This window comes from Aeromonas sp. V90_14 (genome assembly GCF_029967615.1).
Taxonomy (GTDB): Bacteria; Pseudomonadota; Gammaproteobacteria; order Enterobacterales; family Aeromonadaceae; genus Aeromonas; species Aeromonas hydrophila.
This window is the reverse complement of sequence record NZ_JASCAS010000032.1, coordinates 1-55,570: the sequence shown is the minus strand read 5'-3', so window position 1 is coordinate 55,570 and position 55,570 is coordinate 1. Positions and strand designations below refer to the sequence as shown.

General features: G+C 61.4%; 56 protein-coding genes (1 of these 56 cut by a window edge). 26 read left to right on the top strand and 30 right to left on the bottom strand.

What is annotated here, in order from left to right; all coding sequences use genetic code 11:
- Both QLG02_RS12195 and QLG02_RS12190 read left to right on the top strand, forming a co-directional pair.
- On the top strand, window positions 1–135 hold the 3' portion of the coding sequence (locus tag QLG02_RS12195) for a hypothetical protein (protein ID WP_282465277.1). The gene continues 93 nt to the left of window position 1, outside the view; 135 of the gene's 228 nt are visible here — the last part of the coding sequence; the start codon falls outside the window, past its left edge; it ends in the stop codon at window positions 133–135.
- Between the two features lie 145 nt (window positions 136–280).
- Window positions 281–598: a hypothetical protein gene (locus QLG02_RS12190; RefSeq protein ID WP_005304873.1), complete on the top strand. Its 318-nt coding sequence runs from the start codon at window positions 281–283 to the stop codon at window positions 596–598.
- Between the two features lie 90 nt (window positions 599–688).
- On the opposite strand, the gene QLG02_RS12185 is transcribed toward QLG02_RS12190, so the two are convergent.
- Complete coding sequence (locus tag QLG02_RS12185) at window positions 689–1,165, bottom strand: Lrp/AsnC family transcriptional regulator (protein WP_005304871.1); 477 nt, start codon at window positions 1,163–1,165, stop codon at window positions 689–691.
- 117 nt (window positions 1,166–1,282) lie between these two features.
- Between QLG02_RS12185 and QLG02_RS12180 the strand changes: the two genes are divergently transcribed.
- Window positions 1,283–1,498: a hypothetical protein gene (locus tag QLG02_RS12180; protein WP_123785047.1), complete on the top strand. Its 216-nt coding sequence runs from the start codon at window positions 1,283–1,285 to the stop codon at window positions 1,496–1,498.
- Here QLG02_RS12180 and QLG02_RS12175 read toward each other — a convergent pair.
- On the bottom strand, window positions 1,474–2,094 hold the full coding sequence (locus QLG02_RS12175) for a metalloregulator ArsR/SmtB family transcription factor (RefSeq protein ID WP_282465276.1): 621 nt from the start codon (window positions 2,092–2,094) through the stop codon (window positions 1,474–1,476). The genes QLG02_RS12180 and QLG02_RS12175 overlap by 25 nt on opposite strands.
- A 166-nt stretch (window positions 2,095–2,260) precedes the next feature.
- Here QLG02_RS12175 and QLG02_RS12170 point away from each other — a divergent pair, with 166 nt between their 5' ends.
- Window positions 2,261–3,502 (top strand): MFS transporter, encoded by a 1,242-nt coding sequence (locus QLG02_RS12170; RefSeq protein ID WP_282465275.1) that lies wholly within the window; start codon window positions 2,261–2,263, stop codon window positions 3,500–3,502.
- Window positions 3,503–3,714: 212 nt separating this feature from the next.
- Complete coding sequence (locus tag QLG02_RS12165) at window positions 3,715–4,536, top strand: Cof-type HAD-IIB family hydrolase (protein ID WP_282465274.1); 822 nt, start codon at window positions 3,715–3,717, stop codon at window positions 4,534–4,536.
- A gap of 44 nt (window positions 4,537–4,580) precedes the next feature.
- On the opposite strand, the gene QLG02_RS12160 is transcribed toward QLG02_RS12165, so the two are convergent.
- Complete coding sequence (locus tag QLG02_RS12160) at window positions 4,581–5,144, bottom strand: DUF2799 domain-containing protein (protein ID WP_282465273.1); 564 nt, start codon at window positions 5,142–5,144, stop codon at window positions 4,581–4,583.
- A 208-nt stretch (window positions 5,145–5,352) separates the two neighbouring features.
- Between QLG02_RS12160 and QLG02_RS12155 the strand changes: the two genes are divergently transcribed.
- Together QLG02_RS12155 and QLG02_RS12150 are read left to right on the top strand one after the other, a co-directional pair.
- Window positions 5,353–6,192: a 2OG-Fe(II) oxygenase family protein gene (locus QLG02_RS12155; RefSeq protein WP_011707343.1), complete on the top strand. Its 840-nt coding sequence runs from the start codon at window positions 5,353–5,355 to the stop codon at window positions 6,190–6,192.
- A 214-nt stretch (window positions 6,193–6,406) separates the two neighbouring features.
- Window positions 6,407–7,720 (top strand): sodium-dependent transporter, encoded by a 1,314-nt coding sequence (locus tag QLG02_RS12150; protein ID WP_244090102.1) that lies wholly within the window; start codon window positions 6,407–6,409, stop codon window positions 7,718–7,720.
- Here the strand turns inward: QLG02_RS12150 and QLG02_RS12145 are convergent, their stop codons facing one another.
- On the bottom strand, window positions 7,721–8,437 hold the full coding sequence (locus QLG02_RS12145) for a transporter substrate-binding domain-containing protein (protein ID WP_269384362.1): 717 nt from the start codon (window positions 8,435–8,437) through the stop codon (window positions 7,721–7,723).
- A gap of 454 nt (window positions 8,438–8,891) precedes the next feature.
- Here QLG02_RS12145 and QLG02_RS12140 point away from each other — a divergent pair, with 454 nt between their 5' ends.
- Entirely contained in the window at window positions 8,892–10,205 is a 1,314-nt protein-coding gene (locus tag QLG02_RS12140) for a sodium-dependent transporter (RefSeq protein WP_011707340.1), read from the top strand.
- A gap of 20 nt (window positions 10,206–10,225) precedes the next feature.
- On the opposite strand, the gene QLG02_RS12135 is transcribed toward QLG02_RS12140, so the two are convergent.
- The 5 genes from QLG02_RS12135 to QLG02_RS12115 form a co-directional block, all read right to left on the bottom strand.
- Window positions 10,226–11,851 carry a hypothetical protein gene (locus QLG02_RS12135; RefSeq protein ID WP_282465272.1) on the bottom strand — a complete coding sequence of 542 codons (1,626 nt, stop codon included), beginning with the start codon at window positions 11,849–11,851 and terminating at the stop codon, window positions 10,226–10,228.
- Window positions 11,852–11,961: 110 nt separating this feature from the next.
- A complete protein-coding gene (locus QLG02_RS12130; protein ID WP_282465271.1) occupies window positions 11,962–12,687 on the bottom strand; it encodes a DUF3142 domain-containing protein in 726 nt (241 codons plus the stop codon).
- Complete coding sequence (locus QLG02_RS12125; protein ID WP_282465270.1) at window positions 12,657–14,732, bottom strand: hypothetical protein; 2,076 nt, start codon at window positions 14,730–14,732, stop codon at window positions 12,657–12,659. Before QLG02_RS12125 ends, QLG02_RS12130 begins: the two co-directional genes overlap by 31 nt.
- A gap of 93 nt (window positions 14,733–14,825) precedes the next feature.
- Window positions 14,826–15,290, bottom strand: coding sequence for a hypothetical protein (locus QLG02_RS12120; protein WP_282465269.1), 465 nt, complete (start codon window positions 15,288–15,290; stop codon window positions 14,826–14,828).
- A gap of 45 nt (window positions 15,291–15,335) precedes the next feature.
- Entirely contained in the window at window positions 15,336–16,712 is a 1,377-nt protein-coding gene (locus QLG02_RS12115; RefSeq protein ID WP_282465268.1) for a PLP-dependent aminotransferase family protein, read from the bottom strand.
- Window positions 16,713–16,829: 117 nt separating this feature from the next.
- On the opposite strand from QLG02_RS12115, the gene QLG02_RS12110 reads away from it, so the two are divergent.
- The 10 genes from QLG02_RS12110 to putP all read left to right on the top strand — a co-directional run bounded on the left by QLG02_RS12110 (window position 16,830) and on the right by putP (window position 28,605).
- Window positions 16,830–17,426, top strand: coding sequence for a LysE family translocator (locus tag QLG02_RS12110; protein ID WP_016351932.1), 597 nt, complete (start codon window positions 16,830–16,832; stop codon window positions 17,424–17,426).
- A gap of 124 nt (window positions 17,427–17,550) precedes the next feature.
- Entirely contained in the window at window positions 17,551–18,141 is a 591-nt protein-coding gene (locus QLG02_RS12105) for a LysE family translocator (protein WP_017411093.1), read from the top strand.
- 157 nt (window positions 18,142–18,298) lie between these two features.
- A complete protein-coding gene (locus QLG02_RS12100) occupies window positions 18,299–18,991 on the top strand; it encodes an aspartate/glutamate racemase family protein (RefSeq protein WP_282465267.1) in 693 nt (230 codons plus the stop codon).
- Window positions 18,992–19,248: 257 nt separating this feature from the next.
- Window positions 19,249–20,898: a multicopper oxidase CueO gene (gene cueO / locus QLG02_RS12095; RefSeq protein WP_282465266.1), complete on the top strand. Its 1,650-nt coding sequence runs from the start codon at window positions 19,249–19,251 to the stop codon at window positions 20,896–20,898.
- Window positions 20,899–21,058: 160 nt separating this feature from the next.
- Window positions 21,059–22,165 carry a 1-acyl-sn-glycerol-3-phosphate acyltransferase gene (locus QLG02_RS12090; protein ID WP_011707330.1) on the top strand — a complete coding sequence of 369 codons (1,107 nt, stop codon included), beginning with the start codon at window positions 21,059–21,061 and terminating at the stop codon, window positions 22,163–22,165.
- A 299-nt stretch (window positions 22,166–22,464) separates the two neighbouring features.
- The gene (locus QLG02_RS12085; RefSeq protein ID WP_049048167.1) at window positions 22,465–22,935 is read left to right on the top strand and encodes a YhcH/YjgK/YiaL family protein; all 471 of its coding nucleotides are present in this window, start codon (window positions 22,465–22,467) and stop codon (window positions 22,933–22,935) included.
- A gap of 174 nt (window positions 22,936–23,109) precedes the next feature.
- Window positions 23,110–24,309, top strand: coding sequence for an acetate kinase (locus QLG02_RS12080; RefSeq protein WP_024945799.1), 1,200 nt, complete (start codon window positions 23,110–23,112; stop codon window positions 24,307–24,309).
- A gap of 133 nt (window positions 24,310–24,442) precedes the next feature.
- A complete protein-coding gene (locus QLG02_RS12075) occupies window positions 24,443–25,684 on the top strand; it encodes a mechanosensitive ion channel domain-containing protein (RefSeq protein ID WP_011707327.1) in 1,242 nt (413 codons plus the stop codon).
- A gap of 187 nt (window positions 25,685–25,871) precedes the next feature.
- Window positions 25,872–26,798, top strand: coding sequence for a L,D-transpeptidase family protein (locus tag QLG02_RS12070; protein WP_016351926.1), 927 nt, complete (start codon window positions 25,872–25,874; stop codon window positions 26,796–26,798).
- Between the two features lie 289 nt (window positions 26,799–27,087).
- Window positions 27,088–28,605 carry a sodium/proline symporter PutP gene (gene putP / locus QLG02_RS12065; protein WP_042066398.1) on the top strand — a complete coding sequence of 506 codons (1,518 nt, stop codon included), beginning with the start codon at window positions 27,088–27,090 and terminating at the stop codon, window positions 28,603–28,605.
- A gap of 117 nt (window positions 28,606–28,722) precedes the next feature.
- Here putP and QLG02_RS12060 read toward each other — a convergent pair whose 3' ends face one another.
- The 4 genes from QLG02_RS12060 to QLG02_RS12045 form a co-directional block, all read right to left on the bottom strand.
- Window positions 28,723–29,544 carry an alpha/beta hydrolase gene (locus tag QLG02_RS12060; protein ID WP_282465265.1) on the bottom strand — a complete coding sequence of 274 codons (822 nt, stop codon included), beginning with the start codon at window positions 29,542–29,544 and terminating at the stop codon, window positions 28,723–28,725.
- A 303-nt stretch (window positions 29,545–29,847) separates the two neighbouring features.
- On the bottom strand, window positions 29,848–30,912 hold the full coding sequence (locus QLG02_RS12055) for a hypothetical protein (protein ID WP_282465264.1): 1,065 nt from the start codon (window positions 30,910–30,912) through the stop codon (window positions 29,848–29,850).
- A 99-nt stretch (window positions 30,913–31,011) separates the two neighbouring features.
- Entirely contained in the window at window positions 31,012–31,392 is a 381-nt protein-coding gene (locus tag QLG02_RS12050) for a VOC family protein (protein ID WP_282465263.1), read from the bottom strand.
- Between the two features lie 335 nt (window positions 31,393–31,727).
- Window positions 31,728–32,090, bottom strand: a complete 363-nt coding sequence (locus QLG02_RS12045) for a DUF2061 domain-containing protein (RefSeq protein ID WP_045526198.1) — start codon at window positions 32,088–32,090, stop codon at window positions 31,728–31,730.
- A gap of 186 nt (window positions 32,091–32,276) precedes the next feature.
- On the opposite strand from QLG02_RS12045, the gene QLG02_RS12040 reads away from it, so the two are divergent.
- A complete protein-coding gene (locus QLG02_RS12040) occupies window positions 32,277–32,483 on the top strand; it encodes a hypothetical protein (RefSeq protein WP_016351920.1) in 207 nt (68 codons plus the stop codon).
- A gap of 98 nt (window positions 32,484–32,581) precedes the next feature.
- Here QLG02_RS12040 and QLG02_RS12035 read toward each other — a convergent pair whose 3' ends face one another.
- A complete protein-coding gene (locus QLG02_RS12035; protein WP_282465262.1) occupies window positions 32,582–33,181 on the bottom strand; it encodes an NAD(P)H-dependent oxidoreductase in 600 nt (199 codons plus the stop codon).
- 108 nt (window positions 33,182–33,289) lie between these two features.
- On the opposite strand from QLG02_RS12035, the gene QLG02_RS12030 reads away from it, so the two are divergent.
- Complete coding sequence (locus QLG02_RS12030) at window positions 33,290–34,219, top strand: LysR family transcriptional regulator (RefSeq protein ID WP_282465261.1); 930 nt, start codon at window positions 33,290–33,292, stop codon at window positions 34,217–34,219.
- Window positions 34,220–34,269: 50 nt separating this feature from the next.
- Here QLG02_RS12030 and rlmJ read toward each other — a convergent pair whose 3' ends face one another.
- Genes rlmJ through QLG02_RS12015 form a run of 3 tightly spaced genes read right to left on the bottom strand, consistent with a single transcriptional unit; the run spans window position 34,270 to window position 37,482 of the window.
- Window positions 34,270–35,124, bottom strand: coding sequence for a 23S rRNA (adenine(2030)-N(6))-methyltransferase RlmJ (rlmJ, locus tag QLG02_RS12025; protein ID WP_282465260.1), 855 nt, complete (start codon window positions 35,122–35,124; stop codon window positions 34,270–34,272).
- Window positions 35,118–35,579 (bottom strand): DUF2390 domain-containing protein, encoded by a 462-nt coding sequence (locus tag QLG02_RS12020; protein ID WP_016351916.1) that lies wholly within the window; start codon window positions 35,577–35,579, stop codon window positions 35,118–35,120. The genes rlmJ and QLG02_RS12020 overlap by 7 nt, the downstream gene beginning before the upstream one ends.
- Entirely contained in the window at window positions 35,572–37,482 is a 1,911-nt protein-coding gene (locus QLG02_RS12015; protein ID WP_029302229.1) for an ABC transporter ATP-binding protein, read from the bottom strand. The genes QLG02_RS12020 and QLG02_RS12015 overlap by 8 nt, the downstream gene beginning before the upstream one ends.
- 153 nt (window positions 37,483–37,635) lie before the next feature.
- Here QLG02_RS12015 and QLG02_RS12010 point away from each other — a divergent pair, with 153 nt between their 5' ends.
- A complete protein-coding gene (locus QLG02_RS12010; protein WP_011707313.1) occupies window positions 37,636–38,046 on the top strand; it encodes a CBS domain-containing protein in 411 nt (136 codons plus the stop codon).
- An 83-nt stretch (window positions 38,047–38,129) separates the two neighbouring features.
- On the opposite strand, the gene QLG02_RS12005 is transcribed toward QLG02_RS12010, so the two are convergent.
- Both QLG02_RS12005 and QLG02_RS12000 read right to left on the bottom strand, forming a co-directional pair.
- Window positions 38,130–38,585, bottom strand: coding sequence for an NfeD family protein (locus tag QLG02_RS12005; protein WP_011707312.1), 456 nt, complete (start codon window positions 38,583–38,585; stop codon window positions 38,130–38,132).
- Window positions 38,582–39,502: an SPFH domain-containing protein gene (locus tag QLG02_RS12000; RefSeq protein ID WP_011707311.1), complete on the bottom strand. Its 921-nt coding sequence runs from the start codon at window positions 39,500–39,502 to the stop codon at window positions 38,582–38,584. Before QLG02_RS12000 ends, QLG02_RS12005 begins: the two co-directional genes overlap by 4 nt.
- A 197-nt stretch (window positions 39,503–39,699) precedes the next feature.
- On the opposite strand from QLG02_RS12000, the gene cysG reads away from it, so the two are divergent.
- The 5 genes from cysG (at window position 39,700) to cysC (ending at window position 46,050) form a co-directional block, all read left to right on the top strand.
- On the top strand, window positions 39,700–41,112 hold the full coding sequence (gene cysG, locus QLG02_RS11995) for a siroheme synthase CysG (RefSeq protein ID WP_282465259.1): 1,413 nt from the start codon (window positions 39,700–39,702) through the stop codon (window positions 41,110–41,112).
- A gap of 108 nt (window positions 41,113–41,220) precedes the next feature.
- A complete protein-coding gene (gene cysD / locus QLG02_RS11990; RefSeq protein WP_016351912.1) occupies window positions 41,221–42,129 on the top strand; it encodes a sulfate adenylyltransferase subunit CysD in 909 nt (302 codons plus the stop codon).
- 24 nt (window positions 42,130–42,153) lie between these two features.
- The gene (gene cysN, locus QLG02_RS11985; RefSeq protein ID WP_282465258.1) at window positions 42,154–43,581 is read left to right on the top strand and encodes a sulfate adenylyltransferase subunit CysN; all 1,428 of its coding nucleotides are present in this window, start codon (window positions 42,154–42,156) and stop codon (window positions 43,579–43,581) included.
- 4 nt (window positions 43,582–43,585) lie between these two features.
- Entirely contained in the window at window positions 43,586–45,310 is a 1,725-nt protein-coding gene (locus tag QLG02_RS11980) for an SLC13 family permease (RefSeq protein WP_282465257.1), read from the top strand.
- 146 nt (window positions 45,311–45,456) lie between these two features.
- On the top strand, window positions 45,457–46,050 hold the full coding sequence (cysC, locus tag QLG02_RS11975) for an adenylyl-sulfate kinase (RefSeq protein ID WP_282465256.1): 594 nt from the start codon (window positions 45,457–45,459) through the stop codon (window positions 46,048–46,050).
- A 179-nt stretch (window positions 46,051–46,229) separates the two neighbouring features.
- Here the strand turns inward: cysC and QLG02_RS11970 are convergent, their stop codons facing one another.
- The 11 genes from QLG02_RS11970 to QLG02_RS11920 all read right to left on the bottom strand — a co-directional run.
- Window positions 46,230–46,943, bottom strand: coding sequence for a TOPRIM nucleotidyl transferase/hydrolase domain-containing protein (locus tag QLG02_RS11970; protein WP_282465255.1), 714 nt, complete (start codon window positions 46,941–46,943; stop codon window positions 46,230–46,232).
- 96 nt (window positions 46,944–47,039) lie between these two features.
- Window positions 47,040–47,411: a hypothetical protein gene (locus QLG02_RS11965; RefSeq protein WP_282465254.1), complete on the bottom strand. Its 372-nt coding sequence runs from the start codon at window positions 47,409–47,411 to the stop codon at window positions 47,040–47,042.
- A gap of 85 nt (window positions 47,412–47,496) precedes the next feature.
- Window positions 47,497–48,273, bottom strand: coding sequence for a hypothetical protein (locus QLG02_RS11960; RefSeq protein WP_282465253.1), 777 nt, complete (start codon window positions 48,271–48,273; stop codon window positions 47,497–47,499).
- Window positions 48,274–48,558: 285 nt separating this feature from the next.
- Window positions 48,559–49,512 carry a prolyl oligopeptidase family serine peptidase gene (locus QLG02_RS11955; protein ID WP_282465252.1) on the bottom strand — a complete coding sequence of 318 codons (954 nt, stop codon included), beginning with the start codon at window positions 49,510–49,512 and terminating at the stop codon, window positions 48,559–48,561.
- A gap of 116 nt (window positions 49,513–49,628) precedes the next feature.
- Window positions 49,629–49,976 carry a hypothetical protein gene (locus QLG02_RS11950; protein ID WP_270827797.1) on the bottom strand — a complete coding sequence of 116 codons (348 nt, stop codon included), beginning with the start codon at window positions 49,974–49,976 and terminating at the stop codon, window positions 49,629–49,631.
- 134 nt (window positions 49,977–50,110) lie between these two features.
- Window positions 50,111–50,758, bottom strand: a complete 648-nt coding sequence (locus QLG02_RS11945) for a glutathione S-transferase (protein ID WP_282465251.1) — start codon at window positions 50,756–50,758, stop codon at window positions 50,111–50,113.
- 996 nt (window positions 50,759–51,754) lie between these two features.
- On the bottom strand, window positions 51,755–52,621 hold the full coding sequence (locus QLG02_RS11940) for a TIGR03899 family protein (RefSeq protein WP_017411037.1): 867 nt from the start codon (window positions 52,619–52,621) through the stop codon (window positions 51,755–51,757).
- 139 nt (window positions 52,622–52,760) lie between these two features.
- Complete coding sequence (locus tag QLG02_RS11935) at window positions 52,761–53,240, bottom strand: DUF3299 domain-containing protein (protein WP_011707301.1); 480 nt, start codon at window positions 53,238–53,240, stop codon at window positions 52,761–52,763.
- A 28-nt stretch (window positions 53,241–53,268) separates the two neighbouring features.
- Entirely contained in the window at window positions 53,269–54,516 is a 1,248-nt protein-coding gene (locus QLG02_RS11930; protein WP_282465250.1) for an ABC transporter permease, read from the bottom strand.
- A gap of 76 nt (window positions 54,517–54,592) precedes the next feature.
- Window positions 54,593–55,282 carry an ABC transporter ATP-binding protein gene (locus QLG02_RS11925; RefSeq protein WP_282465249.1) on the bottom strand — a complete coding sequence of 230 codons (690 nt, stop codon included), beginning with the start codon at window positions 55,280–55,282 and terminating at the stop codon, window positions 54,593–54,595.
- A 4-nt stretch (window positions 55,283–55,286) separates the two neighbouring features.
- A partial coding sequence (locus QLG02_RS11920; RefSeq protein ID WP_282465248.1) for a DUF2796 domain-containing protein occupies window positions 55,287–55,570 on the bottom strand: 284 nt, incomplete at its 5' end.

The following is a 55,570-nucleotide window of genomic DNA, read 5'->3' as shown; positions in this document are numbered from 1 at the left end:
TGGCAGGCTATCTGCAAGGACGGTACCCGGGTGCGGGCCGTGGTGGAGGAGGGGATCTGCGCGGATCATCGCGGTGTTGCCATGTGGACGAATAAGCCAAGAGCCGCACGGATGGCAGAGGAAGCCGCCAAATAGTGTGATCCAGGCGCCATAAAATGACACAACCGGCCGACTGGCCGGTTTTTTTCGCGATCCCGTCGGCACTTTGCCATCTTGTTCATGGTGCGCTCAGTTTTCTCTTCCCATACTGGCCCTACAGTTCCAAAAGAGGAGAGACGAGATGCAATCATCGTTGGTTGGGCTCTCCATTCTGTGGGGGCTGGCCAGTTTTGGTGTTCAGGGGGATTTCATCGAGAGCCGTGATTCCGTTGCGCCATCCTGGCAAGCCGAGTCCAGAGTGGAGATGGAAGGTTATCTGATCGAGTCGCTGGGTGAAGATCGCTGGCTGTTCGACAACGGCAGCGAGAGCCTGCTGGTCTCCCTGCCCCAGGGGCAGTGGGTGCCGACCGGCGAGCGGCTGCGGGTCAGCGGCGAGCCCCAGCAGGAGCAGGCCGGCTGGCTGTTGCAGGTACAGGATGTCAGCCAGGTAGCGGTCTGAGTACAGGTCGCTGACTGCAGATATAAAGAAGAGGAGGCCACTGGCCTCCTCTTCTTTTATCCGCCCTGATCCGATGATCAGGGCCGGCGGTCAGCCCAGATGGTTGAGTGGCAGCGCCGTCTTGTGCTTGATCCGGCGCAGCACGAAGCTGGAGCGCACCCCGGTCACCCCCGGAATGTGGGTCAGCTTGTCCAGCAGGAAGTGCTGGTAGTGTTCCATGTCCCGCACCACCACCTTGAGCTGGTAGTCGGCGTCGTTGCCGGTGATGAGGTCACACTCGAGCACTTCGGGCAGCTCACTGATGGCGCGGTCAAAATTTTCGAACCGCTCCGGGGTGTGCCGGTCCATGGAGATGTGAATGTAGGCGGTGAGGGTCAGCCCCAGCTGGCGGGCGTTGAGCAGGGTGACGTGGGTGTCGATGAGACCGGCATCCTCCAGCGCCTTGACCCGGCGGGAGCAGGGGGAGGGGGAGAGCCCGACCAGCTCGGCCAGCTCCAGGTTGCTGATGCGGCCATTCTCCTGCATCAACTCCAGAATATGCCTGTCTATGCGATCAAGTTTCAGCATTCTCCGTTCCTCGTTGCAATTACTAATTCACTTTTCTTAGATTAAGGGTGAACTATTGCAAAAACAACTGAAAATACATGCTACTTCGCAACCACTCACCGGGCCGGCAGGGATACCATGGTTACATCTTCCGGTGGCAAGACAGAAACTCAACCCGGTCTCTGTGGTGAAGGACCTTACCGGGTCAACAACCCCATCAGCCGTCTCACCTTATCGGGCAACGACGGGCTGGAACGAGAGCATCCCCTCCCCGAAGGCAACAAAGCAGGCATCCCGGCGCCTGCTTTGTTGTTTCTGGCGTTTGCGGATCAGGGCTGCGGCCTGATGCGATAGAGGCAGCGGTGATCCCCCTCCAGCAGATACTGCTCCCGTTCCACCCCGGCCGGCGCCAGCAAGCGGCGAAACATCTCCAGCTCGCTGCGACAAAAGCCCCGGCAGGCCCGCGCCGCCGCACAGATGGGGCAGTGGCTCTCCCACAGCAGCCAGCTGCCATCCTCCTCCTGGCGATAATCCGCCATATAGCCCTCTCGCGTGCGCTGCGCCGTCAGTGCCGCCAGCCTGTCGGCCAGCGCCGGCTGGGTCAGCTCGGCCTGATAGCGGGCCAGCTGCTGCAGTTCCCGCTGGGCGATCAGCCGCTCCATGCCCACTTCGCCAAACAGCTGCTGGATGTTGTCGATAAGCTGCAGCGTCAGTTCGCTGTGGCTGTCGGGGAAGCGTTGCCAGGCCTGCTCGGTCAGATGCCACAACCGTACCGGTCGACCGCGCCCGCGGGCCTCGTCGTTGAAACTCACCCAGCCGTCGGCCTCCAGCGTCATCAGGTGCTGGCGGGCACCCATGGAGGTCATCTGCAACTGCTCTCCCAGCTCGGCGGCGCTCTGTGGACCGTGGCTCTTGAGCAGAAACAGTATCTTGTCGGTGCTGGCATTCATGGCAAGGCTCTCATCGTCGGTAGGTGCGGTCGCTTGCGCGGCCGCGGTTCTGGCATGGATAAGAGCATTATGGGGAGGGGGATTTTTTAAATCAACAATTCGCTTTACTTAATCTGGTTTGATTGCCAACATAAATAAACCAATAGCTTTATTTAATGGGGCAAACATGGAAGGGATCAAGGGGCAGGCCAGCCTGTGGGTATTGGTGATGACGGTGACGCTGGCGGTGGCGGGCTTCAGTCTGCCGTCTCCGGTGCTGGCGCCGCTGTTGCTGGATCCGGCCCAGGGCATGCTGACACCGGCAGCGTCGGACTGGAGCCGCAAGGTATGGCTGGGGGTCATCATGGGGCTCTATCCACTGTTTCAACTGGTAGGGGCTCCCTGGCTCGGCAAGCTCTCCGATCGTCATGGCCGCAAGCCGGTGCTGACCCTCTGTCTGGTGGGCGTGCTGGTGGGTTACGCCCTGATGGCGCTGGGTATCGCCTGGCGTTCCTTGCCGCTGCTGTTGCTGAGCCGGGTGGTGGAGGGCTTCTTCAACGGTGACATCGCCATCGTGCAGGCCATGGCGGCCGACATGAGCACCGCCAAAACCAAGGCGCGCAGCTTCGCCTGGATCAACATCGGCATGAACCTGGGCTGGGTGGTGGGCCCCATGATCGGTGGCTATGCCGCCGTGGTGTCCGGCGATTACAGCCTGGCGGCCTGGCTGGCGGTGGCCATGACCCTGGTCAATCTGCTGCTGGTGCTCTGGCTGCTGCCCAATCGGCCGGCAGCGGCCTGCAGTGAGCAGCCGCCACCGGCCCTCTCTTCCCGCCAGTTGCTGCTGCAACCGGCGCTGCTGCCCTACTTCGTGCTGACCCTGCTCAGCTACGGCGCGGTGCAGCTCTACTTCACCTACTTCAACGTCTGGCTGGTGGAGCGGCTGGCCTGGGATCCGGTGCAGCTGGCACAGGCCGCCGTGCTGGTGAGCGTGCCCATGATCCTGGGATCCTGGCTGGGCTCCCGTCTGGCTCGTCATTGGCGTGGCAGCAGTCTGGGGGTGGTCGGCCATCTGGTGATGGCGGCGGGCATGCTGATGTTCGTGCTGCCCGGCCACTGGTGGGGGCTGGCTCTCACCTTTATTCCCACCGGCATCGGCATGAGTCTGGGAGAGCTGGCGACCTCGGTGGCGGTCTCCAACCGCAGCCATGCCGAGCAGCAGGGGCAAGCGATGGGGCTCTATCGCGGGCTGGCGGTGGGCAGCGAGATCCTGGCGGTGGTGGTCGGCAGTCTGGTGCTGCTGGCAGGCACCGAGTGGCCCTTCTATCTGGCGGCGCTGTGCAGCCTGCTCTGTGCTGTCGGCTTCTATGGCCTGCGCCGGGCGGCGGATCGGCGGCAGCGGCTCGACGTTCAGGTCGAAGCCGGCTGACGGGATCACAGAACGACGCGGAGGGGGCAACCGGCGCTTGCATCGTGGCGCCGACTCTGGGACGGTATGGCTCTTTGCCTTGCTTGCCCGATCGCCCGGTGCTCCCCGCTATGTTCAGCCTTTGGCGGTGGCATGAATCGTTATCAGGCCATGGCGTTGAAAGCGGGTTGGTATGGCGCTGCATTCATTCGTTTCGACATTTTGGAGGTGATATGAGTCGTTTTCAGGCCATTGCGTTGGATATGGACGGTACCCTGCTGACCCGGGATCACAAGATCTCGTCTGCCACCCGGGCCGCGCTGGCCCAGGCCCGCGCCCACGGCATCAAGGTGCTGCTGGTGACGGGGCGCCACTTCATGACGGCCCGTCCTTTCCATCACGAGCTTGCCCTCGACACCCCCATCATCTGCAGCAACGGCGCCTACCTCTATGATCCGGTGCAGGAGAAGATCCAGGTCGGGGATCCGCTGGCGGTGGCCCCCCTCAGCCGGCTGCTGGCGGAGGTGCAGGCGCACCAGATGGGGGCGCTGTTCCACCTCGACGAGGGGATCGGCTACCTCGGCTGCGAGGAGCATGTGACCAGGATGCGCTACTGGTCGGCGACCCAGCCGGATCATCTCAAGATCTCCCTGCTGCCGGCGGAGGATCTGGCGAGCTGGCTCAGCCGGCCAGTCTGGAAGCTGGAGCTGTTCAACCAGGATCCCGCCCTGCTCCATCACTTCATGGCTGAGGTGGTCGAACAGCTGCCCTTTACCCGTGACTGGGCGGCGCCCTATGCGGTGGAGCTGGTGCAACCCGGCTGCAGCAAGGGCAACCGGCTGGCCCAGTGGGCGGCGAGCGAGGGGATCCCGATGGAGAACGTGGTGGCGTTTGGCGACAACAACAACGACATCAGCATGTTCGAGCAGGTGGGGCTGGCGGTGGCCATGGGCAACGCGGCGTCACAGATCCAGGCGCTGGCGGATCGGGTCACCGCCGATCACAACGAAGACGGCATCGCGCTGGCGCTGCAGCGCTGGGTATTGCCCGCCTGAGGGACAGCAACAGAGAGGGGCCATGTCGGCCCCTTTTTGGTTTGTCAGTTCCCGAAGGAGAACTGGATCACCCGATCCGGGAAGCGGATCCGGTTGTAGTCACGGCGCAGCCCCTCGTAGTGACGGATGGCGCGCTCGCGCTGGGCGCGGTAGTAGTCGCGCTGCTTGCTGTCGTTCTCGTTGCGGATCTGGCGCTCCAGCGTCTCGATGTCGCGCTCGGTCCGCTCCATGTCGCTCTTGAGGTCGCTGAGCTGTTTTTCCACCAGGTACTCCTGACGGCCGCGATCGTACTGGGTCAGGAAGCTGGCATCGTTGGGACAGACGCCCTGATACTCGGCGCCGGACTTGCCCTTGCTGTAGGCCAGCTCCGGAATGCAGTAGAGCTCCAGCCCCTTGGCATAACCCCGTTTCCACTCCGCTTCATCCACCTTGAGGCCGTATTCGCTGCAGGTCGAGACGTAGTCGCGGGTGGCGGCCCGGGTCTTGCCCTGCTCGCCGTCCTGATAACCCAGGTTGTACCAGCTCATGGTGCGGCACTCTTCTTCCGACAGCGAGCTGCAACCGGCGAGCAGGAAAGGCAGGGTCAGCAACAGGATCTTGGGGGACATGGACGACGGGCTCCGAGAGGGATGATGGGGGCATTCTAGAGAGGATGCCGGGGCAGGACAAGGGATGAAAAACGGTGCTGGCCGGCGCCGTTTTCTGAGCGGTTTGTCACTATTTGCGCGGGCTGGCGGCGTGGCGACCCGCGCCCTTTCCTTGTTGCCGGTCACGGGGTAAACTGCGCCATCTTTTAACTGGCGCGTAACAAAAATAATGAAAGTCCTGACCGTCGATTACCGCTCGCCCGATGCGGCGCAGCGCTTCACCGAATCCCTGCGGACCACCGGCTTCGGGGTACTGACCAATCACCCCATCCCGAAAGAGCTGGTGCAGTCCATCTATGACAACTGGTACCGCTTCTTCATGAGCGAGCAGAAGCAGGATTTCCTGTTCAATCGCGAGACCCAGGACGGCTACTTCCCGCCGTCGGTGTCCGAGGTGGCCAAGGGCCACAGCCAGAAGGACATCAAGGAGTACTTCCACCTCTACCCCTGGGGCCAGATGCCGGCGGAGCTGAAAGAGCAGGCGATGGAGTACTACCGCCTCGCCAACAACCTGGCGGCCGAGCTGCTGGGCTGGGTCGAGCAGTACACCCCGAGCGACATCGCCGCCCACTACAGCTGCCCGCTCTCCTCCATGATCGAAGAGAGCCAGAAGACCCTGCTGCGGGTGCTGCACTACCCGCCGTTCGACGGCACCGAGGAGCCGGGTGCCATCCGCGCCGCCGCCCATGAAGACATCAACCTGCTGACCATACTGCCCGCTGCCAACGAGCCGGGCCTGCAGGTGAAGGGGTCCGATGGCGAGTGGATGGACGTGCCGTGCGATTTTGGCACCCTCATCATCAACATCGGTGACATGTTGCAGGAGGCCTCCCACGGCTATTACCCCTCCACCACCCACCGTGTCATCAACCCGACCGGCGGCAGCGCCGCTAAGTCCCGCATCTCCTTGCCGCTGTTCCTCCATCCGCGCCCGGACGTGGTGCTCTCCGAGCGTCACACCGCCCACAGCTACCTGATGGAGCGGCTGCGGGAGCTGGGGGTGATCTAGTCCCCGACGCTGGCTCACCATCCTGTAAAACCGGAGCAAAATTGCTCCGGTTTTTATTTGTTGGCAGGATTGCGCGTTAAATGGAATTTAATTAGGTAATGCTGCCAACAATTCGCGTTTTATCCAGATGAGCGGCGTTGTGATTGCGCAGCCCCACCCGTACTCTGAGCGTCATTCTGGGCCCCTTGTGGCGGGCCCCACGGTTGGAGTTCTTATGAAGCAGTCCCAATGGTCATCCCGGCTCGGTTATATCCTGGCCGCCGCCGGTTCCGCAGTCGGTCTCGGCGCTATCTGGAAGTTCCCCTATGTGACGGCCGCCAACGGCGGCGGCGCTTTCCTGCTGGTGTTTCTGCTGTTCAGCTTCACCCTGGGGGTGGCGGTGCTGATGGGGGAGACCTTGCTCGGCAGCCTGAGCCGGCGCGGGGTGGTGGGGGCCTTCGGTGAACTGATGGGCAAGCGCTGGCGCTGGGTCGGCGCCATGGGGCTGCTCAGCAGTCTGCTCATCTACAGTTTCTACAGCGTGGTGGGCGGCTGGACCCTGGGCTACACCGGCATGGCGCTGGCGGGCAGTCTGCAGCACGGTGACGGCGCGGCCCTCACCGCCCGTTTCAACGACTATGTGGGGGATCCGCTCTGGCCGGTGCTGACCCACCTGCTGTTTGCCGGGCTCACCTGGTGGTTCGTGCAGGGAGGTGTGCAGAAGGGGGTGGAGCGTACCCTGCGCTGGATGATGCCGGCCCTGTTCATCATGATCCTGATGCTGGTGGCCTTCGGCCTGACCCTGCCCAACGCCATGGCCGGGGTGCGCCACTTCCTGATGCCGGACTTCAGCAAGCTCGGCATGTCCGGCGTGCTCGACGCCATGGGGTTGGCCTTTTTCTCCCTCTCCATCGGCCTTGGCATTCACACCACCTATGGCGCCTACCTGCCCTCCAGTGACGGGGTCGGCCGCTCCAGCCTCTGGGTGGTACTGCTGGCAAGCCTCATCGCCGTACTGGCGGGTTTGATGATCTTCCCGGTGCTGGCGGCGACCGGCATCGATCCCGCCTCCGGCCCGGGTCTCACCTTCATGACCATGCCGGCGGTGTTCCAGCAGTTGCCGTTCGGCCAGGGGCTGGCGGTGGTGTTCTTCGCCTTGCTGGTGGTGGCGGCGCTGTCATCGGCCATCTCGCTGCTGGAACACCTGCAGTGCTTCGTCAGCGAGAGCCTGGGCTGGTCACGACGGGCCGCCTGCGGCCTCATCACCGCGCTGGTGATGGCGGGCGGCATTCCGGTCAGCCTGTCGTTCGGGCCCTGGGCGCAGGTGACCCTGTTTGGCAAGAATATCTTCGAGCTGCTCGATTTCGTCACCTCCAACCTGATGATGCCCATGTTCGGGTTGGCGCTCACCCTGCTGCTGGGTTGGAAACTGGGGCGCCAGGCGCTGCCCGCCGGGCTGGCACTGCACTGGCGTACCCTGGTGATGGGCTGCTGGCGCTGGCTGGCGCCGCTGCTGATCGGCGGCATCCTGGTGCGCGGGCTGGTGTGATCAGGGTTGGCGGATGGGCTGCTGCGCCTGCTGGTGACGGTCCCTGACCTTGTCGATGGCCGCCTGCCAGCGGGCGATCACGGCGTCATCCTCGCTCTTCGAGAAGACGATGTAGAGCCAGTGTTCCTGCAGCAGCAGCCCTGAGTTCACCACGCTGCGGGGGGAGAACTTCATCTTGGCCAGGATGGCCGGCATTATCTGCTCCCCCATGGGGAAGGCGTCTATCTTGCCGAGCATCAGTCGTTCGATGGCATCTTCGATGGTCTGGCAGCGCACCAGATTGGTGTAGCCCTCGCGGGTGAGCAGCTCGTCATCGGCATTGCCGAGCAGCACGCCGACCCGCGCCAGCTGGCGCAGCTGGGCCAGATCGGTAAGCGGCTTGCTGCCCCTGGTCTGGTAGATCACCACCCGGTTCAGAAACAGCGGCCCTACCCACTTGAACTGAGGCTCCCGCTGGGGCGTGCGCAGAATGACGAACAGGGCGAAGCCGGGCTCGACCCGGGTCAGCGCCAGCGCCCGCTTGAGGGGGTAGATCTTGATGGGGTAGTCGACCCCCATCTCCTGCTGGGCCTCCTGCACCAGTTGCACCGCCAGCCCGCCGAGCTTGCCGTCGCTGGTGTGGGTAAAGGGGGGCAGTTCGTGGCTGAGCAGGGTCAGCGGGGGTTGCGTGGCCTGCGCCAGGCCGGGCAACAGTAGCCAGGGCAGCAGCCATTTCATCCAGTATCCGGTCAGGTGCGTCACGTCGGTACATCCATGTTGCGCAAGGGAGTGGCAGGGCAGGTCGGTCCCATCCGGTTGCACCGAACCCGCCCAAGCTAAGACTATTATCGTTCAAGGCCGTGGGCGGGGAGGCTGCGGCGCTGATTTTTGGCGCCGGCCGGGTGAAAACAAGATTTTTTGACCACATGAAAAAAAGTTTGGTCATGTTGTGTCAATTTTTCTTTCCATGGTTTAGGCTGTGATCCCTTTTCAGCATTCAGATCAGATTATTCATGTCACGTCGCGTTGCCCTGTTCGGTCGATTTTTTAGCTCGCAAGAGAGGTGACCTTGCACGCGCAGTTTGTCTGAATGTTCATTGCAAAGGTCGCCACCAGGCGGCCTTTTTTGTTGCCCCGCCCAGCGCGGTTACCCATGGAGTATCGATGTGATGTTGTCTTGCCCGGAGGTTGTATGAGCCAGGTTCAGTGGTCTTCCCGTATCGGTCATGTGCTGGCAGCCGCCGGTTCGGCGATCGGCCTTGGCGCCATCTGGAAGTTTCCCTATGTGACGGCCACCAACGGCGGCGGTGCCTTCCTGCTGATGTTTCTGCTGTTCAGCTTCACCCTGGGGGTGGCAGTGCTGGTGGGGGAGACCCTGCTCGGCAGCCGCAGCCAGCGCGGGGTGCTCGGTGCCTTCCACAAGTTGGTGGGGCCGAACTGGCGCTGGATGGGGTACATGGGGATCCTGTGCGGCTTCTTCATCTACAGCTTCTACAGCGTGGTGGGCGGCTGGACCGTGGGTTATGCAGCGCTGGCGGTGAGCGGGCAGCTTAACCTGAGCGAGGGTGCGGCGCTGACCGCCTTGTTCAACGGCTATGTCAGCCACCCCTGGTGGCCGGTGCTGACCCATCTGGTGTTTGCCGGCCTCACCTGGTGGTTCGTGCAGGGAGGCCTGCAGAAGGGGGTGGAGCGGGCGCTGCGCTGGATGATGCCGGCCCTGTTCGTGATGATGATGCTGCTGGTGGTGACTGGCCTCTCCATGCCCGGCGCCATGGCCGGGGTGCGCCAGTTCCTGCTGCCGGACTTCTCCATGCTGACCGGCCAGGGCGTGCTGGACGCGCTGGGGCTGGCCTTCTTCTCCCTCTCCATCGGGCTTGGCGTGCACACTACCTATGGTGCTTATCTGCCCAGCAGCGAGGGCGTGCTGCGCTCCGGCGTCTGGGTGGTGACGCTGGCGAGCCTCATCTCGGTGCTGGCGGGGTTGATGATCTTCCCGGTGCTGGCCTCCACCGGTATTGACCCGACTGCCGGGCCAGGGCTCACCTTTATGACCATGCCGGCGGTGTTCAACCATCTGCCGTTCGGCCAGGGGCTGGCGGTGGTGTTCTTCCTGCTGCTCTTGGTGGCGGCGCTCTCCTCCTCCATCTCCATGCTGGAGCACCTGGTGCGCTTCACTACCGAGGAGTGGGGCTGGTCGCGCCGTGGTGCCTGCCGGGTGCTGACCCTGCTGATCATGGCGTCCGGGATTCCGGTCAGCCTGTCGTTCGGGCCCTGGAGCGAGCTGACCCTGTTCGGCAAGACCATTTTCGATCTGCTGGACTACCTCACCTCCAACCTGATGATGCCGCTGTTCGGCCTGGTGCTGACCCTGCTGCTGGGCTGGCGACTGGGTGAGTCCGTGCTGCCTGATGGCCTGTCGCCGCTGCTGCGTGGCTGCCTGCTCTGGTGCTGGCGGCTGGTGGCGCCGCTGCTGATCGCTGGCATCCTGGTGCGCGGGCTGCTGTAACCGCGGCCCGGCTGACCAGCCTAGTTGGGGGGCGTGGTGGGTAGACGGGGATTGAGGTGGGAGCGGATCTGCAACAGGGTCTTGTGGTACTCCTCGGCGTGGTGCTCCATGAAGGAGGCGCTGTGGTTGAGGCGTCGCTCCAGCCGATCCACCAGCAGGGCCACCCTGGGGGCGGCCATGCCGGCCGGCCAGCACAGTTGCAGCAGCTCCAGCAGTTGCCAGGCATCGCCCGGCAGGGCAGGGAACTCCTCCTGCAGGGTCAGCGCATACTGCACGGCCAGCTGGTGCTGGCCCGCCGCACTGGCCCGCTGCCGCTCCTGGCGCAGGTAGGTCAGCCGCAGCTCGCGCCGCTCCAGCTGTTTCATGAAATCGCCGATGACCTGCTTGAACAGCTGCTGCACCAGCGGGGCCGGGGCGACCCTGGCCTGATACTGGCTGAGCTGGCTCAGGTAGCGCTGGGCGTGGTGGGGCAGGCCGCAGAACTGGCTGACGGCAAAGCCGAGCAGCTGGTTGAGGTGGTGATCCCGTGCGCTCTCCGGCGGGTGCTTGGCGAGCAGCAACAGGGCCTCGTCGAAGCGGTAGTCCAGGCTCAGCATCAGCGCCTTGAGCAGGGCCTCCTCGTGGGCCCGCAGGGTCACCGCCTGGCTGAGGTAGCGATACTCCTGCTGTAAGGCACTGATCCGGGCGGCGCTCGGGTAGTGCCAGAGCACCGCCAGGCTGGCATTGAGGATGAAGTTATCGATGGACACCCGGAACTTGTGATCGCCGAAGAAGCGCAGGCTGAGGGCGTTGGCCTGCTCCAGCGCCTTGCCCTCGTCCTTGAGCAGCAGCGCCAGCAGAATGGCCGCCTGGCGCCACTCCGGTTGCCAGGCCTGCTTTTGCAACAGCAGGGTGAGCACGTCCCAGGCCCCTTCCCATTGCCGCTCGTGCAACAGACAGGCCAGCGCCAGCTCCAGTTGCAGGGGGGCAGGCAGCCGTTCCCGGTTGCGGGCTAGATCCTTGCGCGCACTCTCCAGCTTGTTCAGCCCCAGCAGGGCGTGGATCAACCCCTTGCGCGGCCACCAGGCATCGTGCTCCGTGGTGCAGACCGCGTAGTGCTGGGCGGCGTGAAAGTGATCCTGCTGCTGCAGCAGCATGTAGCCCTTGATCCGGTCCAGCAGCGGCCCCAGCTCCCGGTGCTTCTGTTGTTGATAGAGCAGGTCCTCGCACAGGGCGCAGCTGACCTGCCACTCCCTGAGCTTCATCGGGGCGGGCAGGGTGCGGGTCAGCCCGGTCAGCTGCACCAGTTCGCGCAGGCTGGCGGTGAGCTGATCGGCGGTGAACGGCATGGGCAGCAGCAGCGGAAAGTAGAAGTCGGAAGGGGGAAACTGCAGCTGATCGTGATCCTCGTCCAGCAACAGCAGCACGCAGCCCGGTTCGAGCAGACCCAGATAGTGGGCCTCCTGCAGCAAGCGCACCCCCTCACGGGCCTGATGGTGATACTGGCGGCAGATGACCACATCGAACGACTGCTGGCGCAGCAGGGTGGGCAGGGTCGCCAGCTCCTTGCAGTGGGTCAGCTGGGCGGGGGTGATCCCTTGCTCATTCAGCCCTCGGGAGAGGGCCGTGCTGAGCATGGCATCATCTTCGATCAGGAGGATCTGCATCCTTGGCGCTCCTTGGCTGGTTCAGGGTACGGACAAGTATGGCATGTTGCCGGAGTCAAAGAGCTACCACGCTCGACGCCAGCCTGCGGGCGGTCAATTCCTCCCCGGCGTCAGGCACCTGGCGGGTTGATGAGAAACACCACAGCGCCGCGATAGGCCGCCGAGTCGGCCAGCCTGCTTTCCCAAGTTTGATCCCACTTGCCTCCCTGCACCAGCCCCACCTTGAAGGGCAGGGTCAGCCGCGTCAGCGCCTGAAGGTAGCGGGCGTTGCCCGGCTCGGTGCGGCGGCCGCGATAGGTCTGCACCACCAGCTCGTCGACCACGCCGGCGAGGGCGTTGAGGGTGGCGACGTCGCCGGTGCGGGTCCAGTCCAGCAGGCCGGTGATGCTGATGGCGCAGTCGGCGGGCAGCTGGCGGCGGAGCTGGCGCAGGAAGTCGCCATAGTCCGCCAGCCGGTGGGTGCGGGCATCAAAATCGATCTGGACGCCGCGCACCTCATTGCCCTTGCGCTGCCAGGCCGCCAGCTGGTTGGTCAGGCTCTTGAGCAGGGCCTCATCCCAGTCGAGTCGCTCCACCCGATAGGCGAGCCAGATTTCTTTTACCGGCAGCTTGCTCGGCGCTATGCCCTGCCCCTGAAAACGCACGGGTTGGCGCGCATCGAGCGGGCCTATTTCCCCCTGATGCAGATAGAGCCGCTCCGCCTGCTGCAGCACCGGCTGGGGCCTGACCCCGGCCCACAGCCAGAACTGGCGGTAGTGGCTCGCCTCGACGGCGGCGCTGGCCTCGGCGCTCAGCAGCGCCAGCATCACCAGTAATATTTGAGTTGCTTGGCCCACTGGCTCGTTCCGTACTGGCGTTTGAGGGTGTTGAACCAGCCCTTGCGCTGGCTGAGGGGGATCTCTTGGCTGCCACAGCTGTTGTTGCCGCTCGGGGCGTAACAGTTGATGGCGCGGTAGAGGGCGTAGGCCTTCTCTTCCTTGGCGGCCTTGGGGCTGGCGATCACCTGTTGATACCAGTCGAGCCGGCTGCGTTGCTGGCCGGCAAACAGATCCCGGCTGCCCGCCAGGGTGTCGGCCCCCGGCCGCTGCAGGAGCGGATCCCAGTCCAGCCCCTGGCTCAGGAAAAACTCGCCGAGGCAGTTGAGCGCCTTGGGCGATTGGGGGTTGTCCGCCAGGGTGGTGACCACCGCCGTGAGCGCCGGGCACTGATACTCCTGGCTCCCTTGCCAGTCGAACGGGGCGGCCAGCGGAGCCAGCGCCAGATCCTGCAGGAAGCCCCGGTAGTCGCCGTGGGTCAGCTGCTTGTAGCGCAGGGTGTGGCCGGCGCGCTGGCGCAGGGTGTCGGAGGCCTGCTCATCCTGCACCATGCGGCGCAGCAGCGGGGCCGGTGCCACGTACTCCAGCAGTGGAATGCGGTAGTGATCGCTCTGGATGGGGCTCTCCTTGGCGAACACCTGCTCCAGCCGGCCGGCCCGCTCCAGGGTCATGGCCAGTGCCAGCTGCAACAGCTGATCCTGCAAGGGGGTGGGCTGGCTGGCGAGCAGGGTACGCCACTGCTGCTCTGCTTCAGGCAGCGCCTGACTGGCCGCCAGCGCCATGCCCTTGAGCACCTGCTGGCTGAAGGCCAGGTTGTCGAGTGGCCCCTTGCCGAGGGCGGGAGCGGCGGCGATGACGGCGGCATAATTCTTGGCCAGATAGTAGCGCTCGGCCTGTTGCAGATAGGCGAGCCAGGCCGGGTTGCTGGCAAACTGAGCGTTCTGCTGGGCCAGTTCGCCGCTTTGCAGCGGCTGCCACTCGTCCCAGCTCTCGTGCAGCCGCAGCCGGCGCAGATCCTGCACCAGGGTCAGCTGCGGCATGGCGGCTGAGCCGGTGAAACCGGGCTGCATCAGCAGCTTGAGGTCTATTTCGTTGAGCAGCTCCGGGTTGCCCGGCTGGCGGCTCGCCTGCTGGAACAGGCTGGCCAGCGCCGCTTCGTCCCCCTTGAACCAGGCGAGCCGGCGCAGCAGCCCGTTGGCGGAGTCCAGATAGCGCCCCTCTGGGTAGCGACTGCGATAGTCGGCGATGAACTGCTCGGCGCGCTGCACGGCGGCCTGGTCAATCTGGTTGCGATCCAGGGTGCCCCAGTCATCGAAGGCGCTTTGCTGGGACTGGTTGAGGGCGACCCGGATCCGCATGTAATCCGCCGTCTCTTTCAGCCAGGGCTGATCCTGCCCGGCGAGGGCGGCAAACAGCGCATCGGCCTGGGCGAACTCCCCCTGATAGAAGAGTCGGCTGGCGGCCAGGTAGTCGGCAAAGCCCTGACCGGCGGCCGACAGCGGCGTGGCCTTGGCTTCTGGCGCCGTTTCGACCTGCTGGGCGCACTGGCCCAGCATGGCCAGCCGCTGGCGGGCCAGCTGGTTGCGCTCGTCGGCGCCCAGCGCCGGGGTGTCGACCAGTGCCTGCAGGAAGGCTTCGGCAGAAACGGGGTTGTTGCTGATGCAGCGCCCCTCGCTCCAGCCGGCGGCCCGCTCCAGGGCGGCCTGGGTGGTGCTCTGCTCGATGCCGAGACCGGCGGCCAGTGCCAGCAGGGGATCCGGCCCGGCGGGGGCCGGCTCGGCCTGGGCCGGGTTGAGCAGGGCCGGGTTGAGCAGGGTCGGGTTGAGCAGATCCTCGATGGCGAAGGGCAGCGGCAATGGCGCCTTGGGCAGCGAGAAGGCCTGCTCATCGGCCAGCAGCAGCGCCAGGTTGGTGCGGGTGTCGTTGTCGGGGGAGAGGAACGGCAACCCGTTCAGGTGGCACTGGGCGGCGGTCAGTTGCAGGGTGAGCGGCGTCTCGCAGCCATCCGGGCCGCAGGCCAGGGCGGGCAGGCTGCATAGGGCCAGCCACAGGGGAGTCAGTTTCATGGGCGCTTCCAGCAGGAGTCGGGATGCTGGCACGCTACAAGATGGCTTCGCCCCTTTCAACTGACCATAGGGGCAGGTCGGCCGGCGGCGGGCCTACTGCAGACCGGGGCCTTTGGCCGAGAAGGGGCAGTCGCGCTGCTGGATCAGTTGTTCTCCTGAGCCCGCCGCCCCCTGCCAGTGCAGGGCGAGCTGGCCGAGGCGGCCCAGGTGGCGCAGCTCGAATTCGTAGCGCAGGCAGGGTTCGGCGAGGGGCAGGCTGACCATGCCGGCCGGCAGCTGGTAGTCGTAGCGCAGCAGGGGACCGTCTGTCAGCGTGCTGCGGCTCGGTAGCAACCCTTGTGCCGTGGGGACGGGGGCGATCAGCCGGCGGCGCAGGCTGAGGGGGGCATCGATCGCCTTCTGGTAGTGCAGACCGTTCATGGCCGCCAGCTCCTCTTCCAGCCGTTGCAACTCCCCCTCCAGCCCGCTCAGCGCGGCCCCCAGCTGCTGATGGCCGGGCGCGGCGCAGCCCCCCAGCAGCAGGGTGAGGAGCAACAAGGGGGCGCGAATCGGGTGCATGGGCTCTCCTTTGAGCGCACGGATGGGCAGGGCCGGGGCTGACGACTATAGCAGGGTATTGGTGGGCGGCGCGGCGCGCAGCAGCCTGGCGAGCCGCTCCAGCCCCTCGGCGACGCGGGCGTCGGTGGCCGGCTGGCTCAGGCTCAGCCGCACGCCCTGCGGGGCGGCGAACTGGCCGGCGGCGAAGTGTTCCCCGCTGGCCACGCCGACGTCAAGGGCATTGGCGGCCTCGGCAAACTCCTGGCTGCGCCAGGGCTCCGGCAGTGGCAGCCAGGCGTGCATGGAACCCGCCTGCCAGCAGGCCCCCGGCAGCAGGTGGCGCAGCAGCTCGCCGCGACGTGCCAGGATCTGCCGCTGCTGCTCTACGAGAGGCATGATCTGGCGCTGGCTCACCAGCTTGCAGGCCAGCTCGATGAGCAGCGGGCTCACCATCCAGCTCGACAGTCGCATCGCCTGGGCGAAGGCGCCGCGCAGGGCCGGCGGGGTCAGCACGAAGCCGACCCGCAGGCCGCCACAGGCGATCTTGGCCAGGCTGCCCAGATAGATGACCCGCTCCGGCGCCAGATTGACCAGCGGTGTCACCGGCTGCTGGGGCAGCAGGCCGTTGACGTCATCCTCAATGATCAGCAGGTCGTGGCGACGGGCGATGGCGACGATGGCCTCGCGCCGCGCCAGGCTCATGGTGGCGGTGGTGGGATTTTGCAGGGTAGGGGTGAGGTAGAGCAGCTTGGCGCGGCGGGTGCGACAGGCCGCCTCCAGGGCGTCGGGCAGCAGCCCCTCTGCGTCCATCGCCAACCCCACCACCTGATTCTTCAGCTGACGGGCATTGCCCAGCATGCCGGGGTAGCTGAGCCCTTCGCAGAACAGGGTCTCCCCCACGCAGCCGGTGGCCAGCAGGGAGAGCATGATGCCGTGCTGGGCGCCGTGGCTGAACAGCAGATACTCCTCGCTGCCCGCCACCCCCTGCTCGGCCAACCAGTCGATAAAGAGCTGGCGCTGGCCGGGCTGGCCCGCTTCCTTGTCATAACCGAGCAGGGCGTTGAGATCCCCGTCCGCCACTTCCGCCAGCATGGGGCGGATGATGGCGGCTCGATCCAGCTGCACCGGCAGGTTCTGCCACAACTCGATGCGGTGTCCCTCCTCCTTGCGGATCACCCAGGCGTTGGCCGGATCCTCATGCTCCCCCTTGACCCAGGTGCCGTGCCCCACCCGGGCGGCCAGCAGCCCGCGCCGCTCCGCCTCGCCATAGGCGCGGGTGACGGTGCCGACGGTGACCCCCAGCTTGTCCGCCAGCGCCCTGTGGGTGGGTAGCCGGGTCTCGGGCGGCAGGGAGCCGTCCTGAATGGCCTGCTCGATGGCCTTCACCAGCTTGAGGTAGAGGGGGCCGGCGAAGGGGGTGAGGTCCGGGGTCCAGATTGTCATGGTGACAATAAATCCATTGATCGAAATGTATCGGCAATATAGCGTGATTTTGAACCCGATAACAACCAAAAGTGGCACATTGTATCGATACAATGTGCGCAGTTCAGGAGTACAAAGATGACGATCGAATGGTATGCCACTCTGTTTGGCTTTGCGTTGCTCACCTGTGGCACGCCGGGCCCCAACAACCTTATGCTGACCGCCTCCGGCGCCAACTTCGGGGTGCGTCGCACCCTGCCCCATCTGATCGGTGTCGTGGTGGGACAACCAGTCCTGCAACTGGTGCTGGCGCTGGGGCTCTACCCCCTGTTCGAGCGCTGGCCGCTGCTCAAGCTGAGCCTGCAGGTGCTGGGCAGCCTCTATTTGTTGTGGCTGGCATGGCGCATTGCGGTGGCCGGTGCCCCCGGTGATCCGGAACGACGTTCACGCCCGCTGACCCTGCTGGAGGGGCTGGGCTTCCAGTTTCTCAATCCCAAGGCCTGGATGATGGGCATCTCCGCCATCAGTCTGTTCAGTCTGCCAGGCAGTGCTTACTGGCCGAGTCTGTGGGGCATCATGGCCGTCTTCCCCATGGCCGGATTGCCAGTCTGTTTTGCCTGGGTGCTGTTCGGTCATCAGCTCAGCCGCTGGATCAACTCTGACAGAGGCTGGCGCCGGCTCAACGGCAGCCTGGGGGCGCTGACCGCGCTCTGCGTGGTGATGCTCTGGTACTGAGTGCTGCCAGGGGCCGTATAAAGATGCGAAGAAAGTGCATTTGCGGCCTTGTCTGACGGGCACCGGCTCTGCATATTAGAAGGCTTGTCGCCGAGTCGGCGCCCTGCATCATCAAGAGGTTGAGATGGATCTGAACTGGTTGCTTCCCCTGGCGGGCTTTGCCCTCATCACTTGCGGCACGCCGGGCCCCAACAACATGCTGCTCACCAGCGCCGGTGCGGCCCAGGGCTTTCGCCGCAGCGTGCCCCTGCTGGTGGGGGTGGTGGGGGGGATCAACCTGATGATCCTGGCCACGGCGCTGGGGCTGGGGGTGATGTTCGAGCAGCTGCCGCTGCTGCACGACGGGCTCAAGCTCATCGGTTCGGCCTACCTGCTCTGGCTGGCCTGGAAGGTGGCGACCGCCAGCGGCCCGGCCGAGGGCAACCGGCCGCTGATCCCGGCCCATCAGGGGGCCATGCTGCAGTTGCTCAACCCCAAGGCGTGGATGATGGCGCTCTCCGCCATCAGCGGCTTCACCCTGGCGGGGGAGGCCTACTGGCCCTCCGCCATCTGGGTGCTCGGCATCTTCTTCGTGACCGGCCTCTATACTGGGGCCTTCTGGGTGCTGTTCGGTGCCCAGGTGCGCCGCCTCATCCGCACCGCCAGAGGCTGGCGTCGTTTCAATCTCGGCATGGGGGTCGCCACGGCGGCCTGCGTGCTGATGATCTGGATTTAGTCCGGGCCTGCGCCCGGGCCTTTACCGGCTGTCTTGTTGGCCCTGCGGGGCCTTTTTTATTCACGGGGCTGTGCCATGAAGCGCGCTGCCCTCTGCTCGGTTTGCGCGATCGATTCACACACTCGGTTTGCATGATCGTTTTACACAAGGAGGTCCCATGAAATGTATCGGTCTGCTGGGTGGCATGAGCTGGGAGTCCACCGTCAGCTACTATCAGGCGCTCAACCGGGGCGTGCGCGAGCGGCTCGGTGGCCTGCACTCGGCGCGGGTGCTGCTGAGCAGCGTCGACTTTGCCGAGATAGAGCGGCTGCAGCACATCGGGGACTGGCCCGCCACCGCCCGCCTGCTGGCGGCCGAGGCGCGGGCCATCCAGGCCGGCGGCGCCGACTTTCTGCTGATCGGCACCAACACCATGCACAAGGTGGCGCCCGAGATCGAGGCCACCATCGACATCCCGCTGCTCCATATCGCTGATGCCACCGCGCGTCAGCTGCAAGCGGACGGGATCCAAAGGGTCGGCCTGCTCGGCACCCGCTTCACCATGGAGCAGGATTTCTACAAGGGGCGCCTGCAGGACAAATTCGGGCTGGAGGTGCTGGTGCCCGGCGAGGCGCAGCGGGAGCGGGTGCACCGCATCATCTATGACGAGCTGTGCCTTGGCGACATTCGCGATGCATCGCGGGCCGAATATCTGGCCATCATCAGCGCGCTGGCCGACGCGGGCGCCCAGGCGGTGATCCTCGGCTGCACCGAGATAGCCCTGCTGGTGGGGGAGGCCGAGGCTGCGGTGCCGCTCTACGATACCACCGCCATTCACGCCGAGGCGGCAGTCACTCTGGCGCTGGCTTGACGACAGGGGCCTGCTGGCAAGCAGGTGGGGCAGATAGTGGGTTGGAATATGCCGCACCACGGTGCCGCTCTACGACACAACCATGGCGATCCACGTCGAGGCGGCGGTGAGCCTGGCTGGCGCTGGCTTGATGACCATGGCTCTGCTGGCAAGCGGATAAGCCAGACATTGTCCGGCCGCCGGCTCGGCAGGGCTTGACCTTGCCGCAGGGTTGCTGCTTAGGCTGAAGGTCCGCTTTGGCCAACGAGGAACGACTCATGCAGCGTCGCGATTTTCTCAAATTCTCCACCGCCGTCGGTATCGCCGGTGCCCTGCCTTGGTGGGGCCGGGCGGTTGCCGCCGAGCGCTCAGCCCTGCCGATTCCTGCGCTGCTGGAGGCGGATGCCAGCGGCGTGTTCCAGCTCAGGGCCCAGCCGGGCCAGATGCAGTGGCGACGCCAGCCGACCCATAGCTGGGGCTACAACGGCAACCTGCTCGGCCCCACTTTGCGTGCCCGTCAGGGGCAGGCGGTGCGAGTCCGGGTCGCCAACCAGCTGGCGGAGACCACCACGGTGCACTGGCACGGGCTGGAGGTGCCCGGCACCGCCGATGGCGGCCCGCAGGCCAGCATCCCTTCCGGCAAAGAGTGGCAGGCAGCGTTTCGCATCGAGCAGCCGGCGGCCACCTGCTGGTATCACCCCCACACCCACGGGCAGACCGGCCATCAGGTGGCCATGGGGCTGGCCGGGCTTTTCATCCTCGACGACGAGGAGAGCTTGCGGCTGCCGCTGCCCCAGCGCTGGGGCGTGGACGACATCCCGCTGGTGCTGCAGGACAAACGGCTCGATGGGCGGGATCAGGTGGACTACCAGCTGGACGTGATGAGCGCCGCGGTCGGCTGGTTCGGCGATCTGATGCTGACCAACGGCGCCGTTTATCCGACCCACGACGCGCCTCGTGGCTGGCTGCGCTTGCGGCTGCTCAACGGCTGCAATGCCCGCTCCCTCACGCTGGCGACCAGTGACGGCCGCCCCTTGTATGTGATCGGCAGCGATGGCGGCCTGCTGGCGGAGCCGGTGGCGCTGAGCGAGCTGGCGCTGCTGCCGGGGGAGCGCTTCGAGGTGATGGTGGATGCCCGCAATGGCAAGGCGTTCGACCTGCTCACCCTGCCGGTACGCCAGATGGGAATGACCCTGGCGCCGTTCGATGCGGCCCTGCCGCTGCTGCGGATCCGGCCCTCCCTCATCGAGGGCAAGGGACGCTTGCCGGACAGCCTGGCCCGGCTGCCGGCGCTGCCCGCCACCCAAGGCTTGCTGAGCCGCACCCTGACCCTGTCGATGGATCCCGAGCTGGATCGGCAGGGGATGCAGGCGCTGATGAGCCGCTACGGCCACGGCGCCATGGCGGGTATGAGCATGGCCCACGGCGATACGGGCGCCATGGCCGGGATGAAGATGGACGGGCAAGGCGACGGGATGGCGGGGATGGATCATGGCGACATGGCCATGCCAGCTGGGGGGATGCAGCACGACACCATGGCTGGTATGCAGGAGGACAAGGGCAGTGCCAAGCCGCTGGATCTGCACGGCGGCAACCGCATCAACGGCCAGCCCTTCGCCATGAACGACCCGCAGTTTGCGGTCAAGCGCGGCCGCACCGAGCGCTGGATCATTTCGGGGGAGGGGGACATGATGCTGCACCCCTTCCATATCCATGGCACCCGCTTCCGGATCCTCAGTGAGAACGGTCAGCCGGTGGCCCCGCATCGCGCCGGCTGGAAGGATATCGTCAAGGTGGAGGGCGGGTGCAGCGAGGTGTTGGTGCGTTTCGATCACACGGCGCCCAAGGAGCGGGCCTACATGGCTCACTGCCATCTGCTGGAGCACGAGGATACCGGCATGATGCTCTCGTTCACGGTGGAAGAGTAAAAAAGGATGGTCCGAACGGGGCCATTTATTCATTTCACTGGTCAGATCTCACTATCTACGCACGCCACATACCCCTCGGCATAAAAGCGTGTAAAATTGCGCCCTGAATTTTCCGGCCAGCGCGCGCTGGCCGCGACTCCTTACCTGCAAGGCTGACACTGTGACTGAAGTAGATAGATTCGCGGACATTCGCCCCTACCGCGATGAGGAAGTGCCGGCAGCCATCGAACGGCTGATCCGGGATGATGAATTTGTCGGCGCCATCGCCAAGTATCGTTTCGGCTCCCTGATGAGCTGGCTGGGCTGGGCCATCCGCCCGCTGATCCGCCAGTTCCTGCGCTACAAGTGGTCCAAGGTGACCACCATCCATCAGGTGCAGATGGGGGTGACCCGCTACATGAGCCGGATGATCGCCACCTCCACCCAGGGGGTGACCTTCTCCGGGCTCGAGCATCTGAAAAAGGAGCAGGGCTACCTGTTCGTCTCCAACCACAGGGACATCGCCATGGATCCGGCGTTCGTCAACTGGGGGCTGCACACCCATGGTTTCGATACCGTGCGCATTGCCATCGGTGACAACCTGCTGCGCAAACCCTGCGCCACCGAGCTGATGAAGCTCAACAAGAGCTTCATCGTCAAGCGCTCCGCCAAGGGGCCGCGGGAGATGATGAAGGCGCTCGGCGAGCTGTCCGCCTACATCGGTCAGTCGGTGCACGAAGGCCACTCCATCTGGATCGCCCAGAAGGAAGGGCGTGCCAAGAACGGCGATGACAAGACAGATCCGGCCATCCTCAAGATGTTCTACGTGGACGGCAAGAAGCAGAAGATCGAGTTCGTCGACTACATGCGCAGCCTCAATATCGTGCCGGTCAGCATCAGCTATGAGCTGGATCCCACCGACAAGGCCAAGGCGCGCGAGCTGTACGAGAAGTCGGTCAACGGCAGCTACGAGAAGGGCGAGTTCGAGGACATCGAGAGCATCGTCGCCGGCATCGTTGGCCAGAAGGGGCGGGTACACGTCTCCTTCGGTGCCCCCATCACCGAGGGCTTCAGCGATCCGGATGAACTGGCCGCGCTCATCGACAAGGCGATCTGGGGCAACTACCGCCTCTTCCCGGGCAACTACCTGGCTGCAGATGTGTCCGGCAAGGCCAACACCATCGAGCAGGCTGCCTTCCTGAGCCGTCAGTCGGAGGTGCCGGAAGAGCACAAGGCCATCTGGCGCGCCATGTACGCCAAGCCGGTGGAGAACGCCGGCAAGGCTTGAATGAAACCGGTTGCGTGAAAAAAACGGGAGCAGATGCTCCCGTTTTTGCGTCTGGTCAAAGTCGACGGTGCTGGAGTAGTGAATAATATTGTTTCAGCTGGTACGATCACTGGGCGAACGCGCTTGCGCCTCTTGGCAAGCCGCGGATGAGTGTGTAACAGTGCACTCATCCCGCTTGATACGAGCAAATGCTCTATCCCTGTCTGCACGGATTGCAGGCGGTGTGACACAAGGACCTCAACAGGGTCCTTTTTCATTTTGCGGCTAAGATGTCGCCTGAATACACCTAAGGAAGCGCCATGATCACCGGCAGTCTGAACACCCTGCAGCGCACGCCGCTGCCCGCCCCGCTGGACCGCATCATGGTCGAGGTGGTGCAAAGCGTAGAACAGTGGCTGCAGGCGCCGCTCGGCAAGCAGGAGATCGACGGTCTCAAGCTGTTCTGCCTGGTGAGCGAAGAGCTGACCGAGCCGGCCGCGGATCGCCGTGGCGAGTTCCATCAGCAGTATCTGGACATCCAGCTGCTGCTGCGTGGTGAAGAGTGGATCGGGGTCGGGCCCCATGGCTATGTTGCCGAAGGCGCCGATCATCCCCATCCCGACCTCTGGTTCGTCGAGGACGAACAGACCAGTTATCTGGCGTTGCAGCCCGGCGACTTCGCCATCTTCTGGCCGGGAGAACTGCATCGCCCCCTCTGTACCCCCAACCAGCCGGCTCAGGTGAAGAAGCTGGTGGTCAAGGTGCACCGGGATCTGCTGGCCGGCCTGTGACCGCTGGCGCAGCCTGGCTGAGACGAGTGTCCGGAATCATCCGGATTTGCACTTAACATATTGAAAAATTGGGCGCACTTTCCTGCGACCATAAGCCCCCGGCAGGGGAATCCCATCCACTTTGGATGACACGACACTGTCGGCATAAAGCCGAAGCACAGGAAGATGTAGAACATGAGCAAGTTGGTATTGATCCTTAACTGCGGTAGCTCTTCCCTGAAATTTGCCGTAATGGACGCCGAAACAGGTGAGGACATGCTGTCCGGCCTGGCCGAATGCTTCAATCTGGATGATGCACGTATCAAATGGAAACTCCACGGGGTCAAGGGCGAAGCCATGCTGGGCGCGGGCGCCGCGCACCAGGAGGCCCTCGATCACATCGTGGGTCACATCCTGCCGCAGGATCCGACCCTGGCCGAGCAGCTGGTGGCCATCGGTCACCGCATCGTGCACGGTGGCGAGCAGTTCTCCCGTTCCGTTCGCATCGATGACGGCGTGATTGCCGGCATCGAAGCCGCCATTCCGTTCGCCCCCCTGCACAACCCGGCGCACCTGATCGGCATCCGTGCCGCGCTCAAGGTGTTCCCGGCGCTGGCAGAGAAGAACGTGGCCGTGTTCGACACCGCCTTCCACCAGACCCTGCCACAGGAAGCCTACCTCTACGCGCTGCCCTACAAGCTCTACAAAGAGAACGGCATCCGTCGTTACGGCGCCCACGGCACCTCCCACCGCTTCATCGCGGAAGAGACCGCCAAGGCGCTGGGCAAGCCGCTCTCCGAGCTCAACATCATCAACTGCCACCTGGGTAACGGTGCCTCCGTCTGTGCCATCCGTGGCGGCGAATCCGTCGACACCTCCATGGGCCTGACCCCGCTGGAAGGGCTGGCGATGGGCACCCGCTCCGGCGACATAGACCCCGCTGTAGTCTTCTTCATGCACGACCAGCTCGGTTACAGCGTGGAGCAGATCAACCACACCCTGACCCGCGAGTCCGGCCTGCTAGGCATGACCGAGGCGAGCAGCGACTGCCGCTACGTCACCACCAACTACGCCACCGACGCCGGTGCCAAGCGCGCACTGGACGTGTTCACCTACCGGGTGGCCAAGTATGTCGGCGCCTACGCTGCCGCCATGGATGGTCGTCTGGACGCCCTGGTGTTCACCGGTGGTATCGGTGAAAACGCCGCCATGGTGCGCGAGATGGTGCTGGCCCGTCTGGCCCTGTTCGGCTTCAAGATCGACAAGGAAGCCAACAACGCCGCGGTACTGGGCGGTGAAGGCCCCATCACGGCCGAAGGCAGCCGCCTGGCGCTGGTGATGCCCACCAACGAAGAGCTGGTCATCGCCCGCGATGCCCTGAGCCTGGTCGGCTAACGCCCCCTCGCTCCCAGACAACGCCCGGCCCCTGCCGGGCGTTGTCGTTTGTGGCGGCCGTGGCGCCGGCTGTCATTTGACATGGGGTGGCAGATACGTACCCTGACCGCAGTTTCACGCACAGGAGGATGGGATGAAGGAGATGTTTTTTCGCTGGCTGGCCGGGCTCGGGCTGGAGGTAACCGGCATGATGGGGCTGGTGATCGCCCTCGGCTTTATCGTGCTCACCTCGCTGCTGCTGCACATGCTGCTGCACCGGGTACTGCTGGTGCGGCTGGTGGGGGTGCTTGGCAAGACCAAGCAGGTGTGGCTGCCGCCCCAGTTGCAGCAGCGGTTGTTCTACCGGCTCGCCTTCGTGCTGCAGGGGGCCGTGCTGCTCGGTCAGGCCGAGATCTGGCTGCCGCGCAACTCCGACAGCCTGCAACTGATCGAGATGGTGGCCCAGCTCTGGATCCTGCTGTTCCTGTTGCTCTCCCTGTTTGCCCTGCTCGACTGCATGCTGTCGGTAAGCCGTTACACCCGGCTCGGGCGGGATCTGCCCCTGCGCGGCATCTTCCAGGGGGTGAAACTGGTGGGCAGCATCCTGGTGGGCATCCTGATGATCGCCCTGCTGCTCGGCAAGTCGCCGCTGTTCCTGTTCAGCGGTCTGGGTGCCATGACCGCAGTGCTGATGTTGGTGTTCAAGGACCCCATCCTCGGCCTGGTGGCCGGCATCCAGCTCTCCGCCAACCGGATGCTGAGCGTCGGTGACTGGCTGCAGATGGACAAGTACGGCGCCGACGGCGAGGTGACCGACATCGGCCTCACCACGGTCAAGGTGTCGAACTGGGACAAGACCATCACCACCATCCCCACCTATGCCCTCATCTCCGACTCCTTCAAGAACTGGCAGGGAATGACAGAGTCGGGTGGGCGCCGCATCAAGCGCAGCGTCAACATCGACATGACCAGCGTGCGCTTCCTGACGGCGGACGAGCAGCTGCAGCTCAAGCAGGCCCAGCTGCTGGCGCCCTATTTGAGCCGCAAGGAGCAGGAGCTGAGCGCCTACAACCAGCAGTTGAGCGACGCCATCAGCTGCCCCATCAACGGCCGCCACCTCACCAACCTCGGCACCCTGCGCGCCTATCTGGACGCCTACCTGCGCGCCCACCCCGGCATTCGCAAGGACATGACCCTGATGGTGCGCCAGCTGGCACCGACCTCGGACGGCCTGCCGCTGGAAATCTACTGCTTCACGGCGACCACCGCCTGGGCCGATTACGAAGGGATCCAGGCCGACATTTTCGACCACATCTTTGCCATCATTGAGCAATTTCATCTGCGGTTGCACCAATCTCCCACAGGTTACGATATGCGCGCCTGGCAAAAGGGGTAAACGACCGACCGGCAGGGGTTGGCGGCGGATAAAAAAAGCGATATTAATCGCCGACCCGCCGCCACTTGTCAGTTGAAATTTGCCCGGCAGAGGAGAAAAATGGCGGCCTTCTCTTCGCCCCCCGGATCGCCCGCCGCTCCCGGGTCAGCCCAGAGTTTTGAACCACGTCATCCATTACAGGAAAGTTATGAAGCTCCTCCACACTACTGCGGCCGCGCTGTGCTGCAGCCTCCTCTTGGGCGCCGCGCCTGCGCTCGCTGTTGAATACGCCCTGCCTGCGGCCAACAGCCGCCTGGTGGGTGAAAATCTGGAATACGTGGTCCCGGCCGAAGAAAACGGCCAGCCGCTGGAGGCCGCCGCCGCCAAATTCCAGCTGGGGCTGACCAACATGCTGGAGGCCAACCCCAAGGCGGATCCCCTGCTGCTGCAGACCGGCGAGAAGCTGATCGTGCCGCACCAGCTGATCCTGCCGGATGCGCCCCGTGAAGGCATCGTGCTGAACGTGGCCGAGATGCGCCTCTACTACTACCCGAAAGGCAAGAAGGTGGTGGAAGTGCTGCCCATCGGCATCGGCCAGCTCGGTACCGACACCCCGGAAAACTGGGTGACCAGCGTGCAGCGCAAGAAGGCGGGCCCGACCTGGACCCCGACCGCCAAGATGCATGCCGAATATGCTGCCCGTGGCGAGAGCCTGCCGGCAGTATGGCCGGCCGGCCCGGACAACCCCATGGGGCTGTTCGCGCTCTACATCGGCAAGATGTACGCCATCCACGGCACCAACGCCCAGTTCGGCATCGGCCTGCGGGTGAGCCACGGCTGCGTGCGCCTGCGCAACGACGACATCGAGTACCTGTTCAAGAAGGTGCCGGTCGGTACCCGCGTGCAGTTCGTCAACCAGCCGATCAAGGCCAGCGTCGAGCCGGATGGTCGCCGCTACCTGGAAGTGCATCAGCCGCTCTCCCGCAATCAGGAGGAGTTCAACTCCAGCCTGCCTGCGCCGCTGCCGATGACCCCGGCGGTGACCCGCTTCATCGCCCACGCCGACAGCGACTCCCAGCTGGTCAAGCAGGCGCTGGAGCAGCGCAGCGGCATGCCGATCGCGATCAATCGCTGATTGGTGCCTGCCGACATGGCCCCGACCTCTGGTCGGGGCTTTTTTTTTGCGGCCGTGGCGGGACTGTGCCACTGATCGTGTCCGGCGGATAAGCAGTTGCTGCGTCAGGATAAAATCTGGCAGAACGGGGTAAAGCTGGTCTGTTGGTTAAAGATGAAACGTTTATATTGTGTTTTCTGTTTGTTAAAAAAGGTTGAGGTCATGGGATCTGCTGATTAAGCTAGGGCGGTTTTTTTAAGGAAGAGCCCGTCGTCAGAACGGGTACACACGTCACATAACGGAGTTTTGAATGACAGCCAGCACACCCATGCTCATCACCTTTCTGGTGTACATCCTCGGGATGGTCCTGATCGGCTTTATCGCCTATCGCGCCACCCGCAACTTTGACGACTACATTCTCGGCGGCCGCCGGATGGGGAGCTGGGTGACCGCCCTCTCCGCCGGCGCCTCCGACATGAGCGGCTGGCTCTTGATGGGCCTGCCGGGCGCCGTCTTCATCGGCGGCATCTCCGAGAGCTGGATCGCCATCGGCCTCACCCTGGGGGCCTACCTCAACTGGCGTTGGGTCGCCGGCCGGCTGCGGGTGCATACCGAGAAGAACCGCAACGCCCTGACCCTGCCGGACTACTTCACCTACCGCTTCGAGGACAAGAGCCGGGTGCTGCGCATCCTCTCCGCCCTGGTGATCCTGCTGTTCTTCACCATCTACTGTGCCTCCGGCGTGGTGGCCGGTGCCCGCCTGTTCGAGAGCACCTTCGGCATGAGCTATGACACCGCCCTCTGGGTCGGCGCCGCGGCCACCATCACCTACACCTTCTTCGGCGGCTTCCTCGCGGTGAGCTGGACCGATACGGTGCAGGCCACTCTGATGATCTTCGCCCTGATCCTCACCCCGGTGTTCGTCATCATCGCGGTGGGCGGCATCGACACCGCCATGGTGCAGGTGGCGGCGCAGAACGCCAGCAACCTCGACATGTTCAAGAACCTGGACTTCATCGCCATCATCTCGCTGATGGCCTGGGGTCTGGGCTACTTCGGCCAGCCCCACATCCTGGCGCGCTTCATGGCGGCGGATTCCCACCACTCCATGGCCAATGCCCGCCGCATCAGCATGACCTGGATGGTGCTCTGCCTGGGCGGCGCCGTGGCCATCGGCTTCTTCGGCCTGGCCTACTTCTCCACCTTCACCGAGCAGGCGGCCGGCGTCACCGGCAACCCGGAGCGGGTCTTCATCGAGCTCTCCAAGATCCTGTTCAACCCCTGGATCGCCGGCGTGCTGCTCTCCGCCATCCTGGCGGCGGTGATGAGTACCCTCAGCTGCCAGCTACTGGTCTGCTCCAGCGCCATCACCGAGGATCTCTACAAGCCGTTCCTGCGCAAGAACGCCTCCCAGCAGGAGCTGGTGTGGGTCGGGCGTGCCATGGTGCTGGTGATCGCGCTCATCGCCATCAGCGTTGCCATGAACCCGGAGAACCGGGTGCTGGGGCTGGTGAGCTACGCCTGGGCCGGCTTTGGCGCCGCCTTCGGCCCCGTGGTGCTGCTCTCCGTGCTCTGGTCGCGGATGACCCGCAACGGCGCCCTGGCGGGCATGCTGGTGGGCGCCCTGACCGTCATCGTCTGGAAGCAGTTCGGCTGGCTGGGGCTCTATGAAATCATCCCTGGCTTCCTCTTTTCCGGACTCGCCATCGTGGTGTTCAGCCTGCTGGACAAGGCCCCCTCCAAGGCCATGCTGGAGCGCTTCGACGACGCCGAGCGCGAGTTCCAGACCCCGCCGGATGCGCTGGGTCAGCCGGTTGCAGTCAACTGAGTCGGCTACTGCCGATAACAAAAAGCCCCGCGATGCGGGGCTTTTTTATGGCGCTCAGGCTGACATAGTCTGCTGCGCGGCTGTGTGCAGAGCAGGCCGGTCGGCAAGGGTCTCTGTTTACCCTTGCGCGGCGAGCCAGCGCTGCAGCAGCTGCACAAACAGCGCGGGCTGCTCGATGGGGTAGAGATGGCCGACATCCGCCACCTGCAGGCGCTGGCAGGCGGGGATGGCGTTGCCAAGGGCCTCGCACACTTGCGCAAACAGCGCTCTGGTCTGCGCGCCCTGCACGATGCAGGTGGGCACGCTGAGCGCGGCAAGGCGCGACGGCGACCAATCCGGCCGCTCGCTCTGGCTCAGCTGCTTGGGCAGGCTGGCGGCCTCCGCCAGTTGGGCCTGCTGCCACTTGAGGGGTTGTGCGGCAAAGTAGCCTGGGCGGTCCCCCGAGCCATCGATCAGGGTGGCCACCGCCTCTTGCAACTGCCCAGCTTCAACCTGACCAAACACGGGGCCGAACATGGCGCCGGCATCGGTCATAAAGGCGGCGAGCCCCTGCTCATCCAGCACCCCAGGGCAGCCCGGCTCCACCAGATAGAGGCTTCGGACGCGCTCCGGAGCTTGCAATGCGACCGTCAACGCTACATCCGCCCCATAAGACCAGCCGACCAGATGGACAGGCCCACACGCCAGCTGTGCCAGCAGCGCCAGCAGATCGTCGGCATGGGTTTCAAGGCCGAAAGGCCCCTCTTTGCCCGCTTCGCCAAAGTGGCGCAGGGTGGGGGCATAGACGGTGTAGTGCTGTGAGAGCTGCTCGATATGTTCGAGCCAGAGGGTATGGTTGGCCAGCGCGCCGTGGATCAGCAGCAGCGGCTCACCGGAACCGGCCTGCAGGCAGGGCATTGGACTGCCATTGATCATAAAGGTGTGAGTCTGTGACTGCATATCAACGCCTCCTCGGCGTGTCGTAGAAGTGGGAGAATATATAGCAAGGGCCCAGCGGCCAGTAAGTGGGCGCTGTCAGATGCTTATAGGCTGGTGATAACCTCTATATGCAAAAGCTGGGTCATCAGAGGAAAACCTATAAATCCAGCTTATAGTGGCATCGGCGCACCTTGGGTTGTCTCAAGACGGTCGATATCAACCCCGCAAGGGGATCTTCCGATCCTTTTTTATTTCGTGGTGGGTTATTTGCGATTGTCCGAATACGCTACGCTATTCGAACCTACGGGCTGTATTGTCTATGATTTAAAACTCTTGGGCATAAATCACAACGGTATCATGTGCATTAATAATAGCTGCGTCAGCATATAACTCCTTTAGCTCCTGGTAAGTTAAGTTTCTCGAGCCAATTTTCCCACGATTAAACAAATGCTCAAATAGTTCAGATGAAAGAGATGTGTCTTTTATTTTTTCATATTCAAGAATGTCAGCTCCTTGAGGTCCTTTAGATTTACATTTTTCAATTTGACATATTGGAAGGTGTTCTCCTGATGAAATGAATTTTTGGTCTGATTTTTGTAATTTATCTGTAGGTCTTATAAAGCCGGAGCAGCATGGGAATCTATACTCTTTTTCAGAATTCTGCTGGCAGATTTCTTTATTACATACGAAAGCTCTCATTTTTTCTATTTGACATTTCATTCTATCATCAGAAAGATATAGTTTTTTATCTGTCCATATTTTGTATTGAACGATAACGATACTGACTGTACCAGTTTCGTTGTTATGACGTTCATAAATTATATCAGCACCAGTAATGTATTCAGTTTTTTCTGGATGAAGAACTCGAAGGCGAAGATAATTCCCATCGGGAAGTTGAAAGTCTCTATGTGCATGACCTTTTGATAATTCAGGTAGATCTCTATCTACATTATATGCATCCCGAAATATTAACTGATTTTCGGAGTGTGCATCCATATCTAATTCTTTTTTTGCTGTGTTAAGTTGAGCTAGTCGTCTCTTTAGTTGGTCTATTCTTTTTTCATCTTTATTTATTTGAGCTGTAGCAATTAAAGATTCATAATCCTCTATGTCTGTTAGCACTAAATCTAGAGCTGATATATTATAGCCATCTCTTATGGATTTTAATTCTGCTTTTTGACGATACTCTTTTGTTGTATCACTCTCTCGGTCTCTTTTTAATAAACTATTTTCTGGGCCTAATAAATCTGGATATAGAGCTCCACCTAGATCCAAAGCATTATCATATGTCGATTTTGTCATACTCCCTTTTGATGCAATTTTCGTCATTCCACGAATTGCATTAAGAGTGATCCATTCTTGGTTTATTCTTTCTTCTGTATTACTCATGCTTAACCTTTTTAAGTGATGCTTAGAAGGTTTTTATATACAAACCTTAATTATTTAAATGTAACCTGCCGTTCACAAATTTATTTATGTGAGTTGGAGTCAAGCTGATTCTATATTATTGCCATTTAGGTCGAGCACAAAGGCGGCGTAATAGCCGGGGTGATAATTGCGCTCGCCGGGGGCGCCGTTGTCCTGGCCCCCATTGGCCAGCGCTGCCTGATAGAAGCGATCCACCATGGCCCTGTCTTGTGCCTGAAAGGCGAGATGATGGCGGCCGGTCAATGTCCCCAGCGCCGCCGGGCTGTCGATGGCGGTGACAAACAACTCGTCTGCCCAGAAGTAACCCTCACCGGCGCCGCCTATGGGAATATCGAGGGCGGCCAGTGCGGCTGTGTAAAAACGCTGGCTGGCAGCCAGGTCTTGCACCACCAGCTGGAGATGGTCGATCAGTCGGCCGCGATGCAATGTTTGTGTTTCCATACACCACCTTGCTTTGCATGTTGTGGATGAGTCGCTGGCCGACTCCTTGCCGTGATCGGCAGGAGTTGGCAAGCCGATAACATGGCTACCGCCCCTGAATTTCAGCCTCCAGTCTGCTGCTTTGTAACCAACGGGGATGGCGGAGAGGGCTCATGGGTGACTCCGACGAGGCTTGGATTGCCATTCGGGTATGGTAGCGAGAGAGGGGCGCAGGGGAAGGGCGAGGTGATAAATGTTGGGGCGGGATCAACAAATTGGTCAGTACGGCAGGGAGTGGTCCCCTGGCCGGGGGAGAGAAGTTTGTTCAAACGCGGGGAAGGGCCGCAGCCCCTCCCTCAGGCCAGAGCCAGCTGCTGGCGGGCGCGCCACAGCCGCTCGTGGAAGAAGAACACGACCGTGTTGATGGCAGGCTCGATCATCGCCATCACGCCGCCGGTGAGCAGCTCGCCGCTCAGCAGGTAGGCGACGCCGAAGGCCACCGAGAAGTGCACCAGGGCGAAGCTGCTGGTCTTGGCCTGCAGGCTGTGGTGGGGCTTGAGCTTGTGCCAGCCGAGATCGTGGAAGTAGAAGGCGACCGTGTTGACGGCGGGCTCGATCAGAGCAATCAGGCTGGCGGTGAGCAGTTCACCGGTCAGCAGGTAAGCCACGGTGAAGGCCACGGTGAAGTGCAAAACGGCAAAGCTGATGGTCTTTTTCATGATGGCGGCTCCCTCTGGTGATGAACAGAGTATCCCCTGAAATTACATCAAATGAAAACCATTCTCATCTAATGATTGGATAGGGAGGGCCTATCAAGTGAGAACTCCCTCACCGGATTGGGAGTTGCCTGGGGCTTCAACGGCGCTAGAGTGAGCCTTTGCCATGAAAAAGGAGCTTTCATGCATATGAATATCAACGCCACCCTGATGGGGCAGTTCATCCTGTTGCTGATGATCATCGTCGGCGTCGTGGCCTGGCGACTGGCCCGCCGCAAGAGCGAGCATCCGGTGCTGATCACCGTGCTGTGCATGCTGCTCAGTCTGGCCCCGCCTTTCGCCCTGCTGGCGCTGCTTATTCTGGCGCTCTGGCGGGATCTCCCGGGCAAAACGTGAGGTTGGCCGGTATGGAAAAAGCCCCGTGACGGGGCTTTTTTATTTGCGCGTCTCCCGCGCAGCTGCCGGTTGGGGTGGCAAGAGGCGGGGGGAGGGGCTCACCGGCTGAGGGTGGCGATCCGCTCATGGGCCTGGCGCATGCCCTGCTCCGCCCCGTGGGGGCGCAGGTCCATCCCTTCCGCGTAGACGAACTCCACCTGCACGATGCCCATCAGGCCGAGCACGGACTCGAGGTAGGGGGTGACCGCATCCGTTGCCTGTCCTTGATGCACGCCGCCGCGGCTGCTGAACACCAGGGCTTTTACCCCCTCCACCAGCCCCATGGGGTAGCTGTCGGTGTAGCGAAAGGTGACCCTGGCTCGCGCCACCAGATCGAACCAGTTCTTGAGCGGGGTCGGCACGTTGAGGTTGTACATGGGGGCGCCGATCAGCAGCAGGTCGGCGGCCTTGAGTTCGGCAATCAGTTGGTCCGACAGCGCCACCGCCTGGCGGATGGCCTCGCTGGTCGGCTCGGCCCCCCGCAGGGCGTGAAACAGTGCGCTGTCCAGTGGCGGCAGGGTGAGGGCGGGCAGGTCGCGTACCACCACCTGGTCCTGGTGGCCCTGCTCCCGGCGCGCTTGCAGAAAGCGCTCCATCAACTGGTTGGTGCGGGACTCGGGGCCGTTGAGGCTGGATTGCAGCAGCAGGATCTGACTCATGAGGTGAACTCCATCTGACAAATGTGGGGATGGAGGGAGCTTATCAGTCATTTTTTTCCGCAGTGCTGATACTATTTCGCCATATTGGTTCCACAAGGTATGCAATAGATGGTAAACAGCCTCAATGGCCTCGATCTGTTCGCCAGCGTGGTGGAGGCGGGCAGTTTCGCTCAGGCCGCCGAGCGGCTCCACCTCACCCGCTCGGCGGTGGGCAAGGGGATTGCCCGGCTCGAGCAGCGTCTCGGCGTCCAGCTGTTTCACCGCACCACCCGCAGCCAGAGCCTGACCGAGGAGGGGGCGCTGTTCCATCGTCACTGCCTGCGGGCGCTGGAGGAGGTGCGCCTCGGCGAGGCGGCGCTGGCCAGCAACAAGCTCACCCTCAACGGCAGCCTCAAGGTCTCCATGCCGGTGCTGTTCGGCCAGCTGTGCGTGGCGCCCCTGCTGCTGGAGCTGGCACAGGCCCATCCCGGGCTGGCGCTGTCGCTGTCGTTCAGCGATCGCAAGGTGGATCTGGTGGAGGAGGGGCTCGATCTGGTGATCCGCAACGGTGAGCCGCCGAACAGCCTGGATCTGGCGGCGCGCCGGCTCGGCGAGCACGGCATGACGCTCTGCGCCGCGCCCAGCTATCTGGCCGAGCGGGGCGAACCGATGACGTTGGCGGATCTGACCGAGCACGAGGGCATCGCCTATCTGCGACAGGGGCGGGTGCTGGCGTGGCAGTGGCAGCTGGATGGCCAGTGGCAATCGGTGCGGCCGACGGGGCGCCTGCAGCTCGACGATCTGCACGCCATCACCCAGGCGGCCATCGCGGGCTTTGGCCTGGCCTGGTTGCCGAGCTGGCTGGCGCGCCCGCACCTTGAGCGGGGCGAGCTGTGCGAAGTGCTGGGCTCGCTCAAGGGCAGGCGTTATCCCATCAATGCCCTCTGGCCCCACAGCCCGCACCTGCCGCTCAAGACCAGAATGGCCATCGACTGGCTGGCGAGCCGGCTGCCGGAGCGGCTTGCCAGCGTGGCAGGGGCGGGCAGTCATGGTCAATAAAAAGGGCCTGCAGTGGCAGGCCCTTGGCGGTGTGCGAGTGATGCAAGGCGTTACGCTTCAACCTTGTTGAGCCACTCGACCTTGTACTGGGCGCCGGCGCCCTGCGCCAGCTTGGCACAGAGGGGTTTGAGGAAGGCTTCAATCTGCTCGTCCAGCAGCCAGGGGGGGCTCACTATCAGCATGCCTGAGCCGTTCATGCCCCAATCTTTGGTCTGGCCGGCCACTTCCAGCTCGGCCACCAGGACGTTGCCGAAGTTCTCCCGCTTGATGGCGCGCAGCATGTCGCGGGACTTGTCCGCCTCTTCCCCGAGGATGGGATACCAGAGGGCGTAGATGCCGGTGGCCCAGCGTTTTTGCGCCTTTTTCAGGGTATCGACCACGGCGAAGTAATCTTCCTTCAGCTCATAGGGCGGGTCGATCAGCACCAGGCCGCGGCGCGGGGTGGGCGGCAGCAGGGCCACCAGCCCCTCGAAGCCGTCACGATGGTGGACGGCGACGCGGGGGTCGTAACCCATGTTGGCGCGCAGGTCTTCCACCTCGTTGTTGTGCAGCTCCATCAGCGCCAGCTTGTCCTGCTCGCGGGCGAGGCGACGCGACAGCTCCGGCGAGCCGGGGTAGTAGTGCAGCTGGCCATCGCTGTTCATCTCCTCGATGACGCCGAGATAGGGCGCCATGGTGGACCACTGGGCCCGCTCGTCCCACAGCCGGCCGATGCCGTCAGCATATTCCGCCTTCTTCTGCGACCAGTCGCCGCGCAGGTCGTAGAGACCGCCGCCGGCATGGGTGTCCAGCACGATGAAGGGTTTCTCCTTCTTCTTGAGGGACTCGATGATCAGGGCCTGAACGGCGTGTTTCAGCACGTCGGCGTGGTTGCCGGCGTGAAAGGCGTGGCGATAACTCAGCATATTAGGTCTCTGAGGGGGCCCTGCTGGGCCCCCAGTAACAATAGATAGTTCAACAGGTTGCGGCTGTTGCCGCGAAACAGGGTGAGGCTGCGCAGGGTTTGCAGCAGCACCCCTTGTTGCAGCCGCTCCAGCTCCAGCTCGTGGGCCAGCATTGCCTGATACTCCTGCTCGCCGAGCCGCGCCTTGGCGCTCGAACGCAGGGTGCGCCAGGGGCCGAGCACCGCCTCGGTCTGCACCAGCGCCGGTTGCAGATCGGTCAGATCGACCGGGATCCCGCACTGATCCAGCCGGTGCAGCAACAGGGCCAGGTTGACGTTGCCCCCCTGCGCCTGCACGCTGAGCCAGTCTTGGCTGCGCGCGCCGTAAACCTCGCCACTCCACTGCCAGAAGTCGAGCGGGCCCGGCAGTTCGTGGGCGGCGATCCGCTCGCTCGCCATCAGCTGTTCGTCACGCAAGGAAGGCCTGCTCCATGGTTTCCAGCTCTTCGGAGAGGCTCATCCACTCCAGCTCCACCCCTTCCAGCTCCTCCTTGATGGGGCCCTGGGACTTGAGCAGCTCGGAGAGCTTCTGCTTGGCGCTCTCTTCGTAGATGGCGGGATCGGCCAGCTGCTCTTCCACCGCGGCCAGCTTGGCCTGCAGTTTCTCCATGCTGGTTTCGAGCTTCTCCAGCTTCTGACGCAGCGGCCGGGTCGCTTGCCGGAACTCCGCCTCGCGCCGCTTCTGATCCTTGCGCGCCACCGCCGAGTTGGCGGAGACAGGGCCGTCGTCCGGTTTGGCGTTGGCCTCTTTCTCCTGCTCGCCGAGCCACTTGTGGTAGTCGTCCAGATCGCCGTCGAACGGTTCGACCCGACCACCGTGTACCAGATAGAAGTCATCTGTGGTGGTACGCAGCAGGTGCCGGTCGTGGGAGACCACCACCATGGCGCCCTCGAAGCCTTGCAGCGCCATGGTCAGGGCATGGCGCATCTCCAGATCCAGGTGGTTGGTCGGTTCATCCAGCAGCAGCAGGTTGGGCTTTTGCCAGGTGATGAGGGCCAGCACCAGCCGCGCTTTCTCGCCGCCGGAGAAGGGGGCCACCTTGTCCAGCGCCTTGTCGCCGTGAAAGCCAAAGCTGCCGAGGTAGTTGCGCAGCTCCTGCTCGGTCTTGTCCGGCGCGAGGCGCACCAGATGATCGAGGGGCGAGTCGTCCAGGCGCAGGGTCTCCAGCTGATGCTGGGCGAAGTAGCCGATGCTGACCCCGGCGCTCACCTCGAGCTTGCCGGAGAGCGGCGGGTTGGAGCCCGACAGCATCTTGATGAAGGTGGATTTGCCGGCGCCGTTGCGACCGAGCAGGCCGATGCGCGAACCGGGCACCAGGTTGAGTTTGATCTTCTCCAGGATCACCTTGTCGCCATAACCGGCGCTGAGGTTCTCCATGGCAATCAGCGGGGTCGGCAGCGCCGACGGCTCGCGAAACTCGAAGCTGAACTCGGAGTCGGCGTGAGCGGGCAGGATCTTCTCCATCCGCTCCATCGCTTTGAGCCGGCTCTGGGCCTGGCGGGCCTTGGAAGCCTTGTAGCGGAAGCGGTCCACATACGCCTGCATGTGGGACATCTCGCGCTGCTGCTTCTCGTACATGGATTGCTGCTGGGCCAGGTGTTCGGCGCGCTGCAGTTCGAAGTCGGAGTAGCCGCCGGTGTATTCGTTGAGCTTGCCGTTCTCGATGTGGATGATGCGGCTGATGACCGAATCGAGGAAGTCGCGGTCGTGGGAGATCAGCACCAGCGTGCCCTGATAGGCTTTGAGCCACTTCTCCAGCCAGATGACGGCGTCGAGATCCAGGTGGTTGGTCGGTTCATCCAGCAGCAGCAGATCGGAGCGGCAGAGCAGCGCCTGGGCCAGGTTCAGGCGCATGCGCCAGCCACCGGAGAAGCTGCGCACCGGCGAACTCAGCTGCTCGTCGCTGAAACCGAGGCCGTGCAGCAGTTCGGCGGCGCGGGCACGAATGCTGTAGGCGCCGATGGTGTCGAGCTTGCCATGCAGCTCGGCCACCAGCAGCCCGTTGTCATCCTGCTCGGCCTGGGCCAGCTGGGCCTCCAGCGCACGGAACTCCTTGTCGCCGTCGATCACGTAGTCGAGGGCGGAGCAGTCCAGCGCCGGGGTCTCCTGCGCCACGCCGGCAATCTGCCAGCCGGCGGGCAGGCTGAAGGTGCCGCTGTCGATGGCCAGCTCGCCCCGTACCAGTGCAAAAAAGGTGGACTTGCCACAGCCGTTCTTGCCCACCAGACCCACCTTGTGGCCGGGATGAATGGTGGCGGAGGCGTTGTCCAGCAGCTTGCGGCCGCCGCGGATCAGTTCGATTTGACTGGCAACTATCATGGATTGGTCTGCTTGGCTCAAATGGAGGAGAAAAACTGGCGCGGATCTTACGTGAAACGGCGCAGATTTGCACTTGAGGCGGGGGGCAACCACTGGCTGGGGGGGCAAAAACATGCCATAACAGAGCAATCAGTCAGGGTTGGGGAGGTTAGCATGCTTATCAGGGACATCATGACGACCCGGGTCGCCACCGTTTCCATGGATGACCGGCTCAATGTCATCAAGGAGATCTTCGAGCAGGCTCACTTTCGCCACCTGCTGGTGCTGGAAGAGGAGGAGCTGGTGGGGGTCATTTCAGACCGGGATCTGTTCCGCGCCATCAGCCCCTATCTGGACTCCGAGGCCGAGATGAGCCGCGATACCGAGACCCTCAACCGGCGCGCCCACCAGATCATGAGCCGCCACCCCATCACCATCGCCCCCCAGCTTACGGTGCGGGACGGGGTCAAGATGATGCTGGAGAAGAACGTCTCCTGCCTGCCGGTGCTGGAAAACGGCGCCCTGGTCGGCATCATCAGCTGGAAGGACCTGCTGCGCGCCGCCCTCGACAGCGACGCCTTCTAGGCCCGTCGGCACAGCTTGCAAGACAGCAAAAAGGGCTCCGAGGAGCCCTTTGTCGTTGGCGGTCATGGCGCCTTGCCCCTGTGTCAGGGCAGCGGCTCCACCAGCAGGATATGGGAGTCATGCCCCGTTACCCGCACCTTGCTGCCGGCGCTCAGCGGCTGGTTGCAGCGCACCGTCCAGGCTGTGTCGTCCAGGTGCACCCGGCTCATCCCCTGAGTCACGTCATCCAGCAGCACCAGCTCGCGGCCCAGATAGCCCTGCATCCGCTCGTTGATGGGGGCGGCGGCATCCCGGCTGGAGCGATCCCGGCGATGCTGCCAGCGCCACCAGGCCCAGGTGGTGAGCAGGGATTGCAGGCCGAACAGCAGCAGCTGCGCCTGCCAGCCGAAGGGCCAGACCAGCAGCAGCAGGCCCACTTCCAGCGCGGCGATGCCGGTCCAGAGCAGAAAGCCCACCGAGCCCAGCACCTCGATGGCCAGCAGCGCGAAGCCGAGTCCCAGCCAGTGCCAGTGGGTCAGCCCCTCGAACAGGGCTGTCATGACTTGCCGCCCTTGCCATCCTTGAACAGCTCGGCCATGCCGGCGACGGCGCCGATCAGGCTGCCCGCCTCCAGCGGCATCATCACCACCTTGCTGTTGGGACCTTCACCGATGCGGGCCAGCGCCTCGGTGTATTTCTGGGCCACGAAGTAGTTGATGGCCTGCAGATCCCCTTCGGCGATGGCCTTGGAGACCATGTGGGTCGCCTTGGCTTCCGCCTCGGCGGCCCGCTCGCGCGCTTCGGCGGCGAGGAAGGCGGCCTGACGCTCACCCTCGGCTTTCAGGATCTGGGACTGCTTCTCCCCTTCCGCTTTCAGGATCTTGGATTGGCGCACCCCTTCGGCTTCCAGTACCTCGGCCCGTTTCTGGCGCTCGGCCTTCATCTGGGCGTTCATGGCTTCAACCAGTGCCAGCGGCGGACGTACATCCTTGATCTCGATGCGGGTCACCTTGATGCCCCAGGGAGCGGTGGCGGCATCCATGGTGCGTAGCAGCTTCTCGTTGATGGTGTCGCGCTGGGAGAGCATCTCGTCCAGCTCCATGGCGCCGAGCACGGTCCGCATGTTGGTCATGGTCAGATTGCGGATGGCGCTGGTGAGATCGTTGACTTCATAGCCGGCTTTGCGGGCGTCCACCACCTGCACGAAGCTGATGGCGTCGATGGTGACGTTGGCGTTGTCGCGGGAGATCACCTCCTGCGCCGGGATGTCCAGCACCTGCTCCATCATGATGATCTTGTGGCCGACCCTGTCCACATAGGGGATCAGCAGGTTGAGCCCCGGCACCAGGGTGCGGGTGTAGCGGCCAAAGCGCTCCACGGTCCAGTTGTAGCCCTGCGGCACTATCTTGATGCCGGCGCTCAGGGTCGCGAGCACCAGAAACACGAAGATCCCCAGCACAATCAATGACTCATTCATTATTAAGCTCCTTATGAAACACTTTCACTAGCCTATGGCCTTGCGCCTGGCACCACAAGCGCCTTGCTTCGCCTTTGTCATCATACGGCTTTGTTAATTACTAAAACGCATTAAAAAGCATTTTTTATTATTTTGAGGGATAAGCAGCCCTGCCTATAGTCGCCCCATATTAGTCGTGTTCCGAGGGATGGGCCGAAATGGATTATTTGCCGATGTTTGCCAAGTTGGACGGTCGCCCGGTGCTGCTGGTGGGAGGGGGCGAAGTGGCCCTGCGCAAGGCGCGCCTGCTGCTGGCGGCCGGTGCCAGGCTGACTTTGGTCTCCCCCGAGCTGGAACCCGAATTCACGGAATTTTCCGGTCGCTTCACCCATCTGGCGGAGCGCTTCACCCCGGCCCATCTGGCCGGCCAGATCCTGGTGGTGGCCGCTACCGACGATCTCGAGGTGAACGCGCTGGTCTATCAGAGCGCCAACCAGCTCGGTCTGTTCGTCAACGTGGTGGACGACCCCAAGCGCTCCAGCTTCATCTTCCCTTCCATCATCGATCGCAGCCCCATCATGGTGGCCGTCTCCAGCGGCGGCAAGGCGCCGGTGCTGGTGCGCCTGTTGCGCGAGCGGCTCGAGAGCCTGCTGCCGCGCCATCTCGGCGCTCTGGCCGAGCTCTCCGGCCGGGTGCGCGACCAGGCCAAGCGGGTGCTCTCTTCCATTTCCGATCGTCGCCGTTTCTGGGAGCGCGCCTTTGCCTCCAACACCCTGGCCGGTCTGATTGAGAAAGAAGATTGGCAAGGGGCCGAGCAGTGGCTGAACCAGGGGCTTGACCAGGCGAAAAGCGAAGTGGGGGAAGTGGTGCTGGTGGGGGCGGGCCCCGGCGATCCGGGCCTGTTGACCCTCAAGGCGCTGCAACAAATTCAGCAGGCCGAAGTGGTGCTCTATGACCAGTTGGTCTCGCCCGAGATCCTGGACCTGGTGCGCCGCGACGCCACTCTGGTGTCGGTCGGCAAGAAGGCGGGCGCCCACAGCGTGCCGCAGGAGGAGACCAATCGCCTGCTGGTGGAATACGCCAGGGCGGGCAACCGGGTGGTGCGGCTCAAGGGGGGCGATCCCTTCATGTTCGGCCGTGGCGGCGAAGAGCTGGAAGTTCTGGCCGACGAAGGCATTCCCTTCTCGGTGGTGCCCGGCATCACGGCCGCCGCCGGTGCTACCGCTTATGCAGGTATCCCGCTCACTCACCGTGACCATGCCCAGAGCGCCGTCTTCATTACCGGCCACTGCCAGATCGATGGCAAGGAGCCCGACTGGCAGCAGCTCGCCGCCACCAGCCAGACCCTGGTCATCTACATGGGGCTGATGCGCTCCGAGCATATTCAACAGCAGCTGGTGAGCCATGGCCGAAGTGCCGCCACCCCCATCGCCATCATCGAGCGCGGCACCACTGCCCGCCAGCGGGTGCTGACCGGCACCTTGGCAGAGCTGGCCGAACTGGCCGCCCAGGCAGTGAGCCCGTCGCTTATCGTCATCGGCGAAGTGGTGGCCCTGCGCGAGCGGCTCGCCTGGTTTGGCGAGGGGCAACAGCAGGGCACCTGCGACCTCAAGCTGGTGAGCCTGGCCTGAGCGCCGGTGGCGACATCCATCGATTTGACGGTGCGGCCATGGCGGCACCGACCTGAACCAACACCGCGCCCTGACCAGGCGCGTTAGCAATGAACCGAGGACCCAGACATGGACCGTGAAAGACTGACCCACTTGCAGCAGCTGGAAGCCGAGAGCATCCACATCATCCGCGAGGTGGCTGCCGAATTTGAAAACCCGGTGATGATGTACTCCATCGGCAAGGACTCCTCCGTCATGCTGCACCTGGCCCGCAAGGCCTTCTATCCGGGCAAGATCCCCTTCCCCTTGCTGCACGTCGACACCGACTGGAAGTTCAAGGAGATGATCAAGTTTCGCGACGAGACCGCCAGGAAGTACGGGCTGGATCTCATCGTCCACAAGAACCCGGACGGCCTCGCCATGGGCATCAACCCCTTCGTGCACGGCAGCGGCAAGCACACCGACATCATGAAGACCGAGGGGCTCAAGCAGGCGCTCAACAAATACGGCTTCGACGCCGCCTTCGGTGGTGCCCGCCGCGACGAGGAGAAGTCCCGCGCCAAGGAGCGGGTCTACTCCTTCCGCGACAAGTCCCACCGCTGGGATCCGAAAAACCAGCGCCCGGAGCTGTGGCGCGTCTATAACAGCCAGGTCAACAAGGGGGAGAGCATCCGGGTGTTCCCGCTCTCCAACTGGACCGAGCTCGACATCTGGCAATACATCTACCTCGAGAACATCGACATAGTGCCGCTCTACTTTGCGGCCCATCGCCCGGTGGTGGAACGCAATGGCATCAAGATCATGGTGGATGACGAGCGCATGCCCATCGGCCCTGAAGATGAAGTGAAGCAGGAGCTGGTGCGCTTCCGCACCCTCGGCTGCTACCCGCTGACCGGTGCCATCGAATCCGCTGCCACCACCCTGCCGGAGATCATCGAAGAGATGCTGCTCACCACCTCGAGCGAGCGGCAAGGGCGGCTCATCGACCACGATCAGGCCGGCTCCATGGAGCAGAAGAAGCGTCAGGGCTATTTCTAAAAAAATGTTCTAAGGAATCGCAACATGAACAACCACATTCAGACCGCCATCAGCGAACAGGGCATTGAAGCCTACCTGCACGCCCAGCAACACAAGAGCCTGCTGCGCTTTCTCACCTGCGGCAGCGTGGACGACGGCAAGAGCACCCTCATCGGCCGCCTGCTGCACGACTCCCAGCAGATCTATGAAGATCAGCTCAAAGCGCTGGAGTCCGACAGCCAGAAACTCGGCACCACTGGCGAGAAGCTGGATCTGGCGCTGCTGGTGGACGGCCTGCAGGCGGAGCGCGAGCAGGGCATCACCATCGACGTGGCCTACCGCTATTTCTCCACCGCCAAGCGCAAATTTATCATCTCGGATACCCCGGGCCATGAGCAGTACACTCGCAACATGGCCACCGGCGCCTCCACCTGCGATCTGGCCATCATCCTGATCGACGCCCGCAAGGGGGTGCTGGATCAGACCCGTCGTCACAGCTTTATTGCCAGCCTGCTTGGCATCAAGCAGTTCGTGGTGGCGGTCAACAAGATGGATCTGGTGGAGTTCAGCCAGGAGGTGTTCGAGCGTATCAGTGCCGAATATCGCGAATTTGCCAAGAAGCTCAGCGTCGACACCATCCATATCGTGCCGGTCTCGGCGCTGGACGGTGACAACGTGGTCAACCCAAGCGACAAGCTGGCCTGGTACGAAGGCGAGACCCTGCTCTCTCTGCTGGAGTCTGCCGAAGTGGAGCGCGAGCTGGAGCGTCACCCGGTGCGCCTGCCGGTGCAGTACGTCAACCGCCCCAACCTCGATTTTCGCGGCTTCGCGGGCACCCTGGCCTCCGGCATCCTGCGGGTCGGTGACAAGCTGGCGGTGCTGCCCTCCGGCAAGGAGAGCACGGTGACCCGCATCGTCACCTTCGACGGCGATCTGGAGTACGCCCTGCCGGGTCAGGCCATCACGGTCACCTTTGCCGATGAAATCGACATCAGCCGTGGCGACCTGCTGGTGGATGCCGCCAGAAAGCCGCTGGTGACCCAGAACCTGCTGGCCCACATCGTCTGGATGGGGGAGGAGTCCCTGCAACCGGGCCGGGTCTACGACGTCAAGCTGGCCACCAAGAAGAGCCGCGGTCAGGTGGAGGCCATCCGCCACCGCATCGAGATCAACAAGCTCGATGAGCTGGATGCGAGCGAACTCAAGCTCAACGAAATCGGCCTGTGCGAGCTGAGCCTGACCGACCCGGTGGCGTTCGACCCGTATCAGGAGATCCGCGATACCGGCAGCTTCATCCTGATCGACCGGCTGACCAACGTCACCGTCGGTGCCGGCATGATAGTGGAGGGCTTGGCCGCTAAAGTGGCAACAGGGCACTACAGCGAGTTCGAAGTCGAGCTCAACGCTCTGGTGCGCAAGCACTTCCCCCACTGGCAGGCGCTGACCATCAGCAACGACGCAAGCAAGGAATAAGCCCATGACCTGGCAACAATCCCTGGTGCTGGGTCTGCTGGCTGCCCTCGTCGCCCTGCTGATCCAGGGCAAACTCCGGCCGGCGCTGCTCTTCTCGGGCGCCGTGCTCATCACCTATCTGAGTGGCCTGGCGGACATCAACGCCGTGGTGGCGGGCTACACCAACAGCGCCCTGCTGACCCTGGTGCTGTTGCTGCTGGTCTCGCTCGCGGTGGAGAAGACCCGGGTCATGAGCTGGTTCGCCAACCTGGTGGGCACCGGCTCCTTCAACAAGGTGCTGGTGAAGGTGTGGTTCTCCACCGCCTTCCTGTCGGCCTTCGTCAACAACACCGCCGTGGTGGCCTCCATGCTGGGTGCGGTCAAACGCAATCCCAACCATGCGCCGTCCCGGCTGCTGCTGCCCATGTGCTTCGCGGCGACCTTTGGCGGGGTGCTGACCCTGATCGGCACCTCCACCAACCTCATCGTCAACAGCTTCCTCATCAAGATGGGGGCCAAGCCGCTCGGCATGTTCGACTTCTTCATGGTGGGGGCGGGGACCCTGCTGACCGGCCTGGTGGCCGTGTTGCTGTTTGCCCGCCACCTGCCGGAGCAGGACACCGAGATGAGCCGCGAATCCGGCTACTTTCTCGAGGCCAAGGTGGGCCCCGGCTCGCCCATGGCCGGGCGCAGCGTCAAGGAGAACGGCCTGCGCAGCCTGAAAAGCCTCTATCTTGCCGAGATCATTCGCGGCAATCAGGTGATCTGCCCGGTGCAGCCGGAACACGAGTTGCACGAGGGGGACATGCTGCTGTTTTGCGGCGATGTGGAGAGTGTCGGCGTGCTGCAGGAGCTCAAGGGGCTGGATCTCTACGGCCAGCACCGGCTCAACGGCCAGCACCTGGTGGAGGTGATCGTCAGCCACAGTTCGCGGCTGGTGGGCCAGACCATCAAGGACGCGGAGTTTCGCACCCACTTCGATGCGGTAGTGCTGGCGGTACGTCGGGGCGAGACCCAGCTCACCGGCGGCCTCGGCCAGATTGAACTGCACGCAGGGGACACTCTGCTGCTGGCCCCCGGCCCCAAGTTTGCCGGCAACAAGTCCCTCTCCCGCGAGTTCGTGGTGGTGAGCGGGCTGGAAGCCTCCACCCGGCTCGATGCCACGCGCAGCGCCGCCGTGGTGGGCGGTTTTCTCGGGGTGCTGGCGCTGTCGGTGTTCGACCTGGTGCCGCTCTTCAAGGGGTTGCTGGTGATGCTGGTGGTGCTGCTGTTCTCCCGCATCCTGACCTTGGACGAGATCCGCCGCCGCTTTCCGCTGGATATCTGGTTGGTGGTGGGCGGGGCGCTCGCCATCGCCGATCAGCTGGAAAAAAGCGGACTGGCCCGGGTCATCGCCGACTGGCTGATGGGGGAGTTCAACGGTGCCAGCCCCCTGATCGCCTTTATCGGCATCTACCTGTTTACTCTGGTGTTGACCGAGCTGATGAGCAACAACGCCGCCGCGGCCCTGGCCTTCCCCATGGGATTCCAGCTGGCGCTTAGCATGGACGTCTCCACCATGCCGTTCATTCTGGCGGTGCTGTTCGGAGCGAGTTCCAGCTTTATCCTGCCCTACGGCTATCAGACCAATCTGATGGTTTATGCGGCGGGCAACTACAAGATGCCGGATTACCTTAAATTAGCCCTGCCGGTCTCGCTGGCCTACAGCATCGGGGTGATCGTCATGGTGCCCCTGCTGTTTCCGTTTTAAGGCGGCGCAACTGGGGGCCTGGTGGCAGGCAGGGAATAGGAATACACGACGACCATGGCCCCGTCAGTGGCGAGTGGTCAGAGGCTGAGCTCCAGGGAGCCAGACCGTTTCAGCATTGAGGCGCGCGCGCCAAGCAAGGAGTGTGAATGAGCAATATCGTGTGGCATGCCCATGCCGTCGACAAACAGAGCCGGGCCGGGCAGAAGGGACAAAAGCCGCTGGTGATCTGGTTCACCGGCCTCTCCGGGGCGGGCAAATCCACCCTGGCGGGGGCCCTGGAGCAGGCGCTGGCCGCGCAAGGCAAGCACACCTATCTGCTGGATGGGGACAACGTGCGCCACGGCCTGTGCGGGGATCTCGGTTTCGATGACGCCGCCCGCCAGGAGAATATCCGCCGGGTCGGCGAGGTGGCAAAACTCATGGTGGATGCGGGCCTGATCGTGCTCACCGCCTTTATCTCGCCGTTCCGTGCCGAGCGGGATCTGGTGCGCAATCTCGTGGGTGAAGGGGAGTTTGTCGAAGTGTTCGTCGATGCGCCGCTCGCCGTCTGTGAAGAGCGCGACCCCAAGGGGCTCTACAAAAAGGCGCGGGCAGGGGAGATCCGCAACTTCACCGGCATCGACTCCGCCTACGAGGCCCCGGAGCAGCCGGAGATCCATCTGCTGAATGCAGGCAAGCCGGTGGATGCGTTGGTGGAGGAGTTGCTGACTGCCCTGCGGCAGCGGGGGTTGGTCGATTAAGGTCTATTTTCTGGACGGGGCATTGATAAACAAGGGGCATTTTCCCCTTGTTGTCAGTGGTTAACGGCTTAATGGGGCGAATTATATGATGCTCAAAAGGTTAAATTTCCTCTGACTAACGCTGTACTCAGCAGTAAATTTTGAACGCAATAGAAAGTCTGTTCGTCAGTATCACCTTGTTATATTTTAACTGTGACATCATCTGGATGTACTATCGGGTTAGATAGCCTAGTGTTACGGACTAATATGGCTAAGTCTTCGAACGTTTTAGGTATTGGTGAGCACGATGAAATCATGTTTTTAGCTATTTCCACTTTGTTTATGGAACTTGGGTTTCCGCCATTTGAACTAATAAAGTTTGCCAGTTGAGAAACCCATGGCTTCACAGGGTTAAAAACACTTCTAAATTCAGACTCTTTCCCTGCTACTTTATTGTCTATTGCGAGCGGCTTGAAACTAGCTATTATAAAGCACTCGGGGGAGAAGCTTTCTTCAAACGAACCGCCCATTTCACCATTATTGTATGTAACTACTGGGTTAGATGGGATTTTAAACGCGTTTATTAGTGGGTCATTTATAGTTTTAGATATACGTTTTCCGTCAATATCATCATCGAAGGTCACAATAATGGGTCGGTCATGGCTTAACGTTTTTCTGAGTAACCTGATGGCATGCTTTAGATTTCCAATTCCATTGTAATTAGCTATAACGATGCCATCTTTTTCAAAATCTAAGCCAAAACATTCCAGTAGAGGTTGGAATGTTATTTCCTCTGAATCACCTTCAACAAAAATATATATACATTGCTTTTTAGCTTCATTCTTCATTACTATTTCAAAATGACGCTCACTCAACATTTCTTCATATTGAATATCATCAATTGTAGTTCCCATGTGATGGGCTCCCTAAAGTATAACGCTTAAGCTAAAACGGAGGCTTTAGCTGGTCTCAATATGCGAAGAAAACGGTTTGAGCGCTTTGCTAGAGGATTACTGCTGTGCTGTTATTGTTTCTTGAATTTCATAGCTAAGCTTTGTGTTTTTTACTGTGTCTTCCTGCCACTCACTTAACAGTGATTCTAATAGCCTTATCGTTAGATATTTGTACTCTGGAAAATGACGTAGCTCATAGATAAAGGCTCTTTGGCTGACAAGTTTTAGCGGGCCTCCAGCGTCGTAACCTTGGCTGATATTGCGTAGTAACAAGTGGTAGCGTTCATAACGTTGATTTTTCAACTCATCTTTGCGGAGTGAAACGTACCGGTAAGCTGAAAAGGCCAATACGGCCACCGAAAAAATAAAAGCAAGAATTGTGGCTATTGAGCCAATTTCATTAAGGTGACTGACGATCCACTGTGTCATTTATAATCCTCTAATGTTGCCAGCAGGGGATGAATATCCGAAGCGAAGCGGCGTTTTTTGGTCCCTCTGGCTAGCTTTGTTAAACTTACTCGGTGGATGTAAATGCTGCCCACTTTCTCTTAATCCAGCCCTCTTCTTTATGATCTCGAACTTCTTCATACTTCTCAATTGTAAATGCTACTTGCTCATTAGTTAATTCGGAGCTGTCAGATAAAAGAGCATCTTTAAATTTATTTGTAAACCTATTTTTTGAACGCTTCCCAGAATAGTGAGCCCAAAAACCAAACGGCACTAATAGTGCAGCGTATACAGCAAGCACTATTAATACGGCTAATGAATTATCCTTCCACTTTTTGTACTCGACTATTTCAATGTTTTTATTACCAATGCTTATCTCGGTTTCTGGTGCTTCACTGCCCTCAAAAATTAAGCTCAGGTAGTAATATTCATCACCAGTTTTTTTTAATACCCCTACCTCAAAGGCAACAACATTTTCAGAGGTTGTATCAATATCTGTTATATCTAATGCTGGCATTTTATTTGGTGGTGAAAGTTTTTTGCTTATTATTTTGTATTTTTTATTGCCTTGTATTTTGATATATATTTTTACTTTTTCCAGATCAGTGAAAGTTCTATTATGAATAGCATATTCGACAACTGAGATATTATCAATCGGAACGGTCTTGTGTCTTATTTCTAGATCGTTTTCGATCGCGTCTGGGTAATTAAAATATGGCGATTTTGAATCACTTCGATATTCAAGTTCATTGCTGCCATTTATCCAAATTGTAAGAAATATTGTTATTGCTGCAATAAGAGAGGCTTTTACAACCTCGACAACAAAGTTCTTTCCTGATTCCATGCTTATCCTTTAAAAACTTAACGCCTAGCACAGCGGTTGGCGAAATTGGTGCTGAAATTGTGACATCTCGTATGTTGGGTTAAAAATCGTAGGTTGGTGCTGAACGTATTGAAGCCTAACGTTTACCTCGAATGTATCTGAAAATTTGTGTTACCGCTTGAACCCATCTATTTTTATTTCGCTCTGATGTACGTGATCATGCTCGTCCGTTGGGCTTCGCTTTGCTCTGCGTTAACCTACAACAACCACGTGACCGCCCTTGAGTTTCAGTCTTCAGCGCTTCAATCAGTTGCCGCTGGATTTATTGGCTGGATTGCCTAGCTTCGACCTTAACCACATATTCATATCGCTGACGATCTCTTTGCGTTGACTTTTCCCGTCACTGTCCTTCAATCCATGATCGAGTTCTTCGTAACGCCGATATTCAATATTGTTTTTTCCTAGGTCTTTAAGGCGCTGCAACAATTCATCTGTTTTCTGAGGTGATACCGAAATATCCATACCTCCCTGCACGATCAGCAAAGGAGAATTTACTTTTTTAAGGGTATCCAGCTGATCGATGGATAGCATCTGCTGCCACCAATGATAGCCATGTCCGCTCACCTCAAGTTCAAAGGGTTTGCTGTTAAGAACATGTTCGGCAAACCCTTTAAAACCGTCGATCTCTTTTCCCGCCGCTGCGGGGTTTTTATGCTCTGCAGCGATGCTGTGTGAGACGTCATCGATAAACCAGCGGCCACCGCCATTAAAGGCGATGGTAGCATCGATATAGTCAACATCTGCGCTCACCAGGTTGGCGATAACGGCCCCTTCACTGCCACCCAAGAGGATAATTTTCTTGTATTGCCCATCCTTTCGAACGATATCGAGCACAAGTTTGATATCTGCTACCCGCTGCGCAGGGCTATCCTTTTCAAGATATTGAACAGGGCAATCCTTGCGTACCGGATCGGTACTGTATTTTAAATTGCTATCAATGCCATACTTTTCGATCAGCAGAACATCAGCTTCTGGCCAAACATTTTTATAGTCGGAAAGTATCGAATCAATGTTAAGCACACTGTTGCAATCAGAGCCTTGCAGAATCAATAGCAGTGTATCTGCATCATGGGAATATTGGGCCAGATAATAGGAGATAGTGGCGCCATCATTCCTGCTGGCTGTATGAGTGGTGATATTTTCAGCACTGCTAGTGAATGTCAAAAATAGCAAAAGAAAAGACACTACCCGGATTTTCATTTTATCCCCTAAGGGTGATGAGAAAAATAGGCTTCTCAATGGCTGCTGAAGCCTTTATTTATTCGTAAATCAACCCAGCCGGGCTGGGGTCGACAACAGCAGCTTGTTATAAGCCATCAACCACCAAACTCTCGGCTGATAATTTTGGTGGGGATAACATTTTCTGGTAAGTCACTAGACGCTTTTTGAACAAAATCGCCAGCCAAACCAAATGCTTTTTCAACGGGCTCTACTTTCACTCCACTTTCGACAGCTAACTCCAAAATTTTCTTGCCAATATAATTGCAAACATCGACCCAGTTTCCTGGTAATTCCCCTATGGTGACTTTAGGCTGACAGATTAGTTGAAAAATTTCTTTACCTTCTTGCACTTGAATTGAAACATCAACAAATTCACTTTTATATGGATTGGCTAAGACACTTGAGCTAAGTAAGAATATGGTTCCAATATATAATTTTTTCATGACACATCCTTGTGATTTATAATGCCCGCCAAGGGGCTGGTAACGCACGACAGCTAAACGCAGTAGCAACAACGATAGCCACTGTGGTCATGGTCTGAATCGTCACGCGTTGACAGTCCCTCTTGAGGCGTTAGTTATGAGTGTGACTCAAAGGGAGTCAGGTTTATTTCTTCAAGTTCACAAACTGCTCTTACCGTTGGATTCTCGCTAAGACGCTGTAAGTACAGCGCTAAGTGATTAAAGGTCATTGGTGATCGTTTGATTGGTAGGGACCACCCTGCAAGCATAAATAGAAAGTAATCACATGCTGAAAATTTATCACCCAACAAATACTCATTTTTTTCTAGTTGGTCGTTGATAATAGATAAGGCTTCCGCTATACGCTCATCCTGTGCAGCTATCACGCTAGGGATTGAAGCTTCATCAGTTGTATGTTTATGTGGATAGTAGCGAACCATCAATTCGGCTTGGAGTGTATTATTTAGGAATGACAGCCATTGAAAAAACAATGGCCTTTTCGGATCGCCAATAAGAGGGATTAATTCGTATTCAGGATGCAATTCACAAATGTGGATACAAATTGCAGGGCTTTCGAAAATGGCCTGTCCGTCAACGACCAATGTTGGAATACGACCTGCTGGATTTAACTTCAAATAATTAGCTAATTTCTGAGCATTAGACTTTTTATCGACTAACAACAACTCATAATCTGCTTGCACATGATGAAGTAAAAAATGGGGAGCTAAACTCGCATTGTTCGGATAATAGTAAAGTTTGAACAAAATTGGTTCCTGTCCGTGAAATATAAATGCTCATAATGGTGGTGAGATGTAAGACGGTACTAACACGTTATAACCGCCTTACATATAATACTACCCGGCCTTAATGCCAGGAATGAAAATGATGTTTTGAATAAATAGTTTAACCTTACATCTTTGAGGCTTAATGCCTTCACTTTACGTCCTCTTTTAGCACCTCAATTACCACCGAATAAAGAAACAGTAAGAGAGTAGGCCGTGGAAATCATAGGCAAGGCTACCGCCCCTGAATTTCAGCCTCCAGTCTGCTGCTCCTTTCCCTGTGGTGTGGCTCTGGTCTGGTACATGGCTGACTCCGACAAGAGGGGATCTGCTGGCCATGTTACCGAACGGAGCCTTTTAGGGAAGGGGGAGTGGGTGATTTCTCGGGCAAGATCAATAAATTGAGCGGCCATGGGGCGGTGGTCGGGCGATGTAAGGACCTCCGCGACCTTGTTTGCTCAGTGCTCGCTGCACATTTGGGCGGGGGAATGAACTGCGGGGCTGTCACGCTGTTGAGTGAGGCGCAGCACAGATACTAGGGCGAGGGCATCAAGGCTGGGTCTGTGATGGTATGGGCGTTTCCATTCGGTCAACTCTGCATGCCCCACCCGAGATAAATGAGCCCGCTGTCGGTGACGACGGCGGGCCCATCTTTTTTGTTGTTAGCGCACGTTCTGCAAGTCCAGCTGGCAGGCACCGTCCGGTGACTGGATCCGGCGGGCGAGCGGGGGAGCTTGGTTGACCATTGCCGCTCATTGCCTGCCTGCAAATAGACGATAGCAAGGGGCGGGCCAGATCCTCGGTGAGCTTGTCACACGCTTCTTGTCACGGCATTGACCTGGGGCAGCCTGTGGCATGAGGTGTCAGAGCTGACGGTATTTGCATTTCAGGAACTGTTTTGGCAACGGCAAGTCGATATTTCGCAAGATGCTGCGGCGGTGCGTGAAACGACGGAGCCCGGGGGCGGGCTCCCGGGGATCAGGGGGCAGGGTCGACCGGGGCAGGCTCAGGCCCGGCGGGCGGGGTCAGCATCATGGTCTCGATCTGCAGCCCCTGCACCAGCACGGTTTTCAGATCCTGCAGGTACTCCTCCAGCGGCGGCTCCTGCAGCAGCTGGGCGAGCTCGTTGCCGACCGGGGTCAGCCGGTAGTAGAGCAGGGTGATGTTGGCCTGCTTGCGCTGCAGGCGCCAGCGCTGATCGCCGAACTCCAGCTCCACCCCGTCGGCGGGCAGCGGGCCGGACTCCAGCTCGCCCCGGTGCAGCAGGCCGAGTTCGAACAGCTGCAGCAGGGCGTTGTAGGGGATGCGGTACTTGCCAAGGCCGAGTCGGGTCACCCGAGCGCGGCTGAGCAGGCTGGCACCCTTGTGCAGCCCCAGCAGCAGGCGCTGCTCGTCACTGCCCACGTAATGGCAGGAGAGGGAGCAGATGCGCTGGAACAGCTGGGCCTCGCGCTGGGTCATCTCCTTCAAGGTGGAGAGCGCGCGGATGGAGAAGCGGCCAGGGGTGGCGATCTCGATGGCGAAGATACGGCCCCACAGCTGTTGCATGGGCACCATGCTGATGTCTTCCGCCAGTTGCAGGAAGCGGGTCAGCCAGTCGCTGTCCATCTCGCCGCCGGCGGCCGTTTCCTCGCAGTGGCGGGAGGCCATCACCATGATGGCTTCCAGGTTGCGCTGGCGGGCGGCCTGATCCGCCAGCTGGCGAAAGGTGGCGCGCTGCTCGAAGGTGCTGTCGCTGTTGCGGGTGAGCATGCCGTCGATACCGCGGCTGCGGGCCAGGCGCAGGGTCTGCTCCTGGCTGCTCAGGATGGAACTCTCTTTCTTGGGCGGGGGCAGGTCAGCCATGCTGGCTCCGTGATCGCAAGGTCTAGCCTTGAATGTTACTCCAACCGGGATGGCGGGCAATCCCTCAGGCAGGGGCCGGTAAAGATCCGGTCGTTGCGGATAACAAAACGGCCTCCCGAGGGAGGCCTTGTGTGCCTGGTTACTGCTCTTCGTAGACGCTCACCTCGACCGCTTCCATGGAGTAGGAGGCGGTGGCCATCTCGTGGCTGGAGCTGACCGTGCGCATCTTGCCCTTCACCCAGATGGCGTCCCACAGATCGTCCACCGGCGCCCCCTTGGGGTAGCTCACGTAGACTACCTGGTTGGTAGGTGGGGGCGGCACATGGATGCAGGCGCCGAAGTAGGGCACCAGCAGGAAGGCGGTGATCTTCTTGGCATCCCCCTCCAGCGGTACCACGAAGCCCGGAATGCGCACCTCTTGGTTGTCCAGCTTCTGGTTGACCCCGCCCACCGGCTGCGGCACCGAGGCAAGGTTGCCGTCGTGGCTCACCTGGGGGGGCGGCAGCAGTTTTTCACCGGCGGGAATGAGCACATCCCAGTCGATGGTCTTGTACTCCACGGCCATGGCCGGCAGCGCCAGCAGGGCGGCCAGCAGCGCCACAATTTTCCATTTCATCATCTGTCCTTCTCGTTTTATGGGCGCCTGACTAGACGCGAATGCTCATGCCGTCGCTCAGGCTGTAGCGATAAGCGCGGGCCGCGGGCAACAGGCCGATCACCATGCCGGCCAGCCAGACCAGCCCCAGCAGCAGCCACTCGTGGGCGCTCGGCAGCCCCAGGCTCAATTGCAGGCCATAGTGGCTGAGCAGCCAGGGGGTGGCAAGCCCCTGCCCCAGGTAGAGCACCGCCACCCCGAGCGCGATGCCAGCGGTGGTGAGAGCCATCGCCTCCAGCGCCAGCAGCAGGAACAGGTGAGCGGGGCCGGCGCCGAGGGATCGCAAGATGGCAAGTTCCCGGCGCCGCTCGTTGAGGCCGGCCAGCAGGGTGGTCAGCATGCCGATGAGGCCCGCCACCACCACGAAGCCGGCGATCACCGACAGCGCCGTCTCCGCCACGCTCATCAGGCTCCACAGCTCTTGCAGTGCAGCTCCCGGCAGGATCGCCATCAGCGGCTCGCCCCGGTAGGTGTTGACGCTGCGCTGCAGCTGGAACGCCAATATCCGGTTGCTGAGCCCCACCATGAAGGCGGTGATGGTCTTGGGGGTCAGATCCTGCGCCAGCGCCTGCTCGGCGGTCACGTTCTTGCTGTGACGGCCGGTGTCCCAGCCCAGGTGGATCGCCTCGATGCCGGCCAGCGGCACATGGATGGTGCGATCGATGGGGGTACCGGTCGGTGCCAGGATCCCCACTACCTTGAATGGCAGGTTGTCGTGCTGGCTGAACGAGGTGTTGCCGGCGCCGTGGGCGATGACGATGGACTGCCCCAGGTGATAACCGAGCTTCTCGGCCACCTGGGCGCCGAGCACCGCTTCGAACGGCGTGTCGAACGGCCGCCCCTCCCGCAGTTGCAGCGCCTGCTGCTGGCCATATTTGAGGTGGGTGAAGTAGTCGCCATTGGTGCCAAGCACCCGAAACCCCTTGTGGGAGTCGCCAAGGGAAAGCGGGATGGTCCAGGCGATGCCGCGCTGGCTCTTGATGGCCTGATAGGCATCCCACCCCACGTTGTTGGTGGGATTGCCGATGCGAAACACCGAGTAGAGCAGCAGGTTCACCTGGCCGGAGCGTGCGCCGACGATGAGATCCGTGCCCGACACCGTATTGGCGAAGCTCTCGCGTGCCTGGTTGCGCACTCGCTCCACCCCGAGCAGCAGGGTGACGCTGATGGCGACGGCCAGCAGGGTGAGCCCGGCGGTGAGACGGCGGGCCCAGAGGCTTTGCAGGGCAAGTTTCAGCATGATGCCCTCCGGTTTTGTGGTCGTACCGCGTGGGTGCGAATGGCATTCATCAGGGAGATGCAGTGTTGAACGGTGCTCAGCATGATGCCCTCCTGTTCAGTTGTTGCAGGTTTTCCACCCGCGGGAAGAGCGGTTCGAGGTAGGGGTCGTGGCTGACGAAGATCAGGGTCGAGCCCTGCTTGTCGCACTCCTCGAACAACAGCTTGATGAAGGCGGCCCGGTTGTCGGTATCGAGGGCCGAGGTGGGCTCGTCGGCGATCACCAGCGGCGGTGAGCCGATCAGCGCGCGGGCGGCGGCCACCCGCTGCTGCTGGCCGATGCTGAGGGCATGGACGGGCCTGTGCAGCGCCTCCTCGGGCAGTTGCAATTCTCGCAGCAGGCGGCGCGCCTCCTCGGCCGGGCTGCCCTGCAGCCGGGCCCGCTTCTCGGGGGAGAAGGTGAGGGCGCTGGTGACGTTGTCCTGCACGGATAAAAACGGCAGCAGATTGAACTGCTGGAAGATGTAACCCAGATTGGCCGCCCGGAAGTGGTCGCGGGCACGGCCGGAGAGCCGGGCCAGTGGCTGGCCCAGCACCTCCTGGGTGCCGTGGTTGGCGGTCTGGATCCCGGCCAGCAGGCCGAGCAGGGTCGACTTGCCGGAACCCGACGGTCCCTTGATGAACACCCGCTCTCCCTCGCTGATGGTGAGGGCGGGCAGATCGAGTACAACCTCGTGACCCGGCCAGGCAAAGGCCAGATCGCGGATCTCAACCACGGCATTTTTCATGGCGTTACCAGCTCAGTTTGTTGGCGGAGGGGGTCAGCTCGGCCGCCGTCTGGCCGTTGGGCAGGATGCCCTGCACGCTCAGCTTCTCCAGGCTCGGATAGACGCTGAACAGGGTGGCCTCCAGCCCGGTCAGCTTGGCCGGGGTAGCGCAGGTGTAGGTGTACATGGCGCCCATGTCGGCGTGACCGGCGTCGTCGTGCTGGTGTTCGTCATGCTTGCCGTCAGACTTCTGGTGGTCATGGTCATGGTCATGGTCATGGTCATGGTCATGGTCATGGTCATGGTCAT

Bases quoted from the DNA above. Each gene is read 5' to 3' on its own strand.
- QLG02_RS12085 (WP_049048167.1), top strand. From the start codon at position 22,465: ATGATCACCGGCAGTCTGAACACCCTGCAGCGCACGCCGCTGCCCGCC.
- QLG02_RS12030 (WP_282465261.1), top strand. From the start codon at position 33,290: ATGGTAAACAGCCTCAATGGCCTCGATCTGTTCGCCAGCGTGGTGGAG.
- QLG02_RS12105 (WP_017411093.1), top strand. From the start codon at position 17,551: ATGGATCTGAACTGGTTGCTTCCCCTGGCGGGCTTTGCCCTCATCACT.
- QLG02_RS12015 (WP_029302229.1), bottom strand. From the start codon at position 37,482: ATGATAGTTGCCAGTCAAATCGAACTGATCCGCGGCGGCCGCAAGCTG.
- QLG02_RS12190 (WP_005304873.1), top strand. From the start codon at position 281: ATGCAATCATCGTTGGTTGGGCTCTCCATTCTGTGGGGGCTGGCCAGT.
- QLG02_RS12165 (WP_282465274.1), top strand. From the start codon at position 3,715: ATGAGTCGTTTTCAGGCCATTGCGTTGGATATGGACGGTACCCTGCTG.
- QLG02_RS12155 (WP_011707343.1), top strand. From the start codon at position 5,353: ATGAAAGTCCTGACCGTCGATTACCGCTCGCCCGATGCGGCGCAGCGC.
- cysN (WP_282465258.1), top strand. From the start codon at position 42,154: ATGAACAACCACATTCAGACCGCCATCAGCGAACAGGGCATTGAAGCC.
- QLG02_RS11955 (WP_282465252.1), bottom strand. From the start codon at position 49,512: ATGAAAATCCGGGTAGTGTCTTTTCTTTTGCTATTTTTGACATTCACT.
- cysG (WP_282465259.1), top strand. From the start codon at position 39,700: ATGGATTATTTGCCGATGTTTGCCAAGTTGGACGGTCGCCCGGTGCTG.
- QLG02_RS11930 (WP_282465250.1), bottom strand. From the start codon at position 54,516: ATGCTGAAACTTGCCCTGCAAAGCCTCTGGGCCCGCCGTCTCACCGCC.
- QLG02_RS11925 (WP_282465249.1), bottom strand. From the start codon at position 55,282: ATGAAAAATGCCGTGGTTGAGATCCGCGATCTGGCCTTTGCCTGGCCG.
- QLG02_RS11980 (WP_282465257.1), top strand. From the start codon at position 43,586: ATGACCTGGCAACAATCCCTGGTGCTGGGTCTGCTGGCTGCCCTCGTC.
- QLG02_RS11970 (WP_282465255.1), bottom strand. From the start codon at position 46,943: ATGGGAACTACAATTGATGATATTCAATATGAAGAAATGTTGAGTGAG.
- QLG02_RS12035 (WP_282465262.1), bottom strand. From the start codon at position 33,181: ATGAGTCAGATCCTGCTGCTGCAATCCAGCCTCAACGGCCCCGAGTCC.
- QLG02_RS12145 (WP_269384362.1), bottom strand. From the start codon at position 8,437: ATGAAATGGCTGCTGCCCTGGCTACTGTTGCCCGGCCTGGCGCAGGCC.
- cysD (WP_016351912.1), top strand. From the start codon at position 41,221: ATGGACCGTGAAAGACTGACCCACTTGCAGCAGCTGGAAGCCGAGAGC.
- QLG02_RS12000 (WP_011707311.1), bottom strand. From the start codon at position 39,502: ATGAATGAGTCATTGATTGTGCTGGGGATCTTCGTGTTTCTGGTGCTC.
- QLG02_RS12125 (WP_282465270.1), bottom strand. From the start codon at position 14,732: ATGAAACTGACTCCCCTGTGGCTGGCCCTATGCAGCCTGCCCGCCCTG.
- QLG02_RS12005 (WP_011707312.1), bottom strand. From the start codon at position 38,585: ATGACAGCCCTGTTCGAGGGGCTGACCCACTGGCACTGGCTGGGACTC.
- QLG02_RS12135 (WP_282465272.1), bottom strand. From the start codon at position 11,851: ATGCAGATCCTCCTGATCGAAGATGATGCCATGCTCAGCACGGCCCTC.
- QLG02_RS12185 (WP_005304871.1), bottom strand. From the start codon at position 1,165: ATGCTGAAACTTGATCGCATAGACAGGCATATTCTGGAGTTGATGCAG.
- QLG02_RS12175 (WP_282465276.1), bottom strand. From the start codon at position 2,094: ATGAATGCCAGCACCGACAAGATACTGTTTCTGCTCAAGAGCCACGGT.
- QLG02_RS12120 (WP_282465269.1), bottom strand. From the start codon at position 15,290: ATGCACCCGATTCGCGCCCCCTTGTTGCTCCTCACCCTGCTGCTGGGG.
- QLG02_RS12140 (WP_011707340.1), top strand. From the start codon at position 8,892: ATGAGCCAGGTTCAGTGGTCTTCCCGTATCGGTCATGTGCTGGCAGCC.
- QLG02_RS12040 (WP_016351920.1), top strand. From the start codon at position 32,277: ATGAATATCAACGCCACCCTGATGGGGCAGTTCATCCTGTTGCTGATG.
- cueO (WP_282465266.1), top strand. From the start codon at position 19,249: ATGCAGCGTCGCGATTTTCTCAAATTCTCCACCGCCGTCGGTATCGCC.
- QLG02_RS12055 (WP_282465264.1), bottom strand. From the start codon at position 30,912: ATGAGTAATACAGAAGAAAGAATAAACCAAGAATGGATCACTCTTAAT.
- QLG02_RS12010 (WP_011707313.1), top strand. From the start codon at position 37,636: ATGCTTATCAGGGACATCATGACGACCCGGGTCGCCACCGTTTCCATG.
- QLG02_RS12100 (WP_282465267.1), top strand. From the start codon at position 18,299: ATGAAATGTATCGGTCTGCTGGGTGGCATGAGCTGGGAGTCCACCGTC.
- QLG02_RS11935 (WP_011707301.1), bottom strand. From the start codon at position 53,240: ATGATGAAATGGAAAATTGTGGCGCTGCTGGCCGCCCTGCTGGCGCTG.
- QLG02_RS12150 (WP_244090102.1), top strand. From the start codon at position 6,407: ATGAAGCAGTCCCAATGGTCATCCCGGCTCGGTTATATCCTGGCCGCC.
- cysC (WP_282465256.1), top strand. From the start codon at position 45,457: ATGAGCAATATCGTGTGGCATGCCCATGCCGTCGACAAACAGAGCCGG.
- QLG02_RS12160 (WP_282465273.1), bottom strand. From the start codon at position 5,144: ATGTCCCCCAAGATCCTGTTGCTGACCCTGCCTTTCCTGCTCGCCGGT.
- putP (WP_042066398.1), top strand. From the start codon at position 27,088: ATGACAGCCAGCACACCCATGCTCATCACCTTTCTGGTGTACATCCTC.
- QLG02_RS12110 (WP_016351932.1), top strand. From the start codon at position 16,830: ATGACGATCGAATGGTATGCCACTCTGTTTGGCTTTGCGTTGCTCACC.
- QLG02_RS11960 (WP_282465253.1), bottom strand. From the start codon at position 48,273: ATGGAATCAGGAAAGAACTTTGTTGTCGAGGTTGTAAAAGCCTCTCTT.
- QLG02_RS12080 (WP_024945799.1), top strand. From the start codon at position 23,110: ATGAGCAAGTTGGTATTGATCCTTAACTGCGGTAGCTCTTCCCTGAAA.
- QLG02_RS12060 (WP_282465265.1), bottom strand. From the start codon at position 29,544: ATGCAGTCACAGACTCACACCTTTATGATCAATGGCAGTCCAATGCCC.
- QLG02_RS12075 (WP_011707327.1), top strand. From the start codon at position 24,443: ATGAAGGAGATGTTTTTTCGCTGGCTGGCCGGGCTCGGGCTGGAGGTA.
- QLG02_RS12115 (WP_282465268.1), bottom strand. From the start codon at position 16,712: ATGACAATCTGGACCCCGGACCTCACCCCCTTCGCCGGCCCCCTCTAC.
- QLG02_RS11965 (WP_282465254.1), bottom strand. From the start codon at position 47,411: ATGACACAGTGGATCGTCAGTCACCTTAATGAAATTGGCTCAATAGCC.
- QLG02_RS12180 (WP_123785047.1), top strand. From the start codon at position 1,283: ATGGTTACATCTTCCGGTGGCAAGACAGAAACTCAACCCGGTCTCTGT.
- QLG02_RS12170 (WP_282465275.1), top strand. From the start codon at position 2,261: ATGGAAGGGATCAAGGGGCAGGCCAGCCTGTGGGTATTGGTGATGACG.
- QLG02_RS11950 (WP_270827797.1), bottom strand. From the start codon at position 49,976: ATGAAAAAATTATATATTGGAACCATATTCTTACTTAGCTCAAGTGTC.
- QLG02_RS12050 (WP_282465263.1), bottom strand. From the start codon at position 31,392: ATGGAAACACAAACATTGCATCGCGGCCGACTGATCGACCATCTCCAG.
- QLG02_RS11940 (WP_017411037.1), bottom strand. From the start codon at position 52,621: ATGGCTGACCTGCCCCCGCCCAAGAAAGAGAGTTCCATCCTGAGCAGC.
- QLG02_RS12070 (WP_016351926.1), top strand. From the start codon at position 25,872: ATGAAGCTCCTCCACACTACTGCGGCCGCGCTGTGCTGCAGCCTCCTC.
- QLG02_RS12045 (WP_045526198.1), bottom strand. From the start codon at position 32,090: ATGAAAAAGACCATCAGCTTTGCCGTTTTGCACTTCACCGTGGCCTTC.
- rlmJ (WP_282465260.1), bottom strand. From the start codon at position 35,124: ATGCTGAGTTATCGCCACGCCTTTCACGCCGGCAACCACGCCGACGTG.